This is a genomic window from Plantibacter sp. CFBP 8775 (assembly GCF_014839505.1).
GTDB classification, from domain to species: domain Bacteria; phylum Actinomycetota; class Actinomycetes; order Actinomycetales; family Microbacteriaceae; genus Plantibacter; species Plantibacter auratus.
Window position 1 is genome coordinate 1,541,060 of the sequence record NZ_JACYNV010000002.1, and the last position, 56,478, is coordinate 1,597,537.

Sequence of the window (56,478 nt, forward strand, 5' to 3'; positions counted from 1 at the left end):
GCCGCTGGTGCCTGATCGCGATCCGGCGTGCCGCCATCGCCCATGACGGCCTCCGCCGCGACGCGGAGGCACTCGCCGCAGAGGGGTGTCTCGTCGAACTCGTCTTCGCGGGCGACGCGCTGAGCGAGTTCCTCGCGAGCTGCGCGGACGAGCCCATCGCCACGACCGCGTCTCCCTATGAACGGTTGGTCGACCGGCACTCGCTTCGACGTCGCGGATCGCCTGAGCTGCCGCGGGACGTCATCGTCGTCGACGAGTACCATGTGGCCGACCGGCTGCTCGACCCGGCCTGGCGGGTGGTGTGGCGATGACCCCGACGGCACCCGCATCCTCGCGGCCGGCGCAGGCGCCCGCCGACCTGTTCGTCATCCTCGCCGCCGCACCGTTCGGTGATGAGTCGGTCAGCACCGCGGTCCGCTGCATCCGTGCGGTCCTCGACCGCGGTGGGAGGGTGATCGTCTGGACCTGCGGGTTCGCGAACTGGCTCACCCAGGAAGGCCATCCGTCGGTCAAGCCGACGAACGCGTTGGCGCGCGATCAGGACTACCCGTCGACCCAGTCGATCGTCCTCCGGATGATTGATGAGAAAGAGGACCGCCTGGAGTGGTACGCCTGTCGGTTCTGCAGCGACGAACGCAACCTGCTTCGCCACGCGCCGGCGGCGCACGTGAGGCTCGCCATGCGGCTCGTGGCCACGAGCCGGCGGGCTCGGACCGTCATCTCGGTGGGTCTGACGTGAACGGGCCCTGGCACGTGGTGCTCGACCAGCCCTTCCGCGGTGACGTCGAACGGGCCTACCTCGACTCCCTCAACCAGGTTCGCGTGTGCTCCGCGCAGTGTCGGGGCGACCTCGAGGTCTCGCTCCGCGGCGAGGCCGTGCTGCTCGCGAGCCGCCGATCCACCGACGCTCCCCTCGCGGACTGGGGCTCGATCCCCCTCGACGGACTCGATGCGGTCATCGACGACGGAACGGAGGTGCTGGTCGAACTGGAATCCTGTCGCACCCTCCTCGGTGCCGCGCCCCTCCGAGCCGGCGTGCGCCTGGTCACCGCCTCGGACCTCGCGCGGCGATGGCTCGACTCGTCCGCCGTCCTGTTCTTCTGACCCCGACGCCCTCCGCCCAGGACCCACCGCGTCCCACCCCATCCACCTCGAAAGGCCCCAGTGTCCTCCGTCCCACCACCCAGCGCACTGCGCGCGGACCACTCGTCCACGACCTCGACTCCGAGGCGACCACTCCACATCGCCGCGATCGCCGCACGTTCCCGATTCGGGTACGGCTTCGAAACGGTGCTCGACGCCCTCACCACCGGCGCCGAGGCGCCGTCCACCGTAGTCGAGGACGCGCTGGCCCGCCCCATCGAGGGGTTCGATCTCCGGACGGAAGCCGGCCCGGGGAGCGTGCGGACGCTCGACCGAGCCACCGGCATCGCGCTGTCGGCGCTCGCCTCGCTCTGCTCCGAAGGGACGACGGTCGGTCCGGAAACCGCGCTGATCCTCGGCACGAGCATGGGCAGTGTGGCTAGCACGATCCGCTTCACGCAGGACGGCCTATCGGGCAGCAGACCGTACCTCGTGGACCCGTCGCGGTTCCCGAACACGGTCATGAACTTCGCCGCTGGGCAGAGCGCGATCAGGCACGGCCTGACTGGTCCCAACGCCACGGTGATCGCGGGTGCGGTCACCGGGATCACCGCGCTCCGTTACGCGCGCCGGATGATCGGCGGCGGGCAGGCCGAGCGCGTCGTGGTCGGGGCGACGGAGGAGCTCAGCGCGGAGCGGATCCGCCTCGCTCGGGCCATCGGGTCGGCCACGTCGATTCCGCTCGGTGAGGGTGCCGCGATGCTGCTCCTCACCCCCGTCACCGAGGCCACCGACGGACCGGCCGTCCTCGTGACCGAAGCCCTGACCGCGTTCGCCTCCGCCTCCCGGCCCGGCGCCGGAGATCGATCGGCAGGCGCCCTCGTCGCGAGGGCCTCGGCAGCCGGCACGGGCACTCCGCAGGCCGTCATCGCCGTGGGCGCCGACGACGACCTCGCGCCGCTGCTGCGACAGGTGCGCGCGACCCCGAGCCCGACCATCGAGCTCGCTCCGCACACGGTGCTCGGCGACACCGGTGCGGCAGGCGCGACGTTCGCGATCGGGCTCGCCGCGGCCTGGCTGCAGCGCGCTCCGCGCTCCGTCGACGGGACGGCGCCGAACGTCTGGGTGCTCGCAGCCGACCCGAGCGGCCACCTCGGGATCGCCGTGCTGACACAAATCGACCGGGGTTCTGCGTGAGCCGCGACGGCACAGGCACCGGTCGGAACGTCGTCGTCGTCGCTCGCTCGGCGGTCGACGCCGGTCGCGACCACGTCGACCCACTGGTCCGGACGGCCGCCCGCCTCCTCACCGGGCGGGACCCCGGGCCGACCGAGGTCGTCCGACGAGCCGGTCGTCGGCCGATCCTCAGCACCGCCGACCGCCCCACGCACGTGTCGGTCTCGCACTCCGGTGGCCTGACGGCCGTCGCCGTGTCGCGCTCGCCCGTCGGCGTCGACATCGAGCAGCTCCGCCCGATCGCCGATGCCCACCGCATCGCGCGACACCTCGCCGGCTGCCTGGACGATCTCGGTGCGCGGACAGGCTCGCACGACCTCATCCGCGGCTGGACCCGCTACGAAGCGGTCACCAAGGCCCTCGGCTGCGGCTTGACGATCGCCCCTGAGGAACTGCTCATCGACCGGACGGGGACGGTGCGGTGGCGCGGCGTGGCCCTGCCCCTCACCGTGTGGTCGACCTGGCTCGACCCTCCGGTGGGCGACCGCGCCGGTCCGCCGCTGGCGGTGAGCGTCGCGACCCGGCCGTGCGGCCGGACGTCCGTCGTCACCGCCCCCCCCCTCCTCTCAGCAGCACCCCACCCCTCGATTGATTGGAACCGCCATGACCACCACCATCGACCGCGAAGAACTCCGCACGCTCGTTGCGACGACCCTCGACATCGACGTCACCGAAGTGACCGATACCGCCTCATTCACGGACGAGCTCGACGTCGACTCGCTCATGGCCCTGGAGGTCATGGTCGTCCTCGAACGTCGTTTCCAGGTCAAGCTGGACGAGCATCGCCTGGCCGAGATCACCTCGCTGCTCAGCGCTGAGCGGCTCCTGCGCGAGGCGCTGGAGGCGGGTGCTGCTCGATGAGCGTCGTGGACGCGCCCACCACCGACTGGCCGGTGCAATCCGCCTGCTTTCCTGCGCAACACCCCGTGTTCACGGGCCACTACCCCGACTTCCCGATCGTCCCGGGCGTCCTGCTGGTCGAACAGGCTGCGGAGGCGGTCGCCGCCGCCGGCGTCCCGGTGGGCCTGTGGACGGGCGTGCACCGCGCCCGGTTCCAGCAGGCCGTTCGCCCCGACGACCAGGTGTCCACCCGGATCTTCGACGTGTCGACCAGTCGTGACGGGGTGCGGGTCCGGGTGGTCTCGACGGTCCGGGACCGTCAGGTGTGCTCGGCGACCCTCGGGTTCACCGGGCCGCCCGGCGGCATGGACCCGTGCGTCACCTCCGTCTCGACGGATGACGGGCGGCTCCGTTCGCACACCGCCCCCTCGGTCAACGTCGACACGCTCGGCAGCGTCACCGAACTACTCCCCCACCGCCAGCCGATCCTCCTCGTCGACCGCGTGGAGTACCTCGCGCCGGGGTCCTCCATCTCGACCCGGAAGGCCGTCTCAGCGAACGAGGGGCTGCTCCGCGACCGCCCGACCACGGCGCTGCTGCCGTGGAGCCTGCTCGTGGAGTCCTGGTGCCAGTCCGCGGCCCTCCTCGTCGTCGCGGGCGACATCGACCAGGACAGCGGAGCGCGCGACCCCGGCGGTGAGCGCGTCATGCTCTTCGGCGGCATGCGCGACGTCCACTTCGACCGCGCGGCCCGCCCCGGCGACCTGCTGGTCCACGATGCGTTCCTCGACCGCTCGGTGCCGGGCACGGCCGTGCTGAGCGGGCACAGCCTTGTTAACGGTCGGATTGCGCTCACCGTCGGCGGAATCACGCTCGCAGAACGGGCGCCGTCCGCCGTCGCAGCGGCCGGAGACCTCCACACCGCCGGCGGTACGCGGTGACCGGCGGTCGCGCGGGTGACGAGCGGCCGGTGGCGATCGTCACCGGGGGGTCCCGGGGCATCGGTGCGGCGATCGTGCGGCGCCTCGCCACGGACGGCTTCGCCGTTGCCTTCTGCTCACGAAGCGCGTCGGACGACGCTACCGCCCTCCTCGCGCACCTCGAGGAAGCAGGTGCGGGTGGCCTCCATCGGATCGTGGACGTCACCGACGGCTCCACCGTCCAGGGTTTCGTCGAGGAGGCGGTGGAGGTCCTCGGCGCCCCCTCGGCGGTCGTGGCGTGCGCCGGGATCACCCGCGACCATCCGCTCGCCCTCCTCGGAGAGGAGCAGTGGCGGGAGGTCATCGACACCAATCTGACCGGCGCCTACCACCTGTGTCGAGCCGTCACGCTCCCCCTGCTGCGGCGCCGCGCGGGTTCAATCGTCCTCATCGGTTCCGTCGCCGGCACATACGGCAATGCCGGGCAGTCCAACTACGCGGCCTCGAAGGCGGGTCTGGAGGGCCTGGGACGATCGCTGGCGAAGGAACTTGCCGGGAGGGGCATCCGGATCAACGTCGCCGCGCCGGGCTTCATCGAGACCGACATGACGGCCGTCCTCGATCCGAAGGTGCGCGAGCGGGCGAGGACCGCGATCCCCATGGGGAGGTTCGGCTCCCCCGAGGACGTCGCCGACCTCGTGGCCTTCCTCGTCTCCGATCGGTCTACGTACGTGACCGGTCAGGTGCTCGGTGTGAATGGCGGGCTGACACTGTGAGCGCCGGCCCGCCGAGTCTGCGCTGGTACGCCTCGATCAGGAGCCCCTATTCTTGGCTCGCCCTGCACGACACCGCCACCCGGTGCCCGCAGCTGCTCGACCGCGCCGAGCTGCGCGTGTTCTTCGAGCCTGATGACGCCCGCCACGGCCCGGCGGCGGAACGGGCCGCGCGCTTCCACTACACGCCCATGAGCCGAGTGAAACACCGCTACATCCTCCGGGATGTCGCGCGGCTCGCAGCCGACCGCGGGCTGCGGGTGACCTGGCCAGTCGACACCAACGCCCAATGGGAGGTGTCGGCGATCGCCCTCGCCGCGACGCTCCGCGCGGATCAGCAGCTCGGGAAACGCCTCGCATACGCGCTCTCGACGGCGCGCTGGCAGCACGGCGTCGACGTGCACGAGGAGACCCAGGTGGCGGAGGTGCTCCGAACCTGCGACCTGGACCCGGCCCTCGCGGTCCTGCACGCCACGGACGAGGGCTCTGAGCTCGGTCGTACGCTCCTCACCGAGCTCGACCGGGACGGCGTCTTCGGCGTGCCGCTCGTGATCGTCGGACGGGAGCCGTTCTGGGGGATCGACCGGCTGACCGCGGCAGCGGCGGCGGCCGGTCTGACCGGCTCGCCGTCGATCGATCCGGACGGTGACCCGGGCCCCAAGCCTCAGGGCACTGAGAGCGGCGAGGATGCCGCCGACGACCATGCGGGCGGTTGTGGATGATCACGGACCGTTGGTATGTTAAATGTAACATTGGAGGTGTGATGCAGATCAACGACGCGTCGCGCGGCGAGGCCGCGATGATCCGTCTCGTGGCACGGTTCGCCGCCTTCGCGCTCCTGCATCCACGGCGCCGACCGCCACATCGTCGGCCCAGCGACCACGGGGTGGCCGACTGGCGTTCGATCTCGGTGGTCACGGACCGCGGACGGCTCGACGGCTGGCTGCTGCACGGCCGACGCGATCGACTCGCCCTGGTCGGGCATGGCATCGGACTGTCCCGATCCGCCTCGCTCGACCAGGCCATGCACCTCCACCGCCGCGGCTACACCGTCCTCCTCTTCGACCTCCGCAACCACGGCCGGTCGCACCGTGACCCCTCCGGGACAGGCATCGCCGACCGCTTCACCACCGACATCGAGCAGGCGGCTCAGACCCTGCGGGCCGACCACGGCTCCACCGATGCGCTCCTCCTCGTCCTCGGCACCTCCTTCTCCACCTTCCCGAGTCTGGCGGCCGTAGCGCGTGGCTCCGCCCGGATCGACGCACTCGTCTGTGACAGCGGACCGGGGCTCACGCTCGACTCCCTGTTCACCGGCTTCTTCCGCGCGGGGTTCGGCCCGCGCGTCCCCGGTTTCCGCAGCCCGGAACGACGGGCGGCGCTGTACCGGGCGATCGCCAGTGACGCGGTCCGACGTCTCGGTTCTTCCTGGCCCCCCGAACCCGCGAAGGGCGATCTCGCGCGGACGCCGATGCTGTTCATCACCGGCTCCACGGACGACATCATGCCGCCGAGCGAAGTACGACGATTGACCGACCGCTACGACACGGCTCAGCTGGTCACCCTCGACTGCGGCCACCTGCGCGGCAACAAGGACCAGCGCGAGCGCTACTACACCGAGCTCGACGCCTTCCTCACCGCGGTCGAGACCGTCCACACGGACCGCGGCGCCCCGTGAGTGCTCGTGGCCCCGACCTCCCGCAGCGCGCCCCCTGGCACTGGTGCGGAGCCTTGCCCGAGGGGACGGCCGTTCCGCGACCGCGCAACCCGCTCGTCCAGCGCGGCGCCGAGCAGCGTTGGACGAGGGCGGTCTGGGCGGCGGCCACACCGGCGACCGCCTTCGCGTGGCTCTGCCAGCTCCGGGTCGCCCCGTACAGCTACGATTTGCTCGACAACGGCGGACGGCGCAGTCCCCGCACGCGGAACCCGGAGCTCCTCGCCGTGCGGACGGGCGATCCGGTGATGACCATCTTCACCACGACCGCCGTTGAGCCGGGACGGTCCATCGCCGTCCGCATGAACCCGGGCGTTGCGACGTTGCTGTTCGGGGCGATCGAGCTCCGGTACACCACGATCCCAGCCGGAGCGGGGGTCTGGCTCCTCGCGGAGATGCTCGTCCCGCCCACCCCTGGACCCTTCGGGCGAGTCCGGCGGACAATCCTGGCCTGGGGCGACTTCGTGATGATGCGGAAGCAGCTGCTCGTGCTCGCTCACCTCGCCGCAGCGGAGGACGCCGCCACCTGAGGAGCACCTTCCGCGGCACTGAGTGCGATGAGCTGCGACCTCGACGCGATGCGCAGCCGACGGTAGACGCCGGTGAGGCGGAGCTCGACGGTGCGTAGTGAGACATGGAGCTGGTTCGCGATCTCCCGATTGCGATACCCGGCCGCCACCAGATCCACGATTTCGCGCTGCACGTCATTCAGATCCCCGAGCGCCCCGGGAACCTTCGGCTGATCGGCCGCGACGTAACGGTTCTCGACCAGTTCGACCCAGGTCATGAGCCCTTGGGCCTCGAACTCCGCCACCGCGAGGACGGCCGACTCTCGAGCCCTGGACGGGAAGCCGCTTCGCTCGAACAGGAACGCGGAGACAGCCAGGGTTCGCGCCAGCTCATACGGCGAGTCCTCGGCTCGGAACCGGTCGACAAGGTTGGCACAGGCCTCGTTCGCGTCATCACCCCGGAGTGCGAGCACCCTCGACCGGGCGAGAGCGAGCTCGGCCCACCGACTCGGGAACGCCTCGCAGGAAGCTTGGAACTGTTCGAGTTCGCGCTTGACGGCCGCGGTGTCACCAATCATCGCCGCAACCTCAATGACGTCCGGCGACAGACGAAGGAGTTCTGGATTGCGCGCGTTCGACGACGCAGCCTGCATGCGGCGCAGCTCATCCAAGACCTCAACTGTCGGCTCCACATAGGCGCGACGGACGGCGCGCCTCGCGTCAAGGTAAAATCGAAAGGGGAGAGTGGTGACGTCGCCGGTCAAGACTCGACCGCGGCGGTAACAGCGCTCAGCTAACGCCGCATTACCTCGCTCCGCCCAGAACCACGACGCGAGGAACGCCCATCGCGGCTCCTCATGCGGCCGCTCGGGGTACTCGGAGAGGTGCTCGTTGATGAGGCCGAGAGCTGCGCGCATCCGCCCCGCCCGGATCTCATTACAAACGGTATACGTGACCGCAGTGCGACCCATCATTCCCGCTCGGGGATCGCGTTGCGCGCCTACTCGGAGGAACGTCCGGCGCGCGTCGTCGAACCGGCCCAGATGAGACTGCCTCACCGCGTCGATGAGGAGGAGCCGCGGATCAGGTGGCCGCGCCGTCGGGGTGCCGGGCGCAGAGGCCGACCGGAATCCCGGGTGTGTCGGCCTCGACCCGCCGTCAGGACTGAAAGATAGACAATGCTCGCCACCCAGGACTCCGATAAGCGCCACACCAGCCTGCGTCAGAGCATGGGCGTCCGGGCGATTGATATCCCGAGAGCCGCCCGTCGCTGCAGCGTACGCATATGTGGTTCGCTCTGCGACCGCCATAGCGGAACGCAAGTGCCGTGCGGCGCTGTCCAGCTCCCACCGTTCGAGGTGCCCGAGGGCGACGAGTTCGTGTAGCCGGACGGTCGCCGCCGGGGCCACGCTCTCGTAACGCTCGGTGACTTCAAGCAGCGGCTCCGACCTCATCGCGCCTACTCGCTGGAACTGCGCGACCGCTCGGACCCAGGCGAGCAGGAGCGCTGCTTCGCCTCGAATCCGTCGGCCGCTCCGGCTCGCCAGGATTGCGTATCGATCAGCGTGCCCGAGTTCATAGCGCAAAGCGAATGCTTCAGCGACTCTGGCCATCGCGAGCGCATCGAGCCCGAATCGCGCGCCGAGCAGCGCCCCGCGCTCGACGAGTTCGACAGCGAGACGCACATCCTCACCACTGAGGAGAACTGCCCTCGACCACCGGAGCATCTTGGCGACCTCGGCAGCACACGGCCTCACGAAACTCCGATGCCACACCTGCATCGCGCCCCGTTCGAGTACTGCAAGGCGCTCATGTAACTGCTCACGGTCGGCAGGGCGAAGCGCTTGATATACGGCGGCGCGCCGGTGCAGTTGCCTGAAGCGGACAGTAGACCCACTCGAGACCAGCAGTCCGCCCTCGATGAGTGGCGCAAGGAGTGTGTCGACATTTGAGAACAGCTCGTCGAGTGCAGTCCGAGAAACCTCCCACGCACTGGAAACGATCTCGAGGAACAGCCGCTCGCCGCTCGAACACTCAGGTAGCTCTCGAAGCACCCGGACGGCGGCCGGGGCAGGCAAGAGCTCGGGGAAAGCGACCGCGCATGTGCCGGTGCGTTGTCCCTCCGTGAGACTGTGACAAATCGCCACCGCCAGCCCGGCGCTGCCCGACGCCACCAGCGAGATCGTCGGGGCGACGACTGGCCCGGTTGCGCCCAGCTCCTGTTCGACGATGTCGTTGATGACCGATGTCGGCAGTGGCACCATCATCTCAGTCGGTATTCCGTCGAACGACAAATCATCGGGCTCTTGCGAGCAGGTGAGGACTACTTGGAGCCCAGGTCGCACCAGTCGGCGGAGAACATACGCGAGCACCTGTTGGCTGAGTAGATCGAAGCAGTCAACGTCGTCGATTAGGAGAAGGAGTTCGCGTGTGTCGATTCCGCGGAGCACTGCAAGCAAATTGCGTGCAATGCTGACTGGATTCCGATCGCCGAGAAGCATCGACTCGAGCCGGTCGGCCTGCTCTAGCCCGAAGAGTGTGCTCATCCCCGCGACGCACGCCGAGAGTCCCGAAAGGGGGATGTCCACCTCGTGACGCGAGGCGGTGACCAACGCGGCAGTTGCTGGGGAGTGAGCGGCTAGCTCGTTCAGTAACCAGCTCTTACCGAATCCGAACGGAGCAATCACCAGCAGAACCTGAGGCGTACGGCGCTCAACGACCTCGAGGAGGCGCTGGAACTCTTCAGTTCGGGCGTCGTAGCCCCGCGGGGGTGTCCAAATCGGGCCCACCCTTACCCCCGCGACAATCGTGCAAGTCGTATGACCTACTCACACGAGTATACATGTGAAATATTACTCGTGGAGCGAGAAGGAGCGGACGGGATGGAGCGGGCTACGCGCGCAGCTCGAGGGTGCAGCACTTCACGCCGCCGCCGCCGAGGAGCAGCTCGGACAGGTCGACGCCGATCGACGTGTAGCCGCGCTCGCGCAGCTGACGCTCGAACCCGACGGCCCGCGCGGCGATGACGACCTCGCGACCGTTCGAGATCGAGTTGAGGCCGAGGACGGCTGCGTCCTCGGTGCTCACGTGGATCGCGTCGGGGTAACGCTGCTCGAGGATGCGGTTGCTCGCCTCGTCGAACGCGGTCGGCAGGTAGGCGATGTTCGCGGGCGAGCCGTCGGCGGGAGCCACCGGGTCGAGCACGGCGATCGCGGTGTCGAGGTGGTAGAAACTCGGGTTCACGAGGTTGAGGGTCACGACCTCGCGGTCGAAGATCCGACGCACCTCGTCGTGGCTGCGGGGATCGGTGCGGAACCCGGTCCCGGCGAGGATGGTGTCGCCGACGAGCATGATGTCGCCCTCACCCTCGTTCACGAACTCGGGGCGCTCGACGCGGAAGCCGTTCGCCTCGAACCAGTCCATGTAGGCCGGCCCCTCGGGGATGCGCTCCTCGTAGGTGAACTTCGCCCCGTAGGCGATGCCGTCGAGGGTGAAGCCGCCGTTCGCCGCGAACACCATGTCCGGCAGGCCGTCGAGCGGGTCGATGAGGTCGATCCGGTGGCCGAGATCGAGGTAGGCCTGGTGCAGCTGTTCCCACTGCGACACCGCGAGCGAGGTGTCGGTCGGGTCGTCCGGGTTCATCCAGGGGTTGATCCGGTAGCTGACGGTGAAGCGGTCCGGCCGGCACATGAGGTACCGACGCCGGTTCGCGACGCGGGTGCCGGTCGCGGCGTGCTGCGTGGTGGGGGTGGGGTGGTTGAGCGTCGACGACACGTCGGCCTCCAAACGAGCGAGGGTCGGCGGACGAGGTCCAGGGGCCCGGGGGCACGCCACGTTCATCATCGCATGCGATTCGCAGCGTTTTCACGGAGTTTGGCGCAGGAATGCTGCGAAGTGGCAGCTTTTCACGCAATGATTGCGCTTACACTGAGTCTCATGGACAACCTCGACCGCGGCATCATCGACCTGCTCCGACAGAACTCACGCGCCGGCTACGGCGACATCGGCACGGTCGTGGGCTTGTCGGCCTCAGCGGTGAAGCGCCGCGTCGACCGCCTCGTCGCCGACGGGGTCATCCAGTCGTTCACGATCCAGGTCGACCCCACGGTCGACGGCATGCAGACAGAAGCCTACGTCGAACTCTTCTGCCGCGGCACCGTGTCCCCCAACGAGCTGCTGCGGATCCTGTCGGGCGTCCCGGAGGTCGTCGACGCCGGCACCGTCACCGGGAGCGCCGACGCCATCGTGCACATGCGGGCCAGGAACATCCCAGCCCTCGAGGACGCCCTGGAGAAGGTGCGGATCGCCCCCAACGTCGACCACACCCGCAGTGCGATCGTCCTCACCCGCCTCATCCACCGCCACATCGACTGACCCCTCCCCCGGCCCGCGAACTGTCACCAACGCACAGTGCGGCTCGTTTGAAGTCGCCATTCGTGACCGTTCGCGGGCAGGATGGGCGGATGGAGTGGACGATTCAGGCGGGGACCAGTGTGTTCGAGCAGCTGCGGACGCAGGTGATCGAGGCCGTCCGCGACGGACGACTGGCGACCGGGGCGAAGCTCCCGACGGTGCGCGGGCTGGCCGACGAGCTGGGGATCGCACCGAACACCGTCGCCAAGGCGTACCGGCTGCTCGAGACCGACGGGGTCATCGAGACCCGGGGACGCGCGGGAACGTTCGTGTCAGCGCACGGCGACGCGATCGACCGGCAGGCGCAGCTGGCAGCGGCGGCCTACGCGGACCGCATCCGAGACCTCGGTGTCTCGCCGGAGGACGCCGTTGCGCTCGTGGAGGCCGCGCTCCGCGCCTGAGCCGCCGGGCTCAGATGACGCTCTGGGACCAGGGGTCGGGGTTGCCGAAGCGATGCGCGGTGATCGAGATCGCCTGTTCGCGGAGGAAGGGCAGCAGCTCCACCCGTCCGGCCTGCGTGACCGGTCCCGCCCAGATCGCGATCTCGGGGTCGCCGCCGAGCGCCTCTGCGAGTCGCTTCGCGAGCGGCTCAGGCTCGGAGGCCTCCGTTCCGGGTTCCGCCTCCGCGACCGTCTCGGGACGCGGACCGACGATCCGTACCCGGGTCGCGACCGGCGGCTCCTGGCCCAGCTCGCCCGTGTCGATCGACCCGCGGGCCGCCATCCGGGTCAGCCACTGCTCGTCGGTCTCCAGCGAGACGGGGATGCTCAGCTCGGACAACCAGTCGCGGACCTCGCGCGGCAGCCGCCCACCGAGGCTGACGGTGAACCGCGACCGCGACCGCACCGCGGCGATGAGGACCCGCAGCGCATCGCCCAGGTCGGCCCCCGACGCGACGCGTACCGCGACCGGAACCGGCCGGTAGCGCAGGAGGTTCCGTTCCACGCCGAGCTGCGAGACGTCTTTCACCTCGCCGAACTCGTTCCCCCACGCGATCGCGTCGCTGAGCGCCGACCGTCGCAGCACGTCGAAGGCCTCGTAGGTGAGCGACGGCTGGGCCGCCTCGATGAGCTTCACGATGCGGGTGTCGAGCCCGCGGAGGTGCAGACTGCGGCTCGCCGATCCCGGATCCGGTCGCCACTCGCCGAGCCCGAACAGGTAGTTGGGGCCGCCGGCCTTCGCGCCGGTCCCGACCGACGAACGCTTCCACCCACCGAAGGGCTGGCGCTGCACGATCGCACCGGTGATGCCCCGGTTGACGTACAGGTTGCCCGCCTCGACGGTGTCGAGCCACTCCCCGAGATCGACCGGGTCGAGGGTGTGCAGGCCCGCGGTCAGGCCGTACGGCGTCGCGTTCTGCAGGGCGACCGCCTCGGTGAGGTTCGCGGCCTGCATGACACCGAGGACCGGCCCGAAATACTCGGTCACGTGGAAGGGCGAGCCCGGCTGGACACCGGTGCGGACCCCCGGCGACCAGAGGCGCTCGCTCGGCTGGCCGAAGTTGACCGAGGAGTCGTCGAGCAGCTTCGGCTCGACGAGCCACTTCTCGCCGAGGCGCAGCTCGGTGAACCCGGCGAGGAGCTTCTCCCCCGCCGGCTCGACGATCGGCCCCATCTGCGTCCGCGCATCGGACGGCCATCCGACCCGGAGCGAGCGGACGGCGTCCTCGAGCTGCCGCAGGAAGCGGTCGGATCGTGCCACCGAGCCGACGAGGATCACGAGCGACGCGGCCGAGCACTTCTGCCCGGCGTGCCCGAAGGCGCTCTTCACGATGTCGGCGACGGCGAGGTCGAGGTCGGCACTGGGCGTGACGATGATCGCGTTCTTCCCGCTCGTCTCCGCCAGCAGCGGCAGGTCGGCACGCCACCCACGGAACAGCTGCGCCGTTTCGAAGGAGCCGGTCAGGATCACCCGGTCGACGGCCGGATGGGACACGAGCCGACGTCCGAGGTCGCCCTCCGCCACATCGGCGAGCACGAGGAGGTCGCGCGGCACCCCGGCGTCCCACAGTGCCTCGACGACCACGGCTGCGCACCGCTTCGCCTGTGGAGCGGGCTTGATGATCACGCCGCTGCCGGCGGCGAGCGCCGCGAGGACGCCTCCGGCCGGGATGGCGACGGGGAAGTTCCAGGGCGGCGTCACGACCGTGAGCGCGGAGGGGACGAAGCTCGCGCCGTGCACACTCTCGAGCAGGGGCGCGTTGGCCGCGTAGTAGTGCGCGAAGTCGACGGCCTCGCTCACCTCGGGATCGGCCTCGGCGATCGTCTTGCCGGTCTCGCTCGCCATGACCTCGATGAGGTCTGCCCGACGGGAGGCGAGGACCCGAGCTGCAGCGTGCAGGACGACGGCCCGTTCGGCGGCGGGGCGGGCTCCCCAGCGCTCACCGGCGGCGCGGACCATCGTGATCGTGCGTTCGAGGACGCGTGGGTCGTCGATGGCCGCGGCCGCGACCGCTGCGCCACCGAGGGTCGACTGCGGGACGCGCGCCAGGATCGACGCTCCCCACACCCGGTTCGCCGCGAGCGAGGGGTCGGTGTCGGCGGCGTTCTCGAAGCCCGGGGCGCCGTCGACGACACCACCGCGCTCCGAGCGGGAGAAGACCGCCGTCTCGACGTACGCCGAGGACGGATCGGCGTGGAAGCGGTCCTCGCCACCGCTCGATCCGCGTTCCAGCCCGAGGACCTGCTGCGTGAGTCCCGCGTCGGGCGCCTGTGCGGGATCGCGGAAGCGGTCGTCCCCGTCGTTGTCAGGCAGCGGTGCCTCCGGGCCCTCCGCGGCGCGGTCCTGCGTCCGGTTGGGGGTGGGCACCTGCCCGGCGGTCTCTCCGAGGGCGTCGACCGACGCGAGGAACCGGCGTCGCTCGCGCGCGAACAGGGTCGGCTTCTCGGCGAGCTCGAACACCGCCGACATGAAGTTCTCCTCGCTGGCGTTCTCCTCCAGACGGCGGACGAGGTAGGAGATCGCGACGTCGAACTCCTTCGGGTTCACGACGGGCGTGTACAGCAGCACCGTCCCGACGTCCCGCTTGATGGCCTCGACCTGACCGGTCGCCATCCCCAGCAGCATCTCGAAGTCCACCCGCTCACGCACACCGCGGTCACCGGCGAGGAGCCACGCGTAGGCGATGTCGAAGAGGTTGTGCCCGGCAACCCCGACCCGCACGACGTCCGTGTGCGCCGGCGTGAGCGCCCAGTCGAGCACGCGCTTGTAGTTGGTGTCGGTCTCGCGCTTCGATCCGGTCGTCGCGAGCGGCCAGCCGTGGATCGCCGCGTCGACCCGCTCCATCGCGAGGTTCGCGCCTTTCACCAGCCGCACCTTGATGGGCGCGCCACCGGCGGCCACGCGCTGCTTCGACCAGGCGGTGAGCTGCATCATCGCCTCGAGGGCGTCGGGCAGGTAGGCCTGGATGACGATGCCGGCCTGGTACTGCAGCAGCTGCGGCTGGTCGAGGAGTCGGGTGAAGACCGCGATGGTGAGGTCGAGGTCGCGGTACTCCTCCATGTCGAGGTTGATGAAGGTGCCGGTCGCGAGCCCCTCCTCGTAGAGCGGCACGAGGCGACGGACGATGCGGTCGACCACCTGCTCGAACGACCACATGGAGAGTTGGCTGGCGATCGACGAGACCTTGATGGACACGTAGTCGACGTCGGGGCGCTGCAGGAGCTCGCGGGTGCCGGCGAGCCGCTTGGCCGCCTCACCCTCGCCGAGGACGGCCTCCCCGAGGAGGTTCAGGTTGAGTCGGGAACCGTCGGCGCGCAGCTTCGCGATCGCATTACCGAGCTCACGAGGACGGCTGTCGACGATGAGGTGCCCGACCATGCCCCGGAGGACGCGGCGTGCGGCGGGGACGACGACCCAGGGCAGGACCGGGCCGACCAGACCGCCCGTGCGGACGGCGGCCTGCTCGTACCAGGGCAGGAACCGCGGCGTCCGACCGGCGAGGGCGGCGAGGGCGTTCCCGGCGACGAGCGGGTCCTCCGGGCGCATGACGCCGTCGACGAACCCGACGGTGAATTCGAGACCGTTGGGATCGCGCAGCACGCCGGCGAGCCGCTCGGCAGCGGGATCGGTCGGAGCTTCCGCCCCTTCGTCGACCCATTTCGACGCGAGGGCGATCGCGCGATCCGCGAGTCCGACCGGTTCGGTGGGACCCTCGTTCGCAACGTTCGCCATGCTGCTCAGCCTATGCTCCGATCCGCCGATCCCAGTTGAGGCTCGCGAGTACACGCCTGGCGGCTGAGCACCCCGGTCGGTCACCGCCCTTCGACAAGCTCAGGGACCGGTGGGCCTCGTCGCGGAGACCCCGCCCCGGCCGCGGCCCTTCGACAAGCTCAGGGACCGGTGCACCACATCGCTGAGACCCCTCCCCGGTCACTGAGCCTGTCGAAGTGCGCCTGCGAATAGGGTGTGGTCATGCAATCCGTCGAGCAGTACGACGCCGTCATCGTCGGCGGCGGGCACAACGGCCTCACCGCCGCCGCCTACCTCGCACGCGCGGGCAAGCGCGTCCTGCTCCTCGAACGCCTCGACCATACGGGTGGAGCAGCCGTCTCGGAACGTCCGTTCCCCGGCGTGGACGCACGTCTGTCCCGGTACTCGTACCTCGTCAGCCTGCTGCCCCAGCGGATCATCGACGAGCTCGGGCTCGACGTCCGGCTCGTCCGGCGCCGCTTCTCGTCCTACACGCCCGACCCCGCGAACCTCGGCACGGGTCTCCTGATCGACAACCGTGACGACGACGCCACCGTCGCGTCGTTCGCGTCGATCGGGTATCCGGAGGACGCCGCGGGCATCGCCGAACTGCACCGTCGGATCGGTCACCTGGCCTCGGTGCTCTGGCCGACCGTGCTCGAGCCGCTCCGCAGCCGTTCCGACGCGCGTGACGCGGCGATCGCCGCCGCCGCGGACCTCGGGGTACCGGCTGGGGAGGTCGCGTCGATCTGGTCGGCGGTGTTCGATGAGCCGATCGGCCGTGCCATCGAGGACGCCGCGCGTTCCGACCTCGTCCGCGGTGTCGTCTTCACGGATGCGCTCATCGGCACCTTCGCCCGCGCCGACGACCCGACCTTGCAGCAGAACATCTGCTTCCTCTACCACCTGATCGGCGGCGGGACGGGCGACTGGGACGTCCCGGTCGGCGGCATGGGCGCGGTCACGGACGCGCTGCGACACGCGGCCGAGGAGGCCGGTGCTGAGATCCGGACGCTCGCCGAGGTGACCTCCATCCAACCGGAGCACGGGCTCGTCGCGTACGTGGACCTCGCCGCGGAAGCGGAGCTCGAGGCGACCGAACCGATGTCGACGCTGGACCGGTTCCGGCCTCGCCCCGGGGTCGTCGTCCGCGGCGAGTGGATCCTGTCGGGTGCGGCTCCGGCTGTGCTGGAGCGCCTGCTCGACCCGGCGGCGGAGCAACGGGCGGCCGCGGCCGCGTACGCCGCGTGGTCGGCAGCGCGGGGGACGCCGGTGCAGTGGAGTGATGCCGACGCGATCCTCGGCACGGCGCCAGCGCCGGAGGACGGTGTCCCGCATCCCGAGGGCGCCCAGGTGAAGGTGAACCTGTTGCTGCGGAGACTCCCCAAACTCCTCGACCCGGCCGTCGATCCTGCGGCGGCGTTCGGCGGCACCTTCCACATCAACGAGGGCTGGGCGCAGCTGGAGCACGCCTACCTCGAGGCGGAAGCCGGCCGGATCCCCGACCCGCTGCCGTGCGAGATCTATTGCCACACGCTGAGCGACCCCAGCATCCTCTCGCCGGAGCTGCAGGCCTCGGGGGCGCAGACGCTCACCGTGTTCGGCCTCCATGTGCCGCATCGGCTCGCGGTCGCTGCGGACGCGGTCCCCGGCGGCCACGACGCCTTCCGTGACGCGCTGCAGGCCGCGGTACTGCGATCGTTGGACTCGGTGATCGCGGAGCCCATCGAGGATCTGCTGCTGCTCGACGCCGAGGGGCGGCCCTGCATCGAGACGCGGACGACGCTCGACCTCGAGCGCTCCCTGGCGATGCCGGGCGGGAACATCTTCCACGGCCCGCTGTCGTGGCCGTTCCTGGAGGACGACGCCCCACGGAAGACGGCGGCCGAGCGGTGGGGCGTCGCGACGGCGCACCCGCGCGTCCTCCTCTGCGGCGCCGGGGCCCGACGCGGTGGCGCGGTCAGCGGACTCGGCGGGCACAACGCCGCGATGGCCGTCCTGGACGCCTGACCCGCACGCCGGAGAACGCGCTGACGCGCTCAGTGGTGACGGTGGTCCTGGATGGTGATCTTCGGGCCACGACGCGGCTTGTGGATGCCGCTCCGACCGATGAGCCGCAGCACCCGCTGCCGGTGACCCGCCCAGGGAGCGAGCAGTTCGAGCATGCCGTCGTCGTCCACGGGTGAGCCGGTGAGCGCCTGCCCCACCGAGGCCGCGAGGTGGTAGTCACCGACACTCACGGCGTCGGGGTCACCGTGCGCTCGGAGCGTCACCTCGGCGGCCGTCCACACGCCGATGCCCGGCAGACTCTGGAGGCGCCGTGACGCGTCATCGGGGTGCTCGTCGATCGTCCGCTCGATCGCGGAGGCGAGTCGCGACGACCGCACGACCGTCTCCGAGCGCTGCGGCCCGACACCCGCCGTATGCCACTCCCAGCTCGGGATCATCCGCCAGGTCTCGGCGGACGGCGCGACGACCATGCCCTCCGGGGCTGGACCAGGAGCGACATCGCCATGTCGGCGCACGAGCAGGCGCCACGCACGCCACGCTTCGAGTGCGGTCACCTTCTGCTCGAGGATCGACGGCACGAGCATCTCGAACACGAGCCGGTTGCGGCTCAACCGCAGTCCCGGGTTCCGCCGGGACACCTCGGTGAGCAGCGGGCTCCGGCTCACGTCGAGTTCCGACCAGTCGTCGTCGCGCCCGAGCAGCTCCGGCACGCCGGCGATCATCCACTCGGCTCCCGGACCCCAGGCGGTCGCCTCGACCTCGCCGTCGCGGACCGTCGAGACGTACAGGGTCGCGCCGCCCTGTGGGGTGCGCGCCGTCAGCCAGACCCCGCCAGGCGTGCGGCGGTAGCAGGGGCCGTCGCCGCCCCGGGCGATGAGGCGCAGGGTGCTGTGGACGTCGAGTGGACCGCTCGGGCGGTACACCGTCCGCATCGGCTCCGCCACGTGCGACACCGGTCCGGTCGGCTGCAGCGCGGCCTCGATGGGCGACAGCGATGGAGCGGCGGACGATGTGGAGGCGGACATGGTGGTCACCCTACGTGGTGACCACCGACATCCGGCGACGCCGACGGCGGCAAAGGATCGCGAGGACGCCCCGACCGCCGCCGCCGATCCGCTATCGCACCAGGCGGAAGTCATACCCGGCCTGATCGATGAACGTTCCGTTCACGCGTTGCTCGACGCGTCCGCCCTGGTAGCGGCCCGGGAGGTAGTCCCGACTCCATTCGACGGTCCACGAGCCCGAGGAGTCGGCCTTCGTCGTCCCGAGTCGGGTGCCCCAGGCTCCGATGATCTCGATGTCGGCCAGCGGTGTCGCCGTGCCGGTGAACACGGGCCGCGTACCGGTGAGGGTGTCGCCGATCCTCGGCGACGTCACCCTGAGGACGGATGCGACGGTGAAGTCGTAGACGGAGCGGTGCGTCTCGACGCCGCCGACGATCTGTCGGACGGTGCCACCCGCGTACCGGGCGGGGAGCAGCGACTTGTTCCAGCTGATCGTCCAGCGTCCACTCGCAGCGACGGCCTCGGTGGTGCCGACGAGATCGCCCCAGGCGCTCCAGATCTCGAGCCTCGCACCGGGCTGTGCCGTGCCGCTGAACTCGGGCACGGACGAACCGATGACACCACCGGTCGCGGGCGATTCCACGACGAGCGGGGCGACGACGACGCGGGCTGCCACGGTGAAGTCGTACGGCGCGCGAGACTGCTCGACGCCGTCGATCTCCTGGCGCACGGAGCCGCCGCTGTACCGACCGGGGGTCAGGCTCTTGTTGATCGGCGCCGCCCAGCGATGGTCGTCTCCGACCTCGGCTGCAGCGATCTCCGTACCCCAGGCACCGATCACCCGGATGGTCGCGCCCGGCTCTCCACGACCGCTGAACACCGGGTCTGCGGTCTCGACGGTCTCCCCGATGGCGGGCGAGAGCAGGGTGACGTCCTCGACCGGGCCCGGCTCGGGCGTGGGCTCCCGATAGGTGAACCGGAGCGGTGCCGTGGTGCGCTGTTCCCCGAAGACCTGCGTCGCGGTCGCGGTGTACGCGCGCGGCTCGAGCGTCCGGAGTGACTGCTGACTCCAGGCGCCGCTTCCGTCCACCTCGACGTCGACCAGTGTCACACCCGTCGTGTCATCGAGGACGGTCACCCGCGCGCCCGGTTCTCCGAGACCGGAGAACACCGGACGCGGATCGTCCACCGTGGCGTCGAGTGCGGGCGTTCGGACCGTCACCGCTGTGACGACGCGGTAGGTCAGCGACCAGTTCGCGGTCGAGTCGTCAGAGCGTTGACGAACGGTGCCGGACTGCGCTCCGGGCGCGAGATCGCGGGTCGGAACGGCAGACCAGGTGCCCTCTGCGGTGACGGTCGCCGTGGCGAGTGGTCCGCCGGACGAGTCGAGGACCTCGACGACCGCATCGGGCGTGCCTCGCCCGCTGAACACGGGACGTGGCTCCCGGACGACGGAACCGGGCGTCGGCGCTTCGAGGGTGACCGGGATGGCGACGGGGACGGGATCGAGTCCCTCCGGGGTGACCCGGTCGGCATCCACGACCGAGCCGAACCCGCCCACGGCCAGCCTGCCGTCGAACTGACGGAGGAAGCCGCCTGCTCCGCCGTTCGAGACGAGGCCGTATCCGCTGACACGGTCGTTCGCGAAGACCTCCCAGCCCCACTGCTGCGCGGTCGAGCCGGTGCAGACCGCCGGGTACACGTACTTGTAGGCCTGCGACGGATCAGGCTGGAGGCACCTCGTGACGCCTCCGACCGTGGTCGTGACCGGACCGGACGCGTCCACCGACGGGAACGTCCAGCGGCCGGATGCGGCGAGCGCCTGGTCGAGCGTGGCGTGCAGCGTCACCCTGGCCGGGTTCAGGACGTCCGTCGAGCCACCGACCGCAAAGAAGGCGTCCGAGCCGGAGGGGAACGCCTGGCCGACGAACCTGCCCTCGACCGAGGACACCGCCGGCGTCGTGTCAGGCGCCGGCCCGGCGGCTCGGGCGGCCGGACCGGTGAGCAGACTCACCGTCATGCCGAGCAGACTCACGATGGCGATGGGGATGGGGAGTTTCATGGGCGATGGGCGACCTTTCGCAAGGGTGCGCCCGAGACGACCCGAGGGAGGGACGTCCGGACGCACCGGCGGAGCGTTCGCGAACGAACGCGGTCAGCCTACAAGTATTCCAGTTGCTTAATCCAGTATGTCGACCGACTGCGAGTCACCAGTCGCTGGGAGCCGGTGCCTTCGTGGGCGGCAGGGCCACATCCCTCGCCCACTGCGCCTGCCACGCAGGCAGGTCGGTTGGAGCCGCGCCGGTGAGCTCGATGAGTTCCGAGAGCGCCACCACGCCGCCCGTGCGCTTGAGGAACCGACCTCGCACGAGGGCTTGTGTGTAGATCTCCCCGCCCACGACCACCCGGTGTTCGATGAACACGCCCTTGTCGTCATAGCCCGTGACCCGGGTCTCGACGGTGAAGCGCTGCCAGGGCTGCAGCGACTTCCGGAAGGTGATGCTCTCACTCGACACCACCGGGTACCAGCCCAGGTGCTTGAAGCGATCCCAGAGTCCGTTCCGGATCAGGAGGTCGAAGCGGCCGAGATCGAAGATCGAGAGGTACACACCGTTGTTCATGTGGCCGAGGACGTCGAGATCGGTCGGCAGCACGCGCAGCCGGATCCGACCGACGTCCCAGGTGTCGAGGCGCTCGCCGCGACGGGCTCGACGGCGAGACTGCAGGAACATGGCGATGGTGCGGAAGATGAGGTGCACGGATGCGACCGTATCCCGACAGCCCCATCACGTGCGACGTCGTTGTCCGACCCCGACAACGAGGCCGCTCCGAGACGGCCCGACAAGCGATTCCTGGCACAAGCGGCAGTGCCCGCGAACTACTCAGCGCCGACGGTGTTGCCCTCCCCGCTGTCGGTGACCACCGGGGCCGACGAGGTCGCGACCTTGTTGCCGTTGGCTCCTTCGACGAACGTGACGTTGTCGACGGTCGAGACGTTCACGAGGGTGATGGAGCTGTTGAACGAGAGGTTCACGACGGCTCCCGTCACGGTCACGATGCTGTTGGAGGCCTCCACCACGACGGTCTCGCAGTCGCCGTCGATGGTCACGTTGGAGCTGTCGTCGACGATGGTCGCCGTGCCGTCGACGCACTCACCGGTGACGTCGGGGATCGTGTACTCGGAACCGGTGGTGGATTCGGCGGCAGTCGTCGGTGACGCGCTCGACGTCGACGTCGCATCCGCGTCGGTGCATCCGGCGAGGGCGACGATGGCGAGGCCCGCGGCGGCGAGGAGGGTGGGTTGCTTGGACATGGGTGCTCCTTCGGAGGCTCGGTAGGGGGAGGCAGGAGCCGCCGGCCCGGTGCAGTGACACCGGGCCGGCGGCCCGATGGTCAGCTCACTGGGTGAGGGTGAAGTCGTACCCGGACGAGGCGATGACCTTGCCGCCGACGGTCTCGGTCACGGTGCCGCCGAAGTACCGCGCCGGGAGGTAGTCGCGCGGCCAGGTGATCGTCCAGGCACCCGTACGCGCGTCCGCGACCACCGAGCCGAGGTCGGTGCCCCAGGCTCCGGTGATCTGCACCAGCGCTCCGGGGGTCGCCACACCGGTGAACACCGGCCTGGTGCCGGCCAAGGTGTCGCCGACTTTCGGCGAGGTGACGACGAGTCGGGGCTGGACGATCGTGAAGTCGTAGACGAACGTGTGCGTCACCGCCCCGTCCACGAACTGCTTCACCGTTCCCCCGACATAGCGGTTCGGAAGCAGACTCTTGTTCCAGGTGATCGACCACGCCCCACTCGAGTCGACCTCTCCGACCTCGCCGAGGACGGCACCGGACGCACCCCGGATCTCGATCCGCGCGCCAGGCTGGCCGGTCCCGGTGAACACCGGGGACGTCTCGGTGACCGTCTCGCCGATCGTCGGAGACGTGACCAGCAACGGAGTGACGCTCGACGCTGCGATCGTGAAGTCGTAGACGAAGGTCTGGGTCGGAGCACCGACCACGGACTGCTCCACCGTGCCGCCGACATACCGTCCCGGCAGCAGGTCCTTGTTCCACGTGATCGACCAGGCACCGTTCGCGGCGACCTCCTCAACCGATCCGAGCACCCCGCCCCACAGCCCGCGGATCACGATCCTCGAACCCGGCTGCGCCGTCCCCCGGAACACCGGGGTCGTCTCACGGATCGTGTCGCCGGACTTCGGCGACTCCACCACCAGCGGCGCGACGGGCGCCGGAGCAGCGGACTCGAACGTGGCGGACCAGACCTGGTTCAAGCCAGAACCCGCCTGGGTCACCCGACCCTCGGCCGCCCCGACCGGCGCATCGGCCTTCGCCGTCAACGTCAGCGCGACGTCCCGGTTCGTCCCCGTCACCGTGCCACGGAACCCCGGCAGCGCCGCGTCCCAGGTGAACCCGCCCGTCGCCGTCCCCGACGCGAACCCGGCCGGCACCACGATCTCCGTCGCACCGGTCGCCGTCTCGTTGAACGCTAGCGGCACGTCGACCGTCGCCCCCTGCATCACCGCGACGTCTGGCACGCTGACGGCGGGCGCTTCGCCAACCCACGCCTGGAGTTCAGCGATCTGTACGCGTCGGTCGCCCCAGGTGATGCGCCCACCCCGCGCAGCGCCGAGTCGTGCGTCCTCGTCGGCGGTCAGGGTGAACCGCAACGAGGTGGAACCGACGGGAAGGGTGCCGGTCAGCCCGCTCGACGAAACCGAGAATGCCGGATCGTCGACCGCCGTGATCGTCGTCCCGGCCGGTGGGGCGATGTCGATCCGCTGGCCTCCAGCGTCCGCACCGAAGGTCGCTTCGACGACAGCCGCCTGCCCGCGTGACACCGCGGGCACCGGAACGGAGACCGTCGGGTCGAGGTAGAGCGTCAGGTCCAACTGGTACCCCAGCCACGTGGGCCCGTCGTCGAAGATCAGGTGAGTCGGATACCCCCCGCCTGACCATTTGATGGAGCTCACGACGCGGTCGCCCAACTCGATACGCCCACTGTGGTCCATCGTGACGTCGTAGACGTCTCCCGCCGAGCAATCGCCCAGGGCGACGGTGCGGCTTCCCCCGATCAGCACACCAGGCACGAGGCAGCGTTCGCCCACTCGGATCGGGCCGGTGGCCCCGAGCGCAGGAAAGAGTGCCTCGGCTGCCGAGTCGAGCGCCTCCGCCCGGGTCACTCCCCCGATCTCCGTGGCGGCGACAAGCGAGCCCTCGGCCCCTGGGGCGAGACCGTAGTAGCCGTCGCTCCCAGGACGCCACAACACGAACTTGCCAGCGAGCGGTGCTCCGCTGTCGACCGACTCAGCGGTCGGGGTTGCAGCTGTGGAAGCCGGCGAGGTCGGCTCGCCGACCGAGGCGGAGCCCCACGTGGCACCGGCCGGGGTGACTGCCAGCATGCAGAGTGTGAGAAGAGATGTCATGAGCTTCATGAGGGGAGGAAGCAACCTTTCGTTTACCAGATGATCGCTCGAAGCCGTCACCACAGCGAGACGGTCACTCGACCGGGCGCGCTCGAGCTGGATCAAGTTAGCAGATATATCAGCACGGTACATTTGAGTCGAACATTGAGATGACACCGCCATGTTCACGCCCCGCGCACGCCGGGCCGATGACGGTTCGTCGCGTCGGCGGCCCGGTGGATCAGCGGGTGAGGGTGAAGTCGTACCCGGTCGAGCCGATGACCTTCCCGCCGACCGTCTCGGTCACGATGCCCCCGGAATAGCGCGCCGGGAGGTAGTCACGCGGCCAGGTGATGGTCCACTCCCCGGTGCGCGGGTCGGCGATCGCGGAGCCGAGATCGGTGCCCCACGCGCCCGTGATCTGCACCCGCGCCCCCGGGTTCGCGGTACCGGTGAACACCGGACGAGTGCCCGTGATCGTGTCGCCGAACGTCGGCGATGTCACGACGAGCTGCGGCTGCACGAGGGTGAAGTCGTAGACGAAGGTGTGCATCGGTACCCCGTCCACGAACTGCTTCACGGTGCCTCCGGCATACCGGCTCGGGAGGAGGCTCTTGTTCCACGTGATCGACCACGCACCGCTCGCGTCGACCCGCTCCACCGAGCCGAGGACGTCGCCCCACGCGCCACGGATCTCGATGCTCGAACCCGGCTCGCCGGTCCCACTGAACACGGGGGTCGTCTCAGTGATCGTCTCGCCGCGCCTCGGCGACTCGACCACCAGAGGGGCGATCGGCTCGTCCGGCGCACGGACGATGTTCGCCGTGAAGTCGGCGATCGTGATGCGGGAGGAACCGTAGGTGACCTTGCCGCCCGTGGCCTCGCCGACGGGAGCGTCGTCGTTCGCCCGCAGCGTGAACCTCAGCGTGGTCGCGCCGACCGGCAAGACACCCCCGATGCCCAGCGAGTCGAGCGTGAAGGCCGGGTGGTCGACCGCGGTGATCCGCGTGTTCGCCGGGTGGTAGACGTCGATCCGCTGACCACCGGCATCGGCGTTGAACGTCGCCTCCACCTCCACGGACTGGCCAGGGGCGAGCGTCGGCGTGGGGATCGAGGCGCCGGGCGCGAGCGGCGCCGGGACCGTGAAGTCGAAACGCACCTGGACATCCGACCCGGTTCCGCTCTGGGTCGCGGTTCCCGTGTAGCGGCCGGGCTCGAGCTGGATCGACGGAACCGACCAGGACGTCGAGTCCAGGGGGATGCTGGTGCTCGCGAGCAGGGCCTGCGCGTCGGTGCGGATCGAGACGGACGATCCGGGCTGCCCGATACCGCTGAACGTGGGGGTCGGTGTATCCACCGTGGCGCCGATCGCCGGGGTCCGCAGTTCGAACGGCTCGATCGGGGCCAGCTGCGACTCAACGACGACATCGGTGAGCGCGTCCATCGTGAGCTCGACGAAGGCATCGGTGTCGGTCCCGCCCAAGGAGTACGGATTCGACACCGGGTACAGGGCGTAGCCCGCCACCCACTTGCTCGAGACGTACCGCCACTCGAAGTCCTGCGACGGGGACCCCGTGCACGTCCGGGCTGTGACGAGCGCCCGGGAGCCGTCGCCCGCGGGCGTCAGGCAGAGCGTCGAGGAGGTTCCCGTGCCGGTGATCGGCCCGGCCGCACCGACGGCAGGGAGGGAATACGTTCCCGCGAGCGACGCTGCTCCGCCCACCGAGGACGAGTACAGCCGCTGGACGTTGCGACCCGACTCCGGCGCGGAGAGCCCGACGTACGCCGACGATCCGCTGGAACGGTTCTGCAGGACGAGCTTGCCGATCACCCTCGAGGTGCCTGCCGAAGGGGCCACGGCGTCCGGCGCGAGGGGGACGTCCCCGGTGTCGAACGCGTCACCGGGTCCGTCGTCGTGCTCCTGCGGATCCGCGATGGACCCGACAGGCGCAGCGGCGGACGCCGGAACCGGGAGTCCCACCGCGGTGAGCAAGATGGTCGCAGCGGCCAGGGCCGAGAGCGTGGATCGTAGGAGCAGGGAGCGCGGAGCACGGATCAGAGCAGTCACGAGGACCGAGGCTACTCATCTGGAATATCGCCGTGGGGACTGCCGCCGAATCTGTGGAGAACTCGCCCCTCAGTCGGTCGGCACGTGCCGCTCGTCCGGCCCGATGTACTCGGACAGCGGACGGATGAGCGCGTTCGACGCGAGCTGCTCGGCGATGTGCGCCGTCCATCCGACGATCCGAGCGGCGACGAACAGCGGCGTGAACGTGACCGTGTCGAACCCGATCAGGTTGTACGCCGGGCCCGAGGGGTAGTCGAGGTTCGGCTTGATGTTCTTCCGTGCGACCATGTCCGCTTCGAGCGTCGTGTACAACTCGAGGATCTCGGGCTTGCCGTAGTGCTCGGCGAGCCGCTCCAACGCCTTCAGCATCGTCGGCACGCGCGAGTCGCCGCTCTTGTAGACCCGGTGTCCGAAGCCCATGATCTTGCGCTTCTCGGCGAGCGCCGCGTCGAGCCACGCGCTGGCCTGGTCAGCCGTCCCGATCTCGTCGAAGACGTGCATGACGGCTTCGTTCGCCCCACCGTGCAAGGCGCCCTTGAGCGCGCCGATCGCGCCGGTGACCGCCGAGTACAGGTCGCTGAGGGTCGAGGTGATGACCCGGGCGGTGAAGGTCGACGCGTTGAAGGAGTGCTCCGCGTAGAGGATCATCGAGACGTCGAACGCGTCGACGACGACCGGATCGGCTTCTTCACCGAAGGTCATGAAGAGGAAGTTGGCGCTGTAGCCGAGGTCGTCGCGCGGCGGGACGAGCTCGAGGCCGTGGCGGCGGCGCTGGTCGTAGGCGACGATCGCCGGCAGCTTCGCGTACAGGCTCGCGGCCTTGACCGCGTTGGCCTCGGGGGTGTTCGTCTCGGCGGTCGGGTCGTTCGCGCCGATCACGCTGACGGCCGTGCGGAGGGCGTCCATCGGGTGACTCTCGGTCGGGAGGAGGTCGATGGCCGCCTTGACGTTGTCGTCGAGCGCGCGCTGGCCTCGCTCCGACGCCGTGAACGCAGCGAGTTCGGCGTCCGTGGGCAGTTCGCCGTTCCAGAGCAGGTACGCGACCTGCTCGAAGCTGCAGTGCTCGGCGAGCTCCTGGACCGGATACCCGCGGTAGAGCAGGGAGTTCGTCTCCGGGTTCACCTTCGAGACGCTCGTCACGTCGACGACGACGCCGGCGAGACCCTTCTTGATGTCGCTGGTCGCTTCGGTCATGCGTTGCTCCTTTGCGTACTGCCTGCGCGCGTCCTGCGCGCGTCGGTCGAGCTTGGCACCCGGCTGGCCCCTCGACAAGCTCGGGGAGCGGAGACCCAGGTGGTGTTCACCGGTGAGGGGCGCCTACCGGTCGATGGTGAAGTTGAAGACCGAGGTGTCGAAGCGGTTGTAGCCCTCGTAGTCGATCAGTTCGTAGAGGTCGGCGCGGTGCTGCATCTCACCGAGCTTGCTCGTGAGCGAGCCCTCGTCGTTCAGCGTGTCGAGCGCGCGACCCGCGGCGCCCATCGCGATGCGGAGGAGCGACACCGGCCAGATGACGATGTTCACGCCCACATCGGCGAGTTGCTGACTCGTGAACAGCTCGCTCTTGCCGAACTCCGTCATGTTGGCGAGGATCGGCACGTCCACCGCGTCGCGGACGGCGGCGAACTCCTCGAGCGACCGCATCGCCTCGGGGAAGATCGCGTCGGCTCCGGCGTCGACGAGCTGCTTGGCCCGGTCGATCGCGGCGTCGAGCCCGTCGACGGCGGCGATGTCGGTGCGCGCCATGATGAGTAGGTTCGCATCGCGCCGGGCGTCCACGGCGGCACGGATCCGGCCGAGCGCGGTGGAGGTGTCGACGACCTGCTTGCCGTCGAGGTGGCCGCAGCGCTTCGGGTTGACCTGGTCCTCGATGTGGAGCCCGGCGAGCCCGGCGTCCTCGATCTCCTGGACGGTGCGCGCGACGTTCATGGGCTCCCCGAAGCCGGTGTCGGCGTCGACGATCGCGGGCAGCTCGGTCATCCGGGCGATCTGCTTGGCGCGACCGGCGACCTCGGTGAGGGTCGTCAGTCCGATGTCGGGCAGCCCGAGGTCGGCGGAGAGCACCGCTCCGGAGATGTAGACGCCGTCGAAGCCCTTCTGCTCGATGAGCCTCGCCGAGAGCGGGTTGAACGCGCCCGGGAAGCGCAGCAGCTCACCGGTGGCGAGTCGCTCGCGGAACAGCCGACGCTTCTCTGCCGGCGTGGTCTGGCTGTACAGCATCAGCACAGTCCCTTCTGGAGGTCGGCCGGCATCAGAACAGGCCGGTCGGGTGGGGTGCCGAGGCGAGGACCCCGGAGGCGGCCTGGATGGTCAGCTGCCTGACCTCGTCGGCGTCGAGCTCCGGGAGGCGTTCGGCGAGCGCGAGGAAACGCTCGATCTCCTCCGGGTCGAGGACGTCGGCGGCGAGCGTGCGGAACTTGTGGACGTAGTCGGCGCGCGCGAACGGCCGGGCGCCGAGCGGGTGGGCGTCGGCGACGGCGATCTCGTCGACGATGGTCGACCCGTCCGTGAGCGTGATCTCGATGCGGCCACCGAACGCCTGCTCGGCCGGGTCGAGCGAGTGGTAGCGGCGCGTCCACTCAGCGTCCTCCGCCGTCGAGATCCGGTGCCACAGCTCGACGGTGTCGGCGCGGGTGGCGCGCTCGGGACGGTAGGAGTCGACGTGGTGCCACGCGCCGTCCTGCAACGCCACCGCGACGATGTAGGGGATGGAGTGGTCGAGCGTCTCGCGCGACGCCGTCGGATCGTACTTCTGCGGGTCGTTCGCGCCGGAGCCGATGACGTAGTGCGTGTGGTGCGAGGTGTGGAGGACGATCCGGTCCACGGCTCCGGGGGCGAGGACTTCCGGGTGCTCGTGGTGCAGCTTGCGGGCGAGGTCGATCCACGCCTGCGCCTGGTACTCCGCCGAGTGCTCCTTCGTGAAGGAGTCGAGGATCGCGAGCTTCGGCTCACCGGCGCCGGGCAACGGGACGTCGTAGGAGGCGTCGGGGCCGTCGAGCAGCCAGGCGACCACGCCGTCCTCGCCCTCGTAGATCGGCGACGGGCTGGTCTCGCCGCGCATCGCCCGGTCGACGGCCTCGACCGCCATCTTGCCGGCGAACGCGGGAGCGTGCGCCTTCCAGGTGGAGATCTCGCCCTTGCGCGACTGGCGGGTGGCCGTCGTGGTGTGGAGCGCCTGGCCGATCGCCTGGTGGATGGTGGCCTGGTCGAGGCCGAGCATCGTGCCGATGCCGGCCGCGGCGCTCGGGCCGAGGTGTGCGACGTGGTCGATCTTGTGTCGGTGCAGGCTGATCGCCTTCGCGAGGTCGATCTGGATCTCGTAGCCGGTCGCGATCCCGCGGACGAGGTCGGCGCCCGTGCAGCCGACGTGCTGGGCCACCGCGACGATGGGCGGGATGTTGTCGCCCGGGTGCGAGTACTCGGCGGCGAGGAAGGTGTCGTGGAAGTCGAGCTCGCGCACGGCGACGCCGTTGGCCCAGGCCGCCCATTCCGGGGAGACGCGGCGGGCGAGGTCGGGCCCGAACACGGTGGCACCGTCGCCGCCGGTGCTGACGGGGTGACTGAGCGCCTGGGCGCGAGCCGAGGAGACGGGCCGGCGCGTGAGCGAGGCGGCTGCGACGGCGGCGTTGTCGATCACCCGGTTGATGATCATGTCGACGACCTCGGGCGTCACCTCCACCGGATCGGTCGCGACGCGGGCGAGCTGCCAGGCGAGCTGTCCTTCGCGGGCGAGGTTCTCGTCGCTGCGGTGGACGCGCAGGTGGTGCTGGATCACGGGTGTTCCTTTCGGGTGCGGCCCGTCCGAGTGTGCTGCGGGGCGTCGCATCCTCCAGCCTACGCCCGCGGGTCCGTCGCGCCGCAGCAGGAGAACCGCCCGGGAACAGGACATTTCGTGTGGAACGGTCCTGCTGTCGCGCCGATCTCCTGGCGTCGTGGAATACCAGCCTCGTTCTCCGCATCCACCCAGCCCGCGTACACCGCGCATACGGCGGCCACGGCCAGAGTGACACGCATACCGACCCCTGACGAACCGAAGGAGACGACCGTGCCGATGCACACCCCTGGGGCACCACAGACCCCCCACCTGTTCGGCGACGTGGTCCGAGCCGAGGCGCTCCACTACACCGAACTGTTCGCGGAGAAGCCGTTCGTGCCGGCCCTGCTGCTGTACTGCTCGAACGGCGCGTACCGCATCCTGTCGCCGGGCGAGGACCACCCCGGCAGTTACGTCGCCGAGGGGCCGCTGTCCGCGGAGCGGGTGCGCGTGAACTTCATCTCGTGGCCGTCCGAGGACTGGAACCGGAACGTCGCCTTCCACGTGCTCGACTTCGACCGGACGACCGGAGGGTTCACCCAGCGGCTGCGGCTCCCGGGTGATCCCGAGCCGAAGCACCAGGCCGGCCGCCATACCGAGGTCACCGACCTCGGTGCCTGGGACGCGGACACGACGTGGGAGACGGCCGAGCCGCTCCTCCACGAGACCCTCGAGGCACTCGCCCGCGGCTGAGGGAGGGAGCGGTGGGCCGAGCGAGCGGCTGGCCGTCACCGGACGGGACGCAGCACCGTGTCCGGACGATCGCCGACGGTCGGCGTCAGGCGGCGAGCAGCTGTGGGTCGGCCGCGGGGCGCAACGGGGTGATCGTCGCGTCGGCGAGCGCGTCCTCGGCCTGCGGCAACTCGACGACGATCGGAGCCGCCGCGGTCTCGAAGCGGTCGGCGATGTCGAACATGAGCGCGTCGAGGCGGGTGCGGAGCGCGTCGGCGATGGTCACCACCACCTCGGAGGAGGCGTCCTTCCGGCCGCGTTCGATCTCCGACAGGTAGGGCGTCGAGACGGCTGCGGCGGTCGCGACGTCCTGCAGGGTGCGCCCCTGTTCGAGTCGACGCGTGCGCAGGGCCGCGCCGAGGGCTTCGCGGTACAACATGGCGACTCCTTCCGGCTGCGGGCGCGGGCTCCGTGACCGCGTGCTCTCACTGTAGGCGCGGCTCGGCCGGGCTCGGGGAGCACACGTTCTGCCGTCAGCGGACAGGGCGAGCCGTCCGCTACAGGAAGATGTCGGGGTAGAGCTCCGACTCGTCGACGCCCGGTGAGTACTTCGCGAGGTCCGTGACCCCGGCCTCCGCGAGGACGTCCTCCACGATGAGCGACCGACCCGTGAGCTCCCGCGCCGACGCCGTCAGAACCTCGTAGGCTGCGTCGGCGTAGATCTCCGGGGTGCGACTCTTCGCCAGGAGCGCCTCGCCGCCGAGGATGTTGCCGACCGCCGCCGTCTTGATCGTCGTCTTCGGCCAGAGCGTGTTCGCGGCGATGCCGTCGCGTCCGAACTCGGCAGCGAGACCGAGCGTCACCATCGACATGCCGTACTTCGCGAGCGTGTAGCCGGTGTGCGCGCCGAGCCACTTCGGGTCGAGGTTGAGCGGCGGTGACAGCGACAGGATGTGCGGGTTCTCCGCGTCCTTCAGCATGGGGATGGCCGCCCGCGACAGCATGAACGTGCCACGCACGTTCACGTCCTGCATGAGGTCGTACCGCTTCGCGTCGAGGTCGAGGGTGCGCGCGAGGCTGATGACGCTCGCGTTGTTGACGACGATGTCGATGCCGCCGAACTCACCGGCCGTCTCGAACACGGCCCGCGTGATGTCGTCGTCGTTCCGGACGTCGCCGAGGATCGGGAGCGCCTGCCCACCGGCCTCGCGGATCGCGTCCGCTGCGGTGTGGATCGTCCCCTCGAGGCGTGGATCGGGGGTGTCGGTCTTGGCGAGGATCGCGACGTTCGCGCCGTCGCGGGCGGCACGCAGGGCGATCGCGAGGCCGATACCGCGGCTGCCGCCCGACATGAGGATGGTCTTACCGGCGAGGGTGGTCATGCGGTGGGCTCCTTCGGGGTGGTGGTGGTGGTCGACGCGGCGGCGCGCTTCGCCGACGCGGCGGCGAACGCTGCGACGCGCGCGACCGACTCGGGCGTCTCGATCGCCGCACCGATCGTGCGGGCTTCGTCGTCGAGGGCGTCCTGGTAGCCGCGGCCGACACTCTCGCGCAGCAGTCGCCTCGCCTGACCGAACGCGGCCGTGGCTCCGGTCAACCAGAACGCGGCCACCTCGCGGGCGCGGGCGTCGAGCCGCTCGGCGGGGACCACCTCGGTCACGAGCCCCCAGTCGAGTGCCTCCTCGGCGCTCAGCATCCGCGGGCCGAGGGTGAGTTCGAGCGCCCGACGCATGCCGACCGCCTCGGGCAGCAGGGTGCTCACGCCGCAGTCGGGCGTGAGGCCGATGTCGGCGTACTTGCTGACGAACTTCGCCCGGTCGGACGCGATGATCACGTCGGCGACGAGCATGAACCCCAGTCCGCCGCCCGCGACAGCCCCCTGGACGGCGGCGACGATCGGCTTCACGACCGACTGCAGGGTCCGGTGGCCCTCGTGGATGATGTCGGCGAGTTCGGTGACGAAGGCGCCCGTCGATCCTGCGCTGCCGTCACCCATCCGCGACATCGCGAGGACGTCGCCGCCCGCGCAGAACGCCGGTCCGTTGGCGTCGAACAGGACCGCCCGGATGTCGTCGCGCTCCGCGATCTCCAGGGCGAGGTCGCGCCACCGTCTGGCCGCACGGTCGTCGATCGCGTTGAGGCTCGCGGGCCGGTTGAGCGTGAGGTGCGCGAGGCCGTCGCTCACCTCGAAAAGGATGGTGTCGTCGCTGGTCACGGAGTGGCTCCCTGGTCGGTGGATGGGTTCGTCGGCATCGGAGAGCCGGTCATTTCGGCGCCATCCGGATCGCGCCGTCGAGGCGGATCGTCTCACCGTTGAGGTAGCCGTTCTCGACGATGTGCAGGGCGAGCGAGGCGTACTCGTCGGGACGGCCGAGGCGCGCCGGGTAGGGCACCTGGTGCCCGAGCGACTCCTGCGCCGCTTCGGGCAGCCCGGCGAGCATGGGCGTCTCCATGATGCCGGGCGCGATCGTCACGACCCGGATCCCGAAGCGCGCCAGCTCGCGGGCGATCGGCAGCGTCATCGAGTGCACCGCGCCCTTGGACGCGGCGTAGGCGGGCTGGCCGATCTGTCCGTCGAAGGCGGCGACGGACGCGGTGTTGATGATGACGCCGCGGTCCCCGGCGCCGTCGACGGGATCGCCGTCCGGATCGTTGTGCTGCATCGCGTCGGCGGTCAGCCGGATGACGTTGAAGGTGCCGAGGACGTTGACGCGCAGGACGCGTTCGAAGGCCCCGAGGTCCGCCGGGCCGTCGCGGCCGAGCACCTTCGCCGGTGGTGCGATGCCGGCGCAGTTCACGACGACCCGCAGCGGTCCACGGGCCACCGCCGCTTCGACCGCCGCCTGCACCTGCTCGCCGTCGGTGACGTCGGCGGGCACGAAGGTCGCGAACCCGCCGAGCTCCTCGGCCCGCTCCGCCCCGGGTGAACCGGGGAGGTCGACGAGCACGACGCGCGCACCGGCGCCCGCCAGCCGCGTCGCGGTCGCGAATCCGAGTCCCGAGGCGCCGCCGGTGACGATCGCCGAACTCCCGGTCACATCCATGTCGTGGTTCCCTTCACGTGGTGGGCGCGCCCATCAGAGGCGCTCGATGATCGTCGCGTTGGCCATGCCGCCGCCCTCGCACATCGTCTGCAGACCGTACCGGCCGCCGGTCGCCTCGAGCTGGCCGAGGAGGGTGGCGAGGAGCTTCGTCCCGGAGGCGCCGAGCGGATGCCCGAGGGCGATCGCCCCGCCACGCGGGTTGAGCCGGTCGTCGTCCACCCCGAACTCGCGTTGCCACGCGAGCGGGACGGACGCGAACGCCTCGTTGACCTCGAACGCGTCGATGTCGTCTATGTCGAGCCCGCTGCGCTCGAGGATGCGGCGGGTGGCGGGCAGTATCCCGGTGAGCATCTCGATCGGGTCGCTCCCGACCGCGGCGAAGGAGACGAAACGCGCACGCGGCGTGAGCCCCAGCTCGAGCGCCCGGACCTCGCTCATGATGAGCGCTGCGGACGCGCCGTCGGTGAGAGGCGAGGCGTTCCCCGGGGTGATCCGCCAGGCGATCTCCGGGAAGCGCGCCGCGAGCCGCTCGTCGCGGAAGACGGCGGGGAGTCCGGCGAGCGCCTCGGGGGTCGTTCCGGCTCGGACCGTCTCGTCGGTCGTGACGACGGAGCCGTCCGGGAGGGTGACGGCGACGACCTCGCCGTCGAAGCCGCCGGACGCCCAGGTCGATGCTGCGCGCTCGTGGGAGCGGGCGGCGAAGGCGTCGAGTTCGTCGCGGCTGAGGTTCCAGCGGGCGGCGATGAGTTCGGCGGAGACGCCCTGGCCGACGAGGCCCTCGGGGAAGCGGGCTCGGAGGGCGGACCCGAACGGGTCTGCGCCCTGCACGTTGGACCCCATCGGCGCCCGACTCATCGACTCGACACCGCAGGCGATGACGACGTCGTCACCCGCCGACATGATGCTCTGCGCGGCGAAGGTGGTGGCCTGCTGGCTGGAGCCGCACTGCCGGTCGATGGTGGTGCCGGGGGTCTCCTGCGGGAGGCCTGCGGCGAGCGCCGCGTTCCGCGCGATGTTCTGCCCCTGCTCGCCGGACTGGGTGACGCAGCCGGCGTAGACGTCCTCGATGACCGCGGGATCGATGCCAGTCCGCTCCACGAGCGCACGGATCGTGCCGGCGAGGAGGTCCGTCGGGTGCACGGCGTTCAGCGCACCGCCCGGTTTGCCCCGGCCGGACGGTGTCCGGATCGCGTCGACGATCACTGCAGTGCGCATAGCCATCTCCTTCGAGGTCTGCGTCCACCCTAGGCCTGGCGCCTTCGTGGACGGCGGCGGTTGTGGCCCTTCGACAAGCGAGGGACCGGAACGTCCGTGTCCGCTGGGCCGGCCCGACGATCCGCGGTCGGCGCCGCGTACGATTGAGCGGTGGCCGACCCGAAGATCCTCCTGTACTACGCGTTCGCTCCCCTGGCGGACCCGGAGGCGATCCGGCTGTGGCAGCGCGACCTCTGCGAGTCGCTCGGTCTCCGTGGCCGCATCCTCATCTCGAAGGACGGCATCAACGGCACAGTCGGCGGCGAGCTCGACGCCTGCAAGCTCTACGTCCGGAAGACGAAGGAGCACCCCGCGTTCCGCGACCTCGACGTGAAGTGGAGCGACGGCTCCGGCTTCGACGAGGACGACCCCGTCCGCACGGCCAGGCACCGGCCAGCGCCCTGGCGTCGGAGTAGCGACTTCCCGAAGCTCAGCGTGAAGGTGCGCGAGGAGATCGTGTCCTTCGGCGCCCCCGGTGAGCTCGTGGTGGACGAGCACGGCGTCTCCGGCGGCGGGGTGCACCTGCAGCCGACGGAACTGCACGAGCTCGTCGCGGAGCGCGGCGACGACGTCGTGTTCTTCGACGGCCGGAACGCGTTCGAGGCCGAGATCGGGCGGTTCGCCGGCGCGGTCGTCCCCGACGTCGCGACCACCCGGGACTTCGTCGCCGAACTCGACAGCGGCAAGTACGACCACCTCAAGGACAAGCCGGTCGTCACCTACTGCACGGGCGGCATCCGCTGCGAGGTGCTCTCGGGCCTCATGCGCTCTCGCGGCTTCGGCGAGGTGTACCAGCTCGACGGCGGCATCGTCCGGTACGGCGAGCAGTTCGGCGACGACGGCCTGTGGGAGGGATCCCTGTACGTGTTCGACAAGCGGGGCTCGCTCGAGTTCAGCGATCACGCGGCCGTCATCGGGCACTGTGTCGTCTGCGACGCGTCGACCAAGCACCTGCAGAACTGCGCGGACCCCTCCTGCAAGACGCAGTTGGTCGTGTGCGAGGCGCACGCGGACGGGCCCGACGGCGGCCCGCGATGCGCCGTGCACACCGGGGCCGACGTCTCCACCGATGCTCGCACCGGCCAGCCCGCCTGATCCGCCACCGTCATGACCGCCCACTTCCGCCTCCGTACCGAGCTCGCCGGGACGATGCAGCAGGCCTTCGACCTCTCGCGGTCGATCGACGCCCACCTCGGCTCGATGGCGGACACCGGTGAACGGGCGGTCGGCGGCGTGACCTCCGGGCTGATCGGCCTCGGTGAGACCGTCACCTGGCGGGCGAAGCACTTCGGTGTGCCGTGGACGATGACGAGTCGGATCACCGCGTTCGAGGAACCCCACCGGTTCACCGATGAACAGGTGTCCGGTCCGTTCCGGACGTTCCGCCACGTCCACCTCTTCGAACCGCTCGAGCGCCCGATGGGGACGGCGCGGACCATCATGCTCGACGACGTCACGTTCTCGGCGCCGTTCGGTCCGCTCGGCGTCGTGGCCGAACACGTCGCGCTCACCGGGCACCTGCGACGGCTCATCGAGTCGCGGAACCGGTGGTTGGCTGAGGCACTTCGACAGGCTCAGTGACCGATAGGGTGCGGCTCAGTGACCGATAGGGTGCGGCTCAGTGACCGACGGGTGCGGCTCAGTGACCGGAAGGTGCGGCGGTCCGGTCACTGAGCTTGTCGAAGTGCCGAAGGGACGATTCGGTCCCTGAGCCTGTCGAAGGGCGGATACCTCGACATCGAGATAAACCGACACCCGTCGTGCCGCGCCCTGACCGCGCACATCCGCCCCTGCCAAGATGGAGCCATGGGTGCTCGCACGAAGTCGAAACTGGCCATCATCGGGGCGGGGAGCGTCGGTTCGTCCCTCGCCTACGCCTCGCTCATCCGCGGCAGCGCCCGGCGGGTGGCGCTCTACGACATCGACGGCAAGCGGGCCTCGGCCGAGGTCCTCGACCTCGCCCATGGGACGCAGTTCACCGGTTCCAGCAGCATCACGGGCGGTGACGACATCTCGGTCGTCGCCGATGCGGACGTCGTCGTGATCACGGCCGGCGCAAAGCAGGAACCCGGCCAGACCCGACTCGACCTCGCTGGAACGAACATCCGCATCCTCGAACAGCTCCTCCCGAAACTCGTCGAGCACGCACCGGACGCCGTCTACATGCTCGTCACGAACCCGTGCGACGTCCTCACGGTCGCGGCCCAGCAGATCACGGGGCTGCCGCGCGAACGCGTCTTCTCCTCCGGCACCGTCCTCGACACCTCCCGGCTGCGCTGGTTGCTCGCTGAGCGCGCGGGTGTCGCGACCTCGGCGGTGCACGCACTCATCGTCGGCGAGCACGGCGACAGCGAACTGCCGCTGTGGTCGCAGGCGACCATCGGCCCCGTCCCGATCCTCGACTGGGAGCTACCCGACGGATCGCGCTTCACGGAGCAGCAGCTCGACGAGATCGCGACCGACGTCCGCACGGCCGCCTATCGCGTCATCGAGGGCAAGGGCGCGACGAACTACGCGATCGGGCTCTCCGGGGCACGGATCGTCGAGGCCATCCTCGGCGACGAGCACGCGATCCTGCCGGTGAGCACCGTGCTCGACGGGTACCACGGCGTCAGCGGGGTCGCCCTGTCGGTGCCGAGCATCGTCGACCGCTCGGGCGTGCGCTCGGTGGTCGAGGTCGCGATGTCGCCGCGCGAGGAACAGCAGTTCGCCGACTCGGCCGCCGCCGTCCGCGCGTCGCTCGACTCGCTCGGGCTGTAGCCGCCGACCCTCCTCCTCGGCTCCACCGTCCCTGTCTCAGGAGAGGTGCGGCGCGTCGCACCAAGGCGCGCCCGCCACGCCGGGCATCTCCTGAGACGGGGCCATCGGCGCCCTCGCCGGGATCTCCCCCGAGCGGCCGATGCGCGATGGGTGTCGGCCCCGATAGCGTTGCAGGACGAGGCGCGGATCCGGCCGCGCCCCTGGGGAGGCACCGGATGACCGCTGGCGTGACGATCGAGTTCGACGGACTCTCGAAATCCTTCGGGGCGGTGCAGGCGGTCGACGACCTGACGTTCCACGTGGAACCGGGCAAGGTCACCGGCTTCCTCGGCCCGAACGGAGCCGGGAAGACGACGACCCTGCGCATGCTGCTCGGCCTCGTGCAACCGACGTCGGGGAGGGCGACCTTCGGCGGTGTCCCCTACGCCAAGCTGCCGGTCCCAGCAGCGACCGTCGGAGCGGCTCTCGAGGCGGCGAGCTTCGTCCCCGGCCGCACCGCCCGCAACCACCTGCGCGTGCACGCCTCGGCAGCGCGTCTGCCGGCGAGCCGGGTGGACGTCGTGCTCGCGCAGGTCGGCCTGCTCGAGGTCGCCGACCGACGCGTCGCCGGATATTCACTCGGCATGCGACAACGGCTCGGCCTCGCGACCGCGCTCCTCGGCGACCCCGGTGTGCTCGTCCTCGACGAACCGATCAACGGGCTCGACCCCGAGGGGATCAAGTGGATCCGCGGCTTCCTCACCGCACTCGCGGCCGAAGGTCGGACCGTCCTCATCAGCTCGCACCTGCTCAGCGAGGTGCAGCAGTCCGTCGACGAGGTCGTGATCATCGCGAAGGGGCGGCTCGCGCACGTGGGCACGCTCGCGAGCCTCGACGCCGCCGACACCCTCCGCGTCGTCGTGAACTCCCCGGAGCACGAGCGGCTCGCCACGGCGCTGACCGCCGCGGGGTACACCTTCGACCAGGCCCGCTCGGGGCTCGTCGTGCACGATGTGGAGGCGATCGACATCGGCCGGGTCGCGCTCGCCGCCGGCATTCCGCTCAGTGCGTTGTCGCGGCATCGATCAGGGCTCGAGGATTCGTTCCTCGCGCTCGTCAGCGGTGGGGAGGACCACGCATGACCTCACTTCTGGCAGCCATCCGCTCCGAGTTCCTCAAGGTGTTCACCACCCGCGTGTGGTGGGGACTCGCCCTCATCCTGTTCGTGTACGTCGGTTTCGCCGCGGCCGGGGCGGCGCTCCTCTTCGCCAACATCCCGGGCGCGGCCGAGTCCAGCGGGGCCGGGGCGCAGGCGACGAGCGAGATGCTCACCCAACCCGGTCTCATCTACGGCTTCGCGACGAGCATCGGGTACGTCTTCCCAGTCCTGCTCGGTGCGCTCGCCACGACCGGCGAGTTCCGGCATCAGAGCCTGACGCCGACGTTCCTCGCGAACCCGAACCGCGGCCACGTCCTCGTCGGCAAGGTCCTGGCACTGACCGGGGTCGGCGCACTGTACGGCGTGATCGCGCTTGTCGCGTCCGTCGGTCTCGGCGGCGGCGCCCTGGCCATCAGCGGCATCGATCCGCTGCTGACCGACCCCGACACCTGGGCGCTCATCGGTCGTGCGGTGCTCGCGATGGCCCTGTGGGGTGCGATCGGCGTCGGTCTCGGGGCGGTGCTGCCGAGCCAGGTGGGCGCGATCATCGTCGTGCTGGCCTTCACGCAGTTCGTCGAGCCGCTGCTGCGCCTCGCCTCCTCGTTCTCCGAGGTCACCGCGTCCATCGGCCGGTTCCTGCCGGGTGCCGCGACGGACGCGCTCGTCGGACCGAGCTTCTACTCGATGATGTCCGCTCAGCAGGACGCGCTGACCTGGTGGCAGGGCGGACTCGTCCTCCTCGGTATCGGGGTCGTCGTCGCGCTCATCGGCTACGCCACGACCTGGCGCCGCGACGTCACCTAGGCAGGGTGCGCGCGCTGGCTCGAGCCAGGCAGCCCCTCGGCGGGGAGGCGTAGGCTCGACGGACAGCCACCGACCGGTCACCGCACCGGAGACAGGAGCACCATGGGCCGCGCATACCTCGTCGAGCAGGTCGAGCACGAGGGTGGCAAGCCCACCCGGACGGTCGATCTCCGCGACCTCCCCGACACTTCGCTGCCCGACGCCGCCGTCACCGTCGACGTCGAGTACTCGAGCATCAACTACAAGGACGCCCTCGTCCTCACGGGGAAGCCGGGCGTCGTGCGGTCGTTCCCGATGGTCGCGGGCATCGACCTCGTCGGCGTCGTCGCAGCGTCGAGTGATCCCGCGTGGACGGCCGGCAACCGCGTGGCCCTGTTCGGTGACGGCCTGAGCGAGACCCGGTACGGCGGGCTCTCCGAGCGCGCGAAGGTGCGGTCCGACGCGCTCGTCCGCGTCCCCGACCACGTCTCCAGCGCACAGGCCGCCGCGATCGGCACCGCCGGGTACACCGCGGCCCTCGCCGTGCTCGCGCTCGAGCACGGCAGCGCGACCTCCGGCGCCGTCCGTGTCGGCGGGCTCCCCGTGCTCGTCACGGGAGCCGGCGGCGGGGTCGGAAGCATCGCGATCGCACTGCTTGCCGCCGCCGGCTTCGAGGTCGCCGCCTCGACCGGGCGGGTCGACGAGCTGGGTGACGCCCTGCGGCGGCTCGGCGCGGCGTCGATCGTCGACCGTGCCGAGTTCGCCGAGGCCGGCCGGCCGCTCGGCAGCCAGCGCTGGGCGGGAGCCGTCGACTCCGTCGGCGGTCAGACGCTCGCGACGGTCCTGTCGCAGGTCGAGTACGGCGGGACGGTCGCCGCCTGTGGGCTCGCCGGCGGGTCCGATCTCCCGACGTCGGTCATGCCGTTCATCCTCCGCGGGGTCACGCTCGCGGGCGTGAACTCCGTCGAGGCACCGCTCCCCCTGCGGCAGGCCGCCTGGGAGCGCGTGACCACCGCGCTCGACCTCGACGTCCTCGACACGCTGACCGAGACGGTCTCCCTCGCCGAGGCGACGGATGCGGCGGAACGGGTCCTCGCAGGCTCGGTCCACGGCCGGATCGTCGTCGACGTCCGCGCCTGATCCCGCGTTCACAACTCAGGACGGCCCTGGCATGTCGCGCCCCAGGTCGCGTCGCTGACGGCCGACACACCGGCACGCTCCTGAGTTGCGAACAGCCAGAGGTGAGTCGTCACCGTGTTCACAACTCAGGACGGACCCGGTATGTCGCGCCACTGGTCACACCGCTCGATGCCGACACACCGGCACGCTCCTGAGTTATGAACGCAGGAACGCGACAGCGGCCGGTGCCCGAAGGCGACCGGCCGCTGCCGACGGAACTGCTGAGACTCAGTAGCCGGCGGTCGACATGACCGAGCCGAGCGCGACGGCGTAGAAGATGCCGCCGATGATGCCGAGCACGACGAGGATGATGCCGATGATGACACCGATCTTCGCGAGCTGGTTCGGGTAGCCGGCGTCCTTCGACTGCTTCTGCGCGACGAGGCTGATGATCAGGCCGACGAGCGGCACGACGATCGCGAGGATGAGGCCGACGAGGCCGAGCGTCTTGCCCGGGTAGTCGGCGGGCAGGGCGCCGCCCGGCTGCTGCGGGGCGTTGTACTGGGGTGCGTTGGTCATGATGGTTCCTCTCGAGGATGGTAGATGCGCCACGGGCGCGAGCCAACAGTAGTGGGTTAGGTACCCGACAGGCGATGGGGACAACTCCCCAATCGACCGGATGTCACCGGGTTACGGGCAGGTGATGGTGGTCGTGCCGTCGGTGTGGACACCGCTCCCGAGGGAGGCGCACGCCTCGTTGAACGCCGCAGCACCGATCGCGATACCCGCGATGGTCGCGATGATCGCGATGACGATGAAGACGATCGACAGGATGAGGCCGACCTTCGCCAGCGTGTTCTTGACACCCGCGTTCTTCGACTGCACCAGGGCGACGATGCTGAGGATGAGGCCGATCGGCGGGGCGAGGAAGGCGAGGATCAGGCCGACGATGCCGAGCGTCTTTCCGGCGGTCGCGTCGCCGCTGGGAGCTGCGCCGCCGGAATACGCGGGAGCCGCGCCGTACTGGTCCTTCGGGGGCTGCGGCGCCTGGGGAGCCTGCGGCGGCTGGCCGGGGTATTCACCGGGAGGAGGAGTCGACATGGCTGTGGTCCTTTCGAACAGGCGGATCTACGGAGGTTCGAGCGGGCCCAGAATACCGGTCAGACGTCGTTTTGTGCCCTGTTCGAGGCAAATGATTGCGCACGGCCCTGATCAGCGCCAGGATGCGAGGACACCGCGTCCTCGCCGACGATCCGGATCCGGCCGAGACCGCCGTGAGTGTGGCAGCTCGTCCTAGTGCAGGTCGAGGGCCGCGATGAGCTCGGCACTGCGACGGGTCGTGATGATGAGCCGCGAGTACTCCGCGTCTTCGAGATCGATGACGACCGACGGTTTGGTGCCCTTGATGACCAGGAAGTCCATGCCACCGTGGAACTTCCACTGGCCGATGGCGAGCGTCAACGGGATCGCGGTGCCCGGCGCACGGATGCCCCGGACCCAGATCCACGGGTCGTCGGTGATGGTGGCGGAACGGATGCTCGACCGGGGCACGACGACGTTGCTCCGACGCAGCGAGAGCGCTTTGTCATACGCGGACAGCTCGATCTCCAGTCGGTCGGGGTGCAGACGCAAGGAGGCCATGCCTCTAGTCTGCCAACCCCCGCCGACGTTCGCGTTGCCGGAAGTTCACAAAGCGGTAACGCATGCCCTGTGCAGCGTCCGACGTCGGCGGCGGGGCGACCGTCCGACTCAGCGGATGGCCGCCGCAGCCGCTCGGGCCGCCGCGGGCAGGGCGTCGACGATGCGCCCGATCGCCTCGTCATCGTGCGCCGCGGAGACGAACCAGGCCTCGTACACGCTCGGCGGGAGCGACACCCCAGCGTCGAGCATGCGGTGGAAGAAGGCCGGGTAGCGGAAGGCGTCCTGCCGCAGGACCGCGGCGTAATCGGTCGGTGCCGTCTCGCTGAAGGCGAAGGAGAACAGGTTCCCGGCGCGCTGCACGGTGTGCGCGACCCCGGCCTCCGTGAGCGCGTTCGAGGTCGCCTCGGACACGATCGCGGCCGCCGCGTCGACCCGACGGTAGACGTCCTGGTCGGCCAGGCGCAGCGTCTCGATGCCGGCGGCGAGGGCCACCGGGTTCCCCGAGAGTGTGCCGGCCTGGTAGACCGGGCCGGTCGGTGCGAGCAGGTCCATGAGCTCGGCGCGCCCACCCAGCGCAGCGAGGGGCATGCCACCGCCGATGACCTTGCCGAAGGTGAAGAGGTCGGGCTGGTACACGCCGACGGGGATGCTGATGGCGCCGGTCGAGTTCGCGACGGCGTGGTTGCCGGCCTCCCAGGCCTCTGCGCCCGGGACGGGCTCCGTGCCCGGCGCGACGGCGGCGAGTCCGCGGTTGTCGAGCCCCCACCAACCGGCGGAGGAGACGCGGAACCCGGTGAGCACCTCGTCGATGATGACCAGCGAGCCGTACTCGTGCGCGAGCTTCACGACGCTCGCGTTGAACCCGGGAGCCGGCGGGACGACGCCCATGTTGGCGGAGGCCGCCTCCATGATGATCGCGGCGATGTCCTGGCCGCGCTCGGCGAAGACCTCGCGGAGCGCCGCCCGGTCGTTGTACGGGACGACGATCGTCTGGGCGGCCGTCTCGGCGGTGACCCCGGCGGACCCCGGCAGGGCGAGGGTCGCGACGCCCGACCCCGCTTCAGCGAGCAGGCCGTCGGAGTGGCCGTGGTAGTGCCCGGCGAACTTCACGATGAGGCTGCGACCGGTGGCACCGCGCGCGAGGCGGATGGCCGTCATGGTCGCCTCAGTGCCGGTGGAGACCATGCGCAGCTTCTCGATCGGCGCGACACCGGACGCCTGGACGCGCTCCTTGACGAGCTCTGCGAGCTCGGTCTCGGCCGGGGTGGACGCGCCGAAGGAGAGGCCGCGGGCCGCAGCGGCCTGCACGGCCTCGACGACCTGCGGGTGCGCGTGTCCGAGGAGCGCGGGGCCCCACGCGCTCACGAGGTCGACGTACTGCACGCCCTCGGAGTCGGTGATGTAGGGTCCGGTCGCGGACACCATGAACCGCGGCGTGCCGCCGACGGAGCGGAAGGCACGGACGGGCGAGTTCACCCCACCGGGGATCGACCGCTGGGCTCTGGCGAATGCTGCGTCGTTCATCGGGTTCCTCCTGCACGCAGACCGCGCGCCTCATCCAACCAACCGGCGAGTTCGACGGCCCAGTAGCTCAGGACGACCTCGGCTCCGGCGCGCTTGATGGACAGCACCGACTCCTCGATCGCGCGTCGGCGGTCGATCCAGCCCTGCCGGGCGGCGGCCTCGATCATCGCGTACTCGCCGGACACCTGGTACGCCCAGACCGGGATCGACACCGTGTCCGCCACGTCGGCCAGGACGTCGAGGAAGCTCCCTGCGGGCTTCACCATGACGATGTCGGCGCCCTCGGCCTCGTCGATGAGCGCCTCGCGCAGGCCCTCACGGCGGTTGGCGGGGTCGAGCTGGTAGGTACGGCGGTCGCCCTGCAGCTGCGAGTCGACGGCCTCGCGGAAGGGGCCGTAGAGCGCGGACGCGAACTTCGCCGAGTAGGCGAGGATGATCGTGTCGTCGAACCCGGCGGCGTCGAGCGTCTCGCGGACGGCGGCGACCTGGCCGTCCATCATGCCCGAGAGGCCGAGGAGGGCAGAGCCGGACTCGGCCTGGGCCAGCGCCATGTCGCGGTAGCGGTCGAGCGTGCGGTCGTTGTCGACGCGCCCGCGGTCGTCGAGGACACCGCAGTGTCCGTGGTCGGTGAACTCGTCGAGGCAGAGGTCGGTCTGCACGACCAGGGCGTCGCCCACCTCGGCGACGAGCGCACGGGTCGCGACGTTGAGGATGCCGTCGGGGTCGGTCGCGCCGGAACCCACGGCGTCGCGCTCGGCCGGGACGCCGAACAGCATGACCCCACCGATGCCGGCCGCAGCCGCCTCAGCCGCGGCCCGCTTGGCGCTGTCGACGGTGTGCTGCCGGACACCCGGCATCGAGGAGATCTCGACCGGCTCGGAGACGCCCTCCCGCACGAACATGGGAAGCACCAGCTCCGCCGGGTCGAGTCTCGTCTCGCTGACGAGGCGACGGATGGCCGGCTGCTGCCGGAGACGACGGGGACGGGTCTCGGGAATGCTCACCCGTCCAGCCTACGCGCCGCTGCCGACGCGCCCTCCCGGTTCGCGCAGGGCGTGAAGCCGGTCAGCGGATCCCGTCGCCGGCGTCCTCGTCGCGGTTCCGGCTGAGCGCCACGGACACGATCGCCTCGATCAGCGAGTCGACCGTCTGCTGCTCCGCCACGACGTCGACCCGGAGCCCGTAGCCTCGGGCGTCACGAGCCGTGCGGGGTCCGATCGCGGCGATGACGGTGCTCTCGGGGATCTCGGGGAACTGCGAACGGACCTGCTCCGCCACGCTGCCCGAGGTGACGAGGATGGCACGCACCCGGCCGCTGGCGACGTCGGCGACGATCTTCTCTGCCACCGGGACACCGACCGTGCGGTAGGCCACGACGGACTGGACGTCGTGTCCGGCGGCGATCAGGCCCTCCGTGAGGAGCGGCTTGGCGATGGCCGAGCGGAGCGTGAGGATGCGCTTCGGGTGCGGTTCGAGCGCCGTGAGCTCCTGCACCATGCCCTTGGCGGAGTTGTCCTTCGCCGGCACGAGGTCGACGCTGTAGCCGACGGCGGTGAGCGCGGCAGCGGTCGTCTCGCCGACGGCGGCGACCCTCGTCGTCTCGGGGATCCGGATCCGCTGCGAGGACAGCACGTCGACCGTGGTCGCGCTCGTCACGGTCAGCCAGTCGAACTCGCCAGCCTCGAGCGCCGCGAGCGCGGCCCCGAGGGTCTCCGGGTCGTCGGTGCTGGCGAAGTTGATCATCGGGGCGACGACAGGCGACCCGCCCTTGCCACGGACCGTCCCGGCGACCGAGTCGCCCCACGGACCGCCGCGCGGCACGAGGACGCGCCACCCGCCGAGCGGCTTGGTGGCGGTGGGAACGGTGTTCGACTTCGTCCAGTCCTTCACGCAGCGCCTCCCAGCGGGGCGAGGTCGGCTGCGCCGGCCTCGATGAGCTCGTCCGCGAGCGAGACACCGAGCGCGTCGGCCGCTTGCAGCAGCTCCCGTCCGTGTCCGTCGCCGGAGAACCCCTCCGCGCGGCTCTCCCGGTGGATCATCTCGGTGCCGTCGAGCGAGTAGACGGCGGCCTGCAGCACGAGGTCCTCGTCGTCGAGCCAGGCTGCGGCACCGACGGGGGCCGAGCAACCGGCCTCGAGTCGACGGAGCACGGCCCGCTCCGCCGTCGCCTGCCAGCGGCTCGGCGCGTGGTCGAGCAACGCGATGGAACCGGCGATGGACGATTCGTCGTCGTCGAGGCACTCGATCGCGAGCGCCCCCTGCCCCGGCGCGGTCGGCCAGGTGTCGAGGTCGAAGAGCCCGGTGACGGCGTCGAGGCGTCCGAGGCGGGTGAGACCGGCGGCCGCGAGGACGACGGCGTCGAGGTCGTCGTCGATGCGGCGCAGGCGGGTGTCGATGTTGCCGCGGATGTCGACGACCTCGAGGTCGGGCCGGATGCGCTTCAGCTGGGCGATCCGTCGCGGTGAGCCGGTGCCGATCCTGGCACCCTGCGGCAGGTCGTCGAGCGAGCGGTCGTCGGAGGCGCACAGGGCGTCGCGCGGATCCTCGCGCATCGGCATGGCGGCGATCGTGAAGCCCTCGGCCGGAGCCGTCGGCAGGTCCTTCAAGGAGTGCACGACGAGATCGCAGGCGCCGTCGAGCAGGGCGTCGCGGAGCGCGTTGACGAACACACCCGTCCCGCCGATGGTCGAGAGCGACTCGCGACTCGTGTCGCCCTGCGTCGTGACGGTGACGATCTCGACGTCCTCACCGGTGGCCGCCGTGAGGGCGTCGGCCACATGACCGGTCTGCGCCAGCGCCAGGGCGCTGCCGCGGGTTCCGATGCGAAGGGTCATGGGGCGATCCCCGAGAACGCCGGTTTGAAGCCCAGCCGGGCGTTCTCGCAGCACCCGGGGCGGCAGACGTCGTACCAGGGGCCGAGGTCGGTCATGTGCGGTCGTTCCTCGACGGGCGTGCCGTCGCGGCGCTCGAGGACGAGGTCGACGAGTCCCTTGACGTAGGCGGCGGCGGTGCCCGGCGTCGGGACGCGTACGGCGGCCAGACCGTGTTCACCGGCCGTCTCGATGGCCTCGTTGTCGAGGTCCCACATGACCTCCATGTGGTCGCTCACGAAGCCGAGCGGCACGATGACGATCGCCTTGCGGCCGGCGGCGGGCAGCTCGGCGATCGCGTCGTTGATGTCGGGCTCGAGCCACGGCATGCTGGGCGGACCCGAACGGGACTGGTAGACGAGCTGCCACGGCACCGAGACACCGCTGCCGACCGCGCCGCCGAGGACACCGGCCTCACGGAGCTGGTCGATGGCGTTCGCCATGACGACCTCGGCCACCGCGAGGTGCTGGGCCTCGTACGCGCCGTGGTCGCCGAAGCCGCGGAAATCGGGGCCGGAGCGCGCGGCGTCGCCGGTGGGGATCGAGTGCGTCGCGAAGAGCACCTCGATCTCCGTCTCGGCGGAGAGATCGGGCTGCTCGCGCAGGTACTCGGCGATCGCCTCACGGACACCGTCGATGAACGGGGTCACGAAGCCGGGGTGGTCGAAGAACTGACGCACCTTGTCGATCTGGATCTCGCCCTGGAGGTTCGTCTCGTCGACGGCGATCGCGAAGTCCTCGCGGTACTGCCGGCAGCTCGAGTACGAGGAGTAGGCGCTCGTGGCGATCGCGATGAGCTTCGTGAAGCCGCGCTCGTGCGCCTCGGTCAGCGCGTCGCGCAGGTACGGGTCCCAGTTGCGGTTGCCCCAGAGGACCGGGAGGTCGATGCCGCGGGAGGCGAGTTCGAGCTCCAGGGCCGCCTTGAGCGCACGGTTCTGGTCGTTGATCGGGCTGACGCCGCCGAAGTGACGGTAGTGGTGGGCGACCTCTTCGAGACGCTCCTCGGGGATGCCGCGACCGCGCGTGACGTTGCGGAGGAACGGGATGACGTCGTCCTGGCCCTCAGGCCCGCCGAAGCCGGCGAGGAGGATGGCGTCGTAGTCCGTCGGCTCGGAGACGTGCTCAGGACCGGCCGCTGCGGCGTCGGTCGCGCCGCGGACGATGCGCTCGGGGGACTCTGCTCCGGTGCTCCCCAGGTTCATGGCTGCCATCAGCGCACCACCTCCAATGCCTCGGCGGGCGTGATACGGCGGCCCGTGAAGAACGGCACCTCTTCGCGCACGTGGCGGCGCGCTTCGGTGTTGCGCAGGTCGCGCATGAGGTCGACGAGTTCGACGACGTCGTCGGCCTCGAGCGGCAGGAGCCACTCGTAGTCGCCGAGGGCGAAGGAGGCGACGGTGTTGGCGAGCACACCCGTGAACGCCGCACCCTGACGGCCGTGCTCGGCGAGCATCTTGCGACGCTCCTCCTCCGGCAGGAGGTACCACTCGTAGCTGCGCACGAAGGGGTACAGGCAGAGCCAGCCCTTCGGCTCGATGCCGCGGAGGAACCCGGGGACGTGCTGCCGGTTGAACTCGGCGTCGCGGTGGACGCCCATGGCGTTCCAGGTGGGTGCCAGCGAACCGAGGATGGCGGTGCGGCGCAGCTCGCGGAGGCCGGCCTGCAGGCCCTCGGCGGTGTCGCCGTGGAGCCACAGCATGAGGTCGGCGTCGGCGCGGAGGCCGGAGACGTCGTAGATGCCGCGCAGGGTCACGCCCTGGGCTTCGACGAGCGCGATGGATGCTTCGAGTTCGGAGACATGCTCTTCGCCGAGCGGCAGCGCACTCGCCGGCTCGCGGCGCAGGACAGCCCAGAGGGTGAATCCTGAGGGGCCAGTCGGGGTGGCTGAGTCGGTCGGGTGGTGCGATGCCTCGGCAGAGGCCGGGTGAGTCATAGTCCTATCCTCACCCAGTTCGGTCGATTGGGCAAAAGGGGCAGGTCACGATTGACACCGAGCCCAGCCTCACCGCCGATACAGTCGGGTGATGACCAGCGAGCAACCTCCCGTCGAGTACCACGTCGCCAGAGCGGCCGAGATGGATCCGGTGACGCTCTACCGCGTGCTGAAGATCCGCGTCGACGTCTTCGTCGTCGAGCAGACGGCGCTCTTCGCCGATCTCGACGGTCGCGACATCGAGGACGGGACGCTCATCGCCTGGGCGCAGGAGGGCGACGAGGTGCTCGCGACGATCCGGATCCTGACCGAGGCCGAGCACTCGGAGATCGGACGGGTGGCCACCGCGTTCACCGCCCGCGGGCGGGGTCTCGCCGCGGAACTGATCCGCCGCGCCGTCGCCGACCACGGGCATCGGGAACTCCGCATGGGCGCCCAGAAACGCCTCGCCGACTGGTACGGCCGGTTCGGGTTCGAGATCAGCGGCCCCGACTACGTGGAGGACGACATCGTGCACGTCCCGATGACGCGCGTCGCCACGCCGAGCGACTGACCGGCGGCGGGACGCGTCAGCGCGCGATGGCGCGGACGATGCCCCACACTGCCAGCCCGGCCGCACCGGCGAGGCCCGCGACACCGGCGTAGAAGACCGCCGGGCGTTCGACCTTGACGGTCGCGATCTGCACGATGGCACGACGCTTGGCGCGGTGCACCTGCTTCGGGACGTTGAGCTTGTCCTCGATCGCGTTCAGCGTGGCGACGAGCTCGGCACGAGCCTGCTCGGGCGAGGGCGTCGCCCCCGGGAACTGGTCAACGGTCATACTCGCCGAGTCCCTTCACTGCCTTGATGTCTTCCTTCACGTTGTCCATCGGGCTCGGGTCCTCGTTGATCTTCTTGAAGTACCGCAGCGCGATCAGCACGAGGACCGCAGCGACGAGGACGAAGAGCACGAAGACGCAGAGCGCTGCCAGCCACGAGGGCATGACGAGCGCGAGCGCGAGGATCAGCACGGCGACGAGCACGCCGACCGCGAAGAAGAGGAACACCGCGGCACCGGCGACGAAGGCCGCGCCGATACCCGCGTACTTGCCCTTGTGGGCGAGCTGCGTCTTGAGGTTGGCGATCTCGGCCTTGACCAGGTTCGAGACGACCCCCGGCAGCTGGCCGACGAGGGTCAGGAGGGACTCGTCGCGCTTGTCGTAACGCGGCTCCGACCGGTTGCGGTCACTCATGAACGGCATCGTCGGTGCTACTCGCCGCTCTTGGGCTTCGGAGCCGTCGTCTTGGGCGCGGCAGGCTTGCGCACTGCGGGCTTCGAGGCCGACGACGTCGAGGTGCCGGAGGCCGTGCGGGCGTCCTTGACCGTCTCGGACACGTCCTGGACGGTGTCCTCGGTCTTGGAGATGGCCTTGTCGAGCTTCTGGCCGGGCGTCGAACCCTGCTGGCTGACGACCTTCGCGACGGCGCTGACGCCGCTCCACAGAGCCGCGGGGACCTCGCTGATGCGTGCCTTGGCGAAGTCCTCGACCTTGCCGCGCTGCGCGCGCACCGGCTTCGCGTTCCACAGCTTGACCCACTGCGTCTTGATCTGCTCGTAGCGTTCGCGTCCGGCGCGGGTACCGAGCACGTAGCCCGTGAGCCCACCGACGACGAACATGACCTTGCCCTTCATGGCGCCTCCGTCTGTTCGAGTGGTGCTGTGATGCTGCATCCAACGGGACCAGCGTAGTCGGGTGTCACTCCGACGCCACCATCCGGTCGGGGGTTGACAGGAAAAGATGCCGGGTCGGGCATATGGGCGCGTCTACCGCTGTAGCGCCTGATGGCGGAGTCGCGCCGCCGCCTCGTGGGCGTCGGGGACCACCGAGGCGAGCCCCGTGCCCGACAACCAGGCACCCGTGACCGCGAGGTCGGGCACCTCGGCCACCGCTTCCCGGATGGCCGTCGAGCGTTCACGCTGGCCGCGCGCGGCGGTCGGCTGCGTCCCCGTCCAGGAGATGCGGTGGAAGCCGCGGACGCTGCCCGGGTCGAGCTGGACGCCGAGCATCACCGACGCATCGTGCAACGCCGTCGAGAGCAGCTCCTCGTCGGTCAACGCGCTCGTCGCGTCGGCCTCGCCCTGACGGCCGAAGGACAGGCGGACGACGTGGCGGTGCTCGCCATGCTCCTTCGCGCGGTCGGCGAGCCAGGCCCACTTCGCCGTCGCGTGGGTGAGCGCCTTGGCGTGGAGCGTCGAGCCGGGTGCGACGAGCAGCCCGGAGCCACGCGGTGCGGCGTCGAGGGCCGGTTCGTCGAGCACGATCGTCACGAGCTCGATGGGCGCGGGCAGGACCGGGTCGCCCGCGTCGTCGCCGGCGGCGGGGAGGTCGCGGAGCGCCGGCCCGACGTCGGCCAGCAGGTTGCGGGCCGGCTGCTCGGGCGTCGCGATGAGGACCAGATCGGCCTCGAGCACCCGGCCGTCGGTCAGGGCGACGTACCAGGGGGCTTTCGACGCACCTGCAGCCGCGGGACGCTCGCTCATCCGCGGGAGGCCGGCGTCGCCGAGGCCGACACCCGGTCCGTCCACGTCGATGTCGAACGGGTTCCGGGAGATCGCCGTGACGGCGACGCCGGTGATGAGCGTCGACCCCCACCGCTCGAGCTCCGCGGTCAAGCCGTCGACGAGGACGGTCATGCCACCGTCGAGGCCACCGACCGCGGCACCGGCGGGCGCGTTCTCCCGGAGGGCCGCGACGGCGAGGGACAGCGCCCCGGTGCGGGTCAACGCGGCGTTCAGCCCGGGAGCCGCGCGGTCGACGTCGAGGTCGTCCGGAGCGGCCGAGTAGACGCCCGAGGTGACCGGTGCGACGAGGAGGTCGTGGACGGCCGCGCCCATGCGCTTCCGGACGAGCGCACCGAGGTTGTGCTCGGTGCCGATCGTGAGCGGCGGGCGGATGCGGTCGAGGTAGGCGCGCAGCGCGCCCTTCCAGCCGATGACCCGACGGACGTCGTCGGCGAGGGGGTTCGTCGGGATGCCCAGCAGCCCCGCCTTGGGGAGCGGGACACTCCGCTGCGGCTGTCCGGGCTTGGCGACGTGCAACCAGGCCCCGGCCCGGTTGGGACGCACGACGCGGTCGGTCAGCCCCAGCTGCTCGATGAGCTCGGCGACCGAACCACCGCGCGTCGCGAAGCTCTCGGCACCGACGTCGACGCGGAGACCCGCGACCTCGGCGGCCGCGAGCGCGCCACCGAACGACTCCTGCGCGTCGACGACCGTCACCGAGATGCCGACCTTGGCGCAGTCGACCGCGCCGACGAGTCCGGCCACACCACCGCCGATGACGACGAGACGCTTCGGCTCCAGACTCATGCGGGCTGCCAATCGTGGGCGAGGGCGACGATGCGGGTCAGGACGTCCGGGTCGGTCTCGGGCGGGACCCCGTGGCCGAGGTTGAGGACGTGCGACGGCGCCGCCGTCCCGCGCTGGAGGATGTCGAGGACGTGCGCCTCGAGGACCGGCCATGGGGCGGCGAGCAGTGCCGGGTCGATGTTGCCCTGCACGGGGACGCCGCCACCGAGACGTCGGATGCCCTCGTCGAGCGCCAGCCGGTAGTCGATCCCGACCACGTCGGCGCCGACCCGGTGCATCGCACCGAGCAGTTCACCGGTCCCGACGCCGAAGTGCACCTTCGGGACGGGGAGGTCGGCGACGTGCGCGAGCGCGGCCCGGGAGGCCGGGGCGACGTGACGCTCGTAGTCCTCGAGGGAGAGTGCCCCCGCCCACGAGTCGAAGAGCTGCGCGGCCGACGCGCCGGCGAGCACCTGGGCGCGGAGGAAGCGACCGGTGACGTCCGCACACCAGGCCATGAGCTTCGCCCACGACGCCGGGTCGGCGTGCATGAGGGTGCGGGCGGCGAGGTGGTCCTTCGACGGTCCGCCCTCGACGAGATAGGCGGCGAGCGTGAACGGCGCACCCGCGAAGCCGATGAGCGGCGTGCGGCCGTCGCCGATCCCCGCGAGCCCGGCGACGGTGAGCGCGACGCCCTCGCGGATCGGCGCAAGCGTGTCGTCGAGGACGGCCGGGTCGAGCGCGACGAGCGCGTCGACCTCGGCGGCCGTCCGAACGGCGGAACCCAAGACGGGACCACGGCCCGGCACGATCTCGACCGCGACCCCGGCCTGCTTGAGCGGCACCACGATGTCGCTGAAGAAGATGGCCGCGTCCGTCCCGTGCCGTCGGATGGGCTGGAGGGTGATCTCGCTCGCCATCGCCGGGTCGAGGCAGGCGTCGAGCATGGCCGTCCCGATCCGCAACTCGCGATACTCGGGCAGCGACCGGCCGGCCTGACGCATGAACCAGACGGGCGTCCGCTCGGGGCGGGTGCCGCGGTACGCGGTGATGAGCGGCGACGACTGGGTCACGCCGGTGACGAGGGGGTGTTCGGGTGGGAGACTCACCCCTCCATCCTCCCATTCCCGCGCTGAGCGCGGCATGGGCGAAGCCCCGCGATGCGCGGCCCTGCCGGTGCGGACCGTCCGGCGACGGCCCGCACCGGAGTCCGACCGTGGTTCAGAGCCGGTGCGACACGCTGCACGAGTGGTCGTAGCCGACCGACTCGTCGAAGGTGAACTCCACCGTCGCCACGAGATCGTCGATGGACGGCGACGCGGAGAGGTCCTGCCAGATCCCGAGCGAGTGCCACTGGCCGTCCTGCTTCATCGAGTCGGGCGAGTGGATCCACCGCGTCGCCCCGCCGTTCTGCGACAGGCCGAGGTCGATGTTCGCCTGATCGCCAAAGGGCGCACCGCCGGCGGTGATCCGGTACTCCTCCAGCGAGACGGTCGTCTTGCCCGAGGCGTCGCTCCCGTTCCAGACCAGGTGGACCTCGCCGGTCGCATGGAACAGACCACCCGTGTACGTGCAGGTGACCACGACATCGCCTCCCCGTGGGTACGAGGCCGGGGCTGGGGCCGCACCCATGAGCCCGGGCGTGACCATCGCTGCCGCGGCGGCGAGCGTGACGACTCTCCTGAAGTGCTGCATAACGTTCTCCTTCGATCGTTGTGTTCCGTTCGGTCGAACGGCTTGATCCGTAGTATTGCATCTGACATTTCATATGTCAGTACCCGACTGGTGGTGAGGGTGCCCTGAGCGACATCCCGGGAGCCCGACAGCGCCGCTCGGGTAGACTCATCGGGTGCTCATGTGTGTGACGGCGAGCCATAAGAACGCCACCTTCGACCTCCTCGAACGACTCTCAGTCGGTGCCGAGGGCGTTGCCGCGCGCCTGGTCGAGCACCACGAGTGCGTCTCGGGTGCCGTCGTCGTGGCCACCTGCAACCGGTTCGAGGCGTACATCGACCTCGACGAGCCCGTCACCGCCGCCGCATCCGTCGCCTTCGAGGCCGCTGCGGAGGCCGTCAGCGAGACCACCGGCATCCCCGCCGAGCAGCTGCGGGAGGTGTTCGACCTCAGCGTCGGCACCGCGGCAGCCGAGCACCTCTTCGCCGTGTCGGCCGGACTCGAGTCCGTCGTCGTCGGCGAGGGCGAGATCGCCGGCCAGGTGCGGCGCTCCCTCGAGGCCGCTCGCGCGGGTGGCACCACCAGCTCCGAACTGGAGCGCCTGTTCCAGCGCGCGTCCCAGACCTCCCGCGGCATCAAGAACCGCACGCCGCTCGGGCGTGCCGGTCGCTCCATCGTGCGTCTCGCCCTCGACCTCGCGGAGAGCCGTATCGACGACTGGGCCACGCAACGCGTCTTGCTCGTCGGCACCGGTGCGTACGCCGGCGCGAGCCTCGCCGCCCTCCGCGACCGCGGCGTCACCGACGTCCTCGTGTACTCGCCGTCCGGCCGCGCCGAGAAGTTCGCGCGCTCGCACGAGATCGGCTGGATCGGACACGACGACCTCGCCCGCACCACCGGCGAGGTCGACATCATCGTCACCTGCACCACCGCCGAGGGCCACGTGGTCGACGCCGAACTGCTCCGCGCGGGTCGCACGGCCGTCGCCGCCGACCACCGTGCGCGAGCCGCGGCTGCCACGGACACACCGACGCTCTCGCTGGTCACCGCGGCCGACGCACCGGCCGCACCCGAGCCCACCGGGGTCTCCGCACTCGTCCACGACGTCATCACCGAAGCCGCCGCCGAGTGCCCCGTGCCGCACGCCTCGGCCCAGCTCGTCATCGACCTCGGCCTGCCGCGCAACGTCGACCCCGACGTCTCCACCGTCTCCGGCGTCGTCCTGCTCGACCTCGAGACCATCCGCATCCACGCGCCGCTCGAGGAGCTGCAGGCCACCGAGGTCGCGCGCTCCATCGTCAGCCGCGCCGCACAGAAGTTCGCCGCGGTCGGCGAGGAGCGCAGCCTCGAGCCCGCCGTCGTCGCCCTTCGCAGTCACGTGCACGCGCTCGTCGAGGCCGAGGTCGCCCGCGCGACCGCTCGTGGCGACGACGACGGCTCGACCGCCCGCGCACTGCGTCACCTCGCCGGAGTGCTGCTGCACGAACCGACGGTGCGGGCACGGAACCTCGCCCGCAACGGCGAGCAGGCCGCGTACACGACGGCGCTGCAGACGCTCTTCGGTATCGAGGTTCCCCAGGCACCGGCGGTCGTCGCACCGGTAGCCGACACCGACTCGGCCGCTTCCGCCTCCTAGGCTTCCTGGCGGTACCGGGGCTCTCGCGTCGGGCAACTCCGGTCACCGAGCCGAACCCCGGTCACCGAGCCTGTCGAGGTGCGCGCGAACACGCGACCCCACCATGGACGTTCCTCGTGTGCCCTTCGACACTTCGACAGGCTCAGTGCGGCGCAGCTCAGGGACCGGAGAGGGTTACCGCTCAGGGACCGGGGCGGGAAGGGCGCTGGAACGACGAACGGGCACCGGCGCGATGCCGATGCCCGTCATGATCCGCCTGCGGAGCAGGCCGTGGATCAGTAGTCGTAGTTGTAGTCGTACGAGCTCGCGCCGGCGATCGCGCCTGCGATGATCAGAAAGTAGAAGATGATCACGATGATGCCGGCGAGGACCGACACGCCGCTCACGATGGTGCCGGCGAGGGCCAGGCCACGGCCCTGCTCGCCGGTGCGCTTGATCTGACCGAGCGCGATGATGCCGAGCACGAGGCCGACGACGCCGAACCCGACGAACGGGGCGATGAGCGAGATGATCGCCATGACGTTCGTCTTCGGGCCGGTCGGCTGCGCGTAGCCGTACGGCGCCTGAGGCTGTCCGTACGGAGCGGCGGGCTGGCCGTAGGGGTTCTGCTGCTGCCCGTAGGGTGCCTGCGGCTGGCCGTAGGGGTTCTGCTGCTCGCCGTAGGGAGCCTGCGGCTGACCGTACTTCGGCTGCTCGCCGTACTGCGGAGCCTGCTGGCCCGGCTGCTCACCGTAGGGCGAGGGCTGGCCGTACTGCGGAGCCTGTTCCCCGTACTGCGGAGCCGGCGGAACCTGCGATTCGCCGTAGGCCGGCTGCTGGGGGTTCTGGCTCTGACCGTATGGGTCGTTCGGCTGGCCGGAGTTCGGATCAGTCATGAAGGTGCACCTCGCGCATAGGGGTTCGACGAACGGACTCATGCTTGCAGCGCGCCGTCGCCTTGTCAACACAGGGTAACCCGCGATCCCTGATGTCCACTGGGCTCGCGCGGTGGGCACCGGAGGCGGTGGCAAGATGGACGAGGGGGTGCGGATGGACGAGGAGTCGGTGGCGGAAGCCGAGGACGTCACGCTCGCCGATGCCCCGCCGGTCGCCGAGCGGCCTGGCGCGCTGACCATCGC

Annotated in this window: 56 protein-coding genes and 1 pseudogene (2 of these 57 only partly in view); 24 read left to right on the forward strand and 33 right to left on the reverse strand. The window is 70.4% G+C overall.

What is annotated here, in order from left to right; all coding sequences use genetic code 11:
- The 11 genes and pseudogenes from IFR14_RS19645 to IFR14_RS19690 all read left to right on the forward strand — a co-directional run.
- Window positions 1-311, forward strand: partial view of a hypothetical protein gene (locus tag IFR14_RS19645; RefSeq protein ID WP_137244209.1) — the 3' portion only. 7 nt of this gene lie to the left of the window's left edge; 311 of the gene's 318 nt are visible here — the last part of the coding sequence; the start codon falls outside the window, past its left edge; it ends in the stop codon at window positions 309-311.
- On the forward strand, window positions 308-739 hold the full coding sequence (locus IFR14_RS19650) for a hypothetical protein (RefSeq protein ID WP_137244210.1): 432 nt from the start codon (window positions 308-310) through the stop codon (window positions 737-739). The genes IFR14_RS19645 and IFR14_RS19650 overlap by 4 nt, the downstream gene beginning before the upstream one ends.
- On the forward strand, window positions 736-1,104 hold the full coding sequence (locus tag IFR14_RS19655; RefSeq protein ID WP_191942026.1) for a hypothetical protein: 369 nt from the start codon (window positions 736-738) through the stop codon (window positions 1,102-1,104). Before IFR14_RS19650 ends, IFR14_RS19655 begins: the two co-directional genes overlap by 4 nt.
- A gap of 60 nt (window positions 1,105-1,164) precedes the next feature.
- Complete coding sequence (locus IFR14_RS19660) at window positions 1,165-2,280, forward strand: beta-ketoacyl synthase N-terminal-like domain-containing protein (RefSeq protein WP_191942027.1); 1,116 nt, start codon at window positions 1,165-1,167, stop codon at window positions 2,278-2,280.
- 233 nt (window positions 2,281-2,513) lie between these two features.
- Window positions 2,514-2,717 (forward strand): annotated as a pseudogene (locus IFR14_RS21595) (4'-phosphopantetheinyl transferase superfamily protein); the annotation flags it as partial.
- A gap of 205 nt (window positions 2,718-2,922) precedes the next feature.
- Complete coding sequence (locus tag IFR14_RS19665) at window positions 2,923-3,180, forward strand: acyl carrier protein (protein WP_137244213.1); 258 nt, start codon at window positions 2,923-2,925, stop codon at window positions 3,178-3,180.
- Entirely contained in the window at window positions 3,177-4,100 is a 924-nt protein-coding gene (locus tag IFR14_RS19670) for a hypothetical protein (protein WP_191942028.1), read from the forward strand. The genes IFR14_RS19665 and IFR14_RS19670 overlap by 4 nt, the downstream gene beginning before the upstream one ends.
- Window positions 4,101-4,129: 29 nt before the next feature.
- Window positions 4,130-4,855: a 3-oxoacyl-ACP reductase FabG gene (gene fabG / locus IFR14_RS19675; RefSeq protein WP_240044104.1), complete on the forward strand. Its 726-nt coding sequence runs from the start codon at window positions 4,130-4,132 to the stop codon at window positions 4,853-4,855.
- Entirely contained in the window at window positions 4,852-5,574 is a 723-nt protein-coding gene (locus IFR14_RS19680; RefSeq protein ID WP_137244216.1) for a DsbA family protein, read from the forward strand. The genes fabG and IFR14_RS19680 overlap by 4 nt, the downstream gene beginning before the upstream one ends.
- Before the next feature lie 41 nt (window positions 5,575-5,615).
- Window positions 5,616-6,530, forward strand: a complete 915-nt coding sequence (locus IFR14_RS19685; RefSeq protein WP_161578680.1) for an alpha/beta hydrolase — start codon at window positions 5,616-5,618, stop codon at window positions 6,528-6,530.
- Window positions 6,527-7,096, forward strand: a complete 570-nt coding sequence (locus IFR14_RS19690) for a hypothetical protein (protein ID WP_137244218.1) — start codon at window positions 6,527-6,529, stop codon at window positions 7,094-7,096. The genes IFR14_RS19685 and IFR14_RS19690 overlap by 4 nt, the downstream gene beginning before the upstream one ends.
- Here IFR14_RS19690 and IFR14_RS21510 read toward each other — a convergent pair.
- Both IFR14_RS21510 and ddaH read right to left on the reverse strand, forming a co-directional pair.
- Window positions 7,063-9,864 carry a LuxR C-terminal-related transcriptional regulator gene (locus IFR14_RS21510; protein ID WP_191942029.1) on the reverse strand — a complete coding sequence of 934 codons (2,802 nt, stop codon included), beginning with the start codon at window positions 9,862-9,864 and terminating at the stop codon, window positions 7,063-7,065. The two genes, IFR14_RS19690 and IFR14_RS21510, sit on opposite strands and share 34 nt — an antisense overlap.
- A gap of 103 nt (window positions 9,865-9,967) precedes the next feature.
- Entirely contained in the window at window positions 9,968-10,849 is an 882-nt protein-coding gene (gene ddaH, locus IFR14_RS19700) for a dimethylargininase (RefSeq protein ID WP_342365754.1), read from the reverse strand.
- A 162-nt stretch (window positions 10,850-11,011) separates the two neighbouring features.
- Here ddaH and IFR14_RS19705 point away from each other — a divergent pair, with 162 nt between their 5' ends.
- The gene (locus tag IFR14_RS19705; protein ID WP_079706386.1) at window positions 11,012-11,449 is read left to right on the forward strand and encodes an Lrp/AsnC family transcriptional regulator; all 438 of its coding nucleotides are present in this window, start codon (window positions 11,012-11,014) and stop codon (window positions 11,447-11,449) included.
- Window positions 11,450-11,538: 89 nt separating this feature from the next.
- Complete coding sequence (locus tag IFR14_RS19710) at window positions 11,539-11,889, forward strand: GntR family transcriptional regulator (protein ID WP_079003587.1); 351 nt, start codon at window positions 11,539-11,541, stop codon at window positions 11,887-11,889.
- A gap of 10 nt (window positions 11,890-11,899) precedes the next feature.
- Here IFR14_RS19710 and IFR14_RS19715 read toward each other — a convergent pair whose 3' ends face one another.
- Entirely contained in the window at window positions 11,900-15,661 is a 3,762-nt protein-coding gene (locus IFR14_RS19715) for a proline dehydrogenase family protein (protein WP_191942030.1), read from the reverse strand.
- A gap of 240 nt (window positions 15,662-15,901) precedes the next feature.
- Here IFR14_RS19715 and IFR14_RS19720 point away from each other — a divergent pair, with 240 nt between their 5' ends.
- Complete coding sequence (locus IFR14_RS19720; RefSeq protein ID WP_191942031.1) at window positions 15,902-17,689, forward strand: phytoene desaturase family protein; 1,788 nt, start codon at window positions 15,902-15,904, stop codon at window positions 17,687-17,689.
- 29 nt (window positions 17,690-17,718) lie between these two features.
- Here the strand turns inward: IFR14_RS19720 and IFR14_RS19725 are convergent, their stop codons facing one another.
- The 9 genes from IFR14_RS19725 to IFR14_RS19765 form a co-directional block, all read right to left on the reverse strand.
- Window positions 17,719-18,714 carry a DNA-3-methyladenine glycosylase family protein gene (locus IFR14_RS19725; protein ID WP_249407051.1) on the reverse strand — a complete coding sequence of 332 codons (996 nt, stop codon included), beginning with the start codon at window positions 18,712-18,714 and terminating at the stop codon, window positions 17,719-17,721.
- 91 nt (window positions 18,715-18,805) lie between these two features.
- On the reverse strand, window positions 18,806-20,755 hold the full coding sequence (locus tag IFR14_RS19730) for a hypothetical protein (RefSeq protein ID WP_191942032.1): 1,950 nt from the start codon (window positions 20,753-20,755) through the stop codon (window positions 18,806-18,808).
- 145 nt (window positions 20,756-20,900) lie between these two features.
- On the reverse strand, window positions 20,901-21,452 hold the full coding sequence (locus IFR14_RS19735) for an acyl-CoA thioesterase (RefSeq protein WP_342365755.1): 552 nt from the start codon (window positions 21,450-21,452) through the stop codon (window positions 20,901-20,903).
- Window positions 21,453-21,571: 119 nt separating this feature from the next.
- Window positions 21,572-22,006 carry a hypothetical protein gene (locus IFR14_RS19740; RefSeq protein WP_191942033.1) on the reverse strand — a complete coding sequence of 145 codons (435 nt, stop codon included), beginning with the start codon at window positions 22,004-22,006 and terminating at the stop codon, window positions 21,572-21,574.
- Between the two features lie 85 nt (window positions 22,007-22,091).
- The gene (locus IFR14_RS19745) at window positions 22,092-24,101 is read right to left on the reverse strand and encodes a hypothetical protein (protein ID WP_191942034.1); all 2,010 of its coding nucleotides are present in this window, start codon (window positions 24,099-24,101) and stop codon (window positions 22,092-22,094) included.
- Window positions 24,102-24,345: 244 nt separating this feature from the next.
- On the reverse strand, window positions 24,346-26,172 hold the full coding sequence (locus IFR14_RS19750) for a hypothetical protein (RefSeq protein WP_191942035.1): 1,827 nt from the start codon (window positions 26,170-26,172) through the stop codon (window positions 24,346-24,348).
- A gap of 69 nt (window positions 26,173-26,241) precedes the next feature.
- On the reverse strand, window positions 26,242-27,366 hold the full coding sequence (locus tag IFR14_RS19755) for a bifunctional 2-methylcitrate synthase/citrate synthase (RefSeq protein ID WP_191942036.1): 1,125 nt from the start codon (window positions 27,364-27,366) through the stop codon (window positions 26,242-26,244).
- Between the two features lie 123 nt (window positions 27,367-27,489).
- A complete protein-coding gene (gene prpB, locus IFR14_RS19760) occupies window positions 27,490-28,389 on the reverse strand; it encodes a methylisocitrate lyase (protein WP_191942037.1) in 900 nt (299 codons plus the stop codon).
- A 31-nt stretch (window positions 28,390-28,420) separates the two neighbouring features.
- Window positions 28,421-29,944, reverse strand: a complete 1,524-nt coding sequence (locus tag IFR14_RS19765; RefSeq protein WP_342365756.1) for an MmgE/PrpD family protein — start codon at window positions 29,942-29,944, stop codon at window positions 28,421-28,423.
- Window positions 29,945-30,214: 270 nt separating this feature from the next.
- On the opposite strand from IFR14_RS19765, the gene IFR14_RS19770 reads away from it, so the two are divergent.
- Window positions 30,215-30,676: a hypothetical protein gene (locus IFR14_RS19770; protein WP_137244228.1), complete on the forward strand. Its 462-nt coding sequence runs from the start codon at window positions 30,215-30,217 to the stop codon at window positions 30,674-30,676.
- A gap of 85 nt (window positions 30,677-30,761) precedes the next feature.
- Here the strand turns inward: IFR14_RS19770 and IFR14_RS19775 are convergent, their stop codons facing one another.
- From IFR14_RS19775 to IFR14_RS19795, 5 genes are all read right to left on the reverse strand, one after another.
- On the reverse strand, window positions 30,762-31,094 hold the full coding sequence (locus IFR14_RS19775) for a helix-turn-helix domain-containing protein (protein WP_137244229.1): 333 nt from the start codon (window positions 31,092-31,094) through the stop codon (window positions 30,762-30,764).
- A 118-nt stretch (window positions 31,095-31,212) separates the two neighbouring features.
- Window positions 31,213-32,037 carry an SDR family oxidoreductase gene (locus tag IFR14_RS19780; protein ID WP_064294896.1) on the reverse strand — a complete coding sequence of 275 codons (825 nt, stop codon included), beginning with the start codon at window positions 32,035-32,037 and terminating at the stop codon, window positions 31,213-31,215.
- A complete protein-coding gene (locus tag IFR14_RS19785) occupies window positions 32,034-32,870 on the reverse strand; it encodes an enoyl-CoA hydratase-related protein (RefSeq protein WP_191942039.1) in 837 nt (278 codons plus the stop codon). The genes IFR14_RS19780 and IFR14_RS19785 overlap by 4 nt, the downstream gene beginning before the upstream one ends.
- Window positions 32,871-32,919: 49 nt before the next feature.
- Window positions 32,920-33,699, reverse strand: a complete 780-nt coding sequence (locus IFR14_RS19790) for an SDR family NAD(P)-dependent oxidoreductase (RefSeq protein ID WP_124767641.1) — start codon at window positions 33,697-33,699, stop codon at window positions 32,920-32,922.
- A 33-nt stretch (window positions 33,700-33,732) separates the two neighbouring features.
- Entirely contained in the window at window positions 33,733-34,914 is a 1,182-nt protein-coding gene (locus tag IFR14_RS19795) for a thiolase family protein (protein ID WP_191942040.1), read from the reverse strand.
- Between the two features lie 150 nt (window positions 34,915-35,064).
- Here IFR14_RS19795 and trhO point away from each other — a divergent pair, with 150 nt between their 5' ends.
- From trhO to IFR14_RS19825, 6 genes are all read left to right on the forward strand, one after another.
- The gene (gene trhO, locus IFR14_RS19800) at window positions 35,065-36,048 is read left to right on the forward strand and encodes an oxygen-dependent tRNA uridine(34) hydroxylase TrhO (protein ID WP_191942041.1); all 984 of its coding nucleotides are present in this window, start codon (window positions 35,065-35,067) and stop codon (window positions 36,046-36,048) included.
- Window positions 36,049-36,060: 12 nt separating this feature from the next.
- Window positions 36,061-36,534: an SRPBCC family protein gene (locus tag IFR14_RS19805; RefSeq protein WP_191942042.1), complete on the forward strand. Its 474-nt coding sequence runs from the start codon at window positions 36,061-36,063 to the stop codon at window positions 36,532-36,534.
- A 225-nt stretch (window positions 36,535-36,759) separates the two neighbouring features.
- Window positions 36,760-37,713 carry an L-lactate dehydrogenase gene (locus IFR14_RS19810; protein ID WP_079706368.1) on the forward strand — a complete coding sequence of 318 codons (954 nt, stop codon included), beginning with the start codon at window positions 36,760-36,762 and terminating at the stop codon, window positions 37,711-37,713.
- A 215-nt stretch (window positions 37,714-37,928) separates the two neighbouring features.
- Window positions 37,929-38,834: an ATP-binding cassette domain-containing protein gene (locus IFR14_RS19815; protein WP_137244235.1), complete on the forward strand. Its 906-nt coding sequence runs from the start codon at window positions 37,929-37,931 to the stop codon at window positions 38,832-38,834.
- Complete coding sequence (locus IFR14_RS19820) at window positions 38,831-39,655, forward strand: ABC transporter permease subunit (RefSeq protein WP_191942043.1); 825 nt, start codon at window positions 38,831-38,833, stop codon at window positions 39,653-39,655. Before IFR14_RS19815 ends, IFR14_RS19820 begins: the two co-directional genes overlap by 4 nt.
- Before the next feature lie 102 nt (window positions 39,656-39,757).
- Window positions 39,758-40,774: an MDR family oxidoreductase gene (locus tag IFR14_RS19825; RefSeq protein ID WP_191942044.1), complete on the forward strand. Its 1,017-nt coding sequence runs from the start codon at window positions 39,758-39,760 to the stop codon at window positions 40,772-40,774.
- Between the two features lie 267 nt (window positions 40,775-41,041).
- Here IFR14_RS19825 and IFR14_RS19830 read toward each other — a convergent pair whose 3' ends face one another.
- The 9 genes from IFR14_RS19830 to hemQ form a co-directional block, all read right to left on the reverse strand.
- Entirely contained in the window at window positions 41,042-41,332 is a 291-nt protein-coding gene (locus tag IFR14_RS19830) for a hypothetical protein (protein WP_064294905.1), read from the reverse strand.
- Between the two features lie 111 nt (window positions 41,333-41,443).
- Window positions 41,444-41,854: a DUF4190 domain-containing protein gene (locus IFR14_RS19835; protein ID WP_138945552.1), complete on the reverse strand. Its 411-nt coding sequence runs from the start codon at window positions 41,852-41,854 to the stop codon at window positions 41,444-41,446.
- Between the two features lie 192 nt (window positions 41,855-42,046).
- On the reverse strand, window positions 42,047-42,394 hold the full coding sequence (locus tag IFR14_RS19840) for a hypothetical protein (RefSeq protein WP_064294907.1): 348 nt from the start codon (window positions 42,392-42,394) through the stop codon (window positions 42,047-42,049).
- Between the two features lie 108 nt (window positions 42,395-42,502).
- Complete coding sequence (hemL, locus tag IFR14_RS19845; protein WP_191942045.1) at window positions 42,503-43,918, reverse strand: glutamate-1-semialdehyde 2,1-aminomutase; 1,416 nt, start codon at window positions 43,916-43,918, stop codon at window positions 42,503-42,505.
- On the reverse strand, window positions 43,915-44,922 hold the full coding sequence (hemB, locus tag IFR14_RS19850; RefSeq protein WP_086475190.1) for a porphobilinogen synthase: 1,008 nt from the start codon (window positions 44,920-44,922) through the stop codon (window positions 43,915-43,917). The genes hemL and hemB overlap by 4 nt, the downstream gene beginning before the upstream one ends.
- 61 nt (window positions 44,923-44,983) lie before the next feature.
- Window positions 44,984-45,808 (reverse strand): uroporphyrinogen-III synthase, encoded by an 825-nt coding sequence (locus IFR14_RS19855; protein WP_079706361.1) that lies wholly within the window; start codon window positions 45,806-45,808, stop codon window positions 44,984-44,986.
- A complete protein-coding gene (hemC, locus tag IFR14_RS19860) occupies window positions 45,805-46,752 on the reverse strand; it encodes a hydroxymethylbilane synthase (protein ID WP_064294911.1) in 948 nt (315 codons plus the stop codon). The genes IFR14_RS19855 and hemC overlap by 4 nt, the downstream gene beginning before the upstream one ends.
- The gene (locus tag IFR14_RS19865; protein WP_137244241.1) at window positions 46,749-47,999 is read right to left on the reverse strand and encodes a ferrochelatase; all 1,251 of its coding nucleotides are present in this window, start codon (window positions 47,997-47,999) and stop codon (window positions 46,749-46,751) included. The genes hemC and IFR14_RS19865 overlap by 4 nt, the downstream gene beginning before the upstream one ends.
- Entirely contained in the window at window positions 47,999-48,721 is a 723-nt protein-coding gene (gene hemQ, locus IFR14_RS19870; protein WP_064294913.1) for a hydrogen peroxide-dependent heme synthase, read from the reverse strand. The genes IFR14_RS19865 and hemQ overlap by 1 nt, the downstream gene beginning before the upstream one ends.
- 91 nt (window positions 48,722-48,812) lie before the next feature.
- Between hemQ and IFR14_RS19875 the strand changes: the two genes are divergently transcribed.
- Window positions 48,813-49,274 (forward strand): GNAT family N-acetyltransferase, encoded by a 462-nt coding sequence (locus IFR14_RS19875; protein ID WP_071260458.1) that lies wholly within the window; start codon window positions 48,813-48,815, stop codon window positions 49,272-49,274.
- 16 nt (window positions 49,275-49,290) lie between these two features.
- On the opposite strand, the gene IFR14_RS19880 is transcribed toward IFR14_RS19875, so the two are convergent.
- The 6 genes from IFR14_RS19880 to IFR14_RS19905 all read right to left on the reverse strand — a co-directional run bounded on the left by IFR14_RS19880 (window position 49,291) and on the right by IFR14_RS19905 (window position 53,745).
- Complete coding sequence (locus IFR14_RS19880) at window positions 49,291-49,542, reverse strand: DUF3618 domain-containing protein (RefSeq protein WP_079003603.1); 252 nt, start codon at window positions 49,540-49,542, stop codon at window positions 49,291-49,293.
- Window positions 49,532-49,954, reverse strand: a complete 423-nt coding sequence (locus IFR14_RS19885; RefSeq protein WP_064294953.1) for a phage holin family protein — start codon at window positions 49,952-49,954, stop codon at window positions 49,532-49,534. Before IFR14_RS19885 ends, IFR14_RS19880 begins: the two co-directional genes overlap by 11 nt.
- 17 nt (window positions 49,955-49,971) lie before the next feature.
- Window positions 49,972-50,394, reverse strand: coding sequence for a hypothetical protein (locus IFR14_RS19890; protein ID WP_064294916.1), 423 nt, complete (start codon window positions 50,392-50,394; stop codon window positions 49,972-49,974).
- A 132-nt stretch (window positions 50,395-50,526) separates the two neighbouring features.
- Entirely contained in the window at window positions 50,527-52,071 is a 1,545-nt protein-coding gene (locus tag IFR14_RS19895; protein ID WP_191942046.1) for a protoporphyrinogen/coproporphyrinogen oxidase, read from the reverse strand.
- Complete coding sequence (gene hemE / locus IFR14_RS19900; RefSeq protein ID WP_191942047.1) at window positions 52,068-53,195, reverse strand: uroporphyrinogen decarboxylase; 1,128 nt, start codon at window positions 53,193-53,195, stop codon at window positions 52,068-52,070. Before hemE ends, IFR14_RS19895 begins: the two co-directional genes overlap by 4 nt.
- A gap of 76 nt (window positions 53,196-53,271) precedes the next feature.
- Window positions 53,272-53,745: a hypothetical protein gene (locus IFR14_RS19905; protein WP_191942048.1), complete on the reverse strand. Its 474-nt coding sequence runs from the start codon at window positions 53,743-53,745 to the stop codon at window positions 53,272-53,274.
- A 154-nt stretch (window positions 53,746-53,899) separates the two neighbouring features.
- Here IFR14_RS19905 and IFR14_RS19910 point away from each other — a divergent pair, with 154 nt between their 5' ends.
- Window positions 53,900-55,360, forward strand: a complete 1,461-nt coding sequence (locus IFR14_RS19910) for a glutamyl-tRNA reductase (RefSeq protein WP_191942049.1) — start codon at window positions 53,900-53,902, stop codon at window positions 55,358-55,360.
- A 275-nt stretch (window positions 55,361-55,635) separates the two neighbouring features.
- Here the strand turns inward: IFR14_RS19910 and IFR14_RS19915 are convergent, their stop codons facing one another.
- Window positions 55,636-56,235, reverse strand: coding sequence for a DUF4190 domain-containing protein (locus tag IFR14_RS19915; protein ID WP_137244246.1), 600 nt, complete (start codon window positions 56,233-56,235; stop codon window positions 55,636-55,638).
- A 112-nt stretch (window positions 56,236-56,347) separates the two neighbouring features.
- Between IFR14_RS19915 and IFR14_RS21515 the strand changes: the two genes are divergently transcribed.
- On the forward strand, window positions 56,348-56,478 hold the start of the coding sequence (locus IFR14_RS21515) for a hypothetical protein (protein ID WP_191942050.1). The gene runs 712 nt beyond the window's last position; the window shows 131 of its 843 coding nt (coding positions 1-131); the start codon lies at window positions 56,348-56,350; its stop codon lies beyond the right edge, outside the window.

Bases quoted from the DNA above. Each gene is read 5' to 3' on its own strand.
- IFR14_RS19745 (WP_191942034.1), bottom strand. From the start codon at position 24,101: ATGCTGGCAGTCACCCCGGCCGGTGCCACGTGGGGCTCCGCCTCGGTC.
- IFR14_RS19895 (WP_191942046.1), bottom strand. From the start codon at position 52,071: ATGAGTCTGGAGCCGAAGCGTCTCGTCGTCATCGGCGGTGGTGTGGCC.
- IFR14_RS19755 (WP_191942036.1), bottom strand. From the start codon at position 27,366: ATGACCGAAGCGACCAGCGACATCAAGAAGGGTCTCGCCGGCGTCGTC.
- IFR14_RS19685 (WP_161578680.1), top strand. From the start codon at position 5,616: ATGCAGATCAACGACGCGTCGCGCGGCGAGGCCGCGATGATCCGTCTC.
- IFR14_RS19840 (WP_064294907.1), bottom strand. From the start codon at position 42,394: ATGGCCTCCTTGCGTCTGCACCCCGACCGACTGGAGATCGAGCTGTCC.
- hemC (WP_064294911.1), bottom strand. From the start codon at position 46,752: ATGACCCTTCGCATCGGAACCCGCGGCAGCGCCCTGGCGCTGGCGCAG.
- IFR14_RS19835 (WP_138945552.1), bottom strand. From the start codon at position 41,854: ATGTCGACTCCTCCTCCCGGTGAATACCCCGGCCAGCCGCCGCAGGCT.
- IFR14_RS19795 (WP_191942040.1), bottom strand. From the start codon at position 34,914: ATGCGCACTGCAGTGATCGTCGACGCGATCCGGACACCGTCCGGCCGG.
- IFR14_RS19875 (WP_071260458.1), top strand. From the start codon at position 48,813: ATGACCAGCGAGCAACCTCCCGTCGAGTACCACGTCGCCAGAGCGGCC.
- IFR14_RS19885 (WP_064294953.1), bottom strand. From the start codon at position 49,954: ATGAGTGACCGCAACCGGTCGGAGCCGCGTTACGACAAGCGCGACGAG.
- IFR14_RS19715 (WP_191942030.1), bottom strand. From the start codon at position 15,661: ATGGCGAACGTTGCGAACGAGGGTCCCACCGAACCGGTCGGACTCGCG.
- IFR14_RS19820 (WP_191942043.1), top strand. From the start codon at position 38,831: ATGACCTCACTTCTGGCAGCCATCCGCTCCGAGTTCCTCAAGGTGTTC.
- IFR14_RS19825 (WP_191942044.1), top strand. From the start codon at position 39,758: ATGGGCCGCGCATACCTCGTCGAGCAGGTCGAGCACGAGGGTGGCAAG.
- IFR14_RS19730 (WP_191942032.1), bottom strand. From the start codon at position 20,755: ATGAAACTCCCCATCCCCATCGCCATCGTGAGTCTGCTCGGCATGACG.
- IFR14_RS19830 (WP_064294905.1), bottom strand. From the start codon at position 41,332: ATGACCAACGCACCCCAGTACAACGCCCCGCAGCAGCCGGGCGGCGCC.
- IFR14_RS19650 (WP_137244210.1), top strand. From the start codon at position 308: ATGACCCCGACGGCACCCGCATCCTCGCGGCCGGCGCAGGCGCCCGCC.
- IFR14_RS19890 (WP_064294916.1), bottom strand. From the start codon at position 50,394: ATGAAGGGCAAGGTCATGTTCGTCGTCGGTGGGCTCACGGGCTACGTG.
- prpB (WP_191942037.1), bottom strand. From the start codon at position 28,389: ATGCTGTACAGCCAGACCACGCCGGCAGAGAAGCGTCGGCTGTTCCGC.
- IFR14_RS19880 (WP_079003603.1), bottom strand. From the start codon at position 49,542: ATGACCGTTGACCAGTTCCCGGGGGCGACGCCCTCGCCCGAGCAGGCT.
- IFR14_RS19790 (WP_124767641.1), bottom strand. From the start codon at position 33,699: ATGGATGTGACCGGGAGTTCGGCGATCGTCACCGGCGGCGCCTCGGGA.
- IFR14_RS19775 (WP_137244229.1), bottom strand. From the start codon at position 31,094: ATGTTGTACCGCGAAGCCCTCGGCGCGGCCCTGCGCACGCGTCGACTC.
- IFR14_RS19720 (WP_191942031.1), top strand. From the start codon at position 15,902: ATGCAATCCGTCGAGCAGTACGACGCCGTCATCGTCGGCGGCGGGCAC.
- hemQ (WP_064294913.1), bottom strand. From the start codon at position 48,721: ATGACTCACCCGGCCTCTGCCGAGGCATCGCACCACCCGACCGACTCA.
- IFR14_RS19905 (WP_191942048.1), bottom strand. From the start codon at position 53,745: ATGCAGCACTTCAGGAGAGTCGTCACGCTCGCCGCCGCGGCAGCGATG.
- IFR14_RS19670 (WP_191942028.1), top strand. From the start codon at position 3,177: ATGAGCGTCGTGGACGCGCCCACCACCGACTGGCCGGTGCAATCCGCC.
- IFR14_RS19740 (WP_191942033.1), bottom strand. From the start codon at position 22,006: ATGTCCAAGCAACCCACCCTCCTCGCCGCCGCGGGCCTCGCCATCGTC.
- IFR14_RS19710 (WP_079003587.1), top strand. From the start codon at position 11,539: ATGGAGTGGACGATTCAGGCGGGGACCAGTGTGTTCGAGCAGCTGCGG.
- IFR14_RS19810 (WP_079706368.1), top strand. From the start codon at position 36,760: ATGGGTGCTCGCACGAAGTCGAAACTGGCCATCATCGGGGCGGGGAGC.
- IFR14_RS19780 (WP_064294896.1), bottom strand. From the start codon at position 32,037: ATGACCACCCTCGCCGGTAAGACCATCCTCATGTCGGGCGGCAGCCGC.
- IFR14_RS19725 (WP_249407051.1), bottom strand. From the start codon at position 18,714: ATGTCCGCCTCCACATCGTCCGCCGCTCCATCGCTGTCGCCCATCGAG.
- IFR14_RS19865 (WP_137244241.1), bottom strand. From the start codon at position 47,999: ATGGCAGCCATGAACCTGGGGAGCACCGGAGCAGAGTCCCCCGAGCGC.
- hemL (WP_191942045.1), bottom strand. From the start codon at position 43,918: ATGAACGACGCAGCATTCGCCAGAGCCCAGCGGTCGATCCCCGGTGGG.
- IFR14_RS19705 (WP_079706386.1), top strand. From the start codon at position 11,012: ATGGACAACCTCGACCGCGGCATCATCGACCTGCTCCGACAGAACTCA.
- hemE (WP_191942047.1), bottom strand. From the start codon at position 53,195: ATGCCGCGCTCAGCGCGGGAATGGGAGGATGGAGGGGTGAGTCTCCCA.
- IFR14_RS19915 (WP_137244246.1), bottom strand. From the start codon at position 56,235: ATGACTGATCCGAACTCCGGCCAGCCGAACGACCCATACGGTCAGAGC.
- IFR14_RS19665 (WP_137244213.1), top strand. From the start codon at position 2,923: ATGACCACCACCATCGACCGCGAAGAACTCCGCACGCTCGTTGCGACG.
- IFR14_RS19815 (WP_137244235.1), top strand. From the start codon at position 37,929: ATGACCGCTGGCGTGACGATCGAGTTCGACGGACTCTCGAAATCCTTC.
- IFR14_RS19805 (WP_191942042.1), top strand. From the start codon at position 36,061: ATGACCGCCCACTTCCGCCTCCGTACCGAGCTCGCCGGGACGATGCAG.